The 48,118-nt window shown below is 36.5% G+C and carries 56 protein-coding genes (1 of these 56 cut by a window edge); 10 read left to right on the top strand and 46 right to left on the bottom strand.

The window, feature by feature from the left end; genetic code table 11:
• A partial coding sequence (locus HF876_RS01750; protein ID WP_169358304.1) for an IS110 family RNA-guided transposase occupies positions 1-471 on the top strand: 471 nt, incomplete at its 5' end.
• Positions 472-952: 481 nt separating this feature from the next.
• Here HF876_RS01750 and HF876_RS01745 read toward each other — a convergent pair.
• Together HF876_RS01745 and HF876_RS01740 are read right to left on the bottom strand one after the other, a co-directional pair.
• Positions 953-1,708, bottom strand: a complete 756-nt coding sequence (locus tag HF876_RS01745) for a class I SAM-dependent methyltransferase (protein ID WP_169358303.1) — start codon at positions 1,706-1,708, stop codon at positions 953-955.
• 66 nt (positions 1,709-1,774) lie between these two features.
• Positions 1,775-2,611: an alpha/beta fold hydrolase gene (locus tag HF876_RS01740; RefSeq protein ID WP_169358302.1), complete on the bottom strand. Its 837-nt coding sequence runs from the start codon at positions 2,609-2,611 to the stop codon at positions 1,775-1,777.
• A gap of 632 nt (positions 2,612-3,243) precedes the next feature.
• On the opposite strand from HF876_RS01740, the gene HF876_RS01735 reads away from it, so the two are divergent.
• Positions 3,244-3,399, top strand: coding sequence for a hypothetical protein (locus tag HF876_RS01735; RefSeq protein ID WP_169358301.1), 156 nt, complete (start codon positions 3,244-3,246; stop codon positions 3,397-3,399).
• Between the two features lie 110 nt (positions 3,400-3,509).
• On the top strand, positions 3,510-3,725 hold the full coding sequence (locus tag HF876_RS01730) for a hypothetical protein (protein WP_169358300.1): 216 nt from the start codon (positions 3,510-3,512) through the stop codon (positions 3,723-3,725).
• A 237-nt stretch (positions 3,726-3,962) separates the two neighbouring features.
• Here the strand turns inward: HF876_RS01730 and HF876_RS01725 are convergent, their stop codons facing one another.
• From HF876_RS01725 to HF876_RS01665, 13 genes are all read right to left on the bottom strand, one after another.
• The gene (locus tag HF876_RS01725) at positions 3,963-5,159 is read right to left on the bottom strand and encodes an MFS transporter (protein ID WP_169358299.1); all 1,197 of its coding nucleotides are present in this window, start codon (positions 5,157-5,159) and stop codon (positions 3,963-3,965) included.
• A 23-nt stretch (positions 5,160-5,182) separates the two neighbouring features.
• On the bottom strand, positions 5,183-5,764 hold the full coding sequence (locus tag HF876_RS01720; RefSeq protein WP_169358298.1) for a TetR family transcriptional regulator: 582 nt from the start codon (positions 5,762-5,764) through the stop codon (positions 5,183-5,185).
• A gap of 115 nt (positions 5,765-5,879) precedes the next feature.
• A complete protein-coding gene (locus HF876_RS01715; RefSeq protein ID WP_240949564.1) occupies positions 5,880-6,923 on the bottom strand; it encodes an LCP family protein in 1,044 nt (347 codons plus the stop codon).
• A 115-nt stretch (positions 6,924-7,038) separates the two neighbouring features.
• Positions 7,039-7,482 carry an NUDIX domain-containing protein gene (locus HF876_RS01710; protein ID WP_169358297.1) on the bottom strand — a complete coding sequence of 148 codons (444 nt, stop codon included), beginning with the start codon at positions 7,480-7,482 and terminating at the stop codon, positions 7,039-7,041.
• Complete coding sequence (locus HF876_RS01705; protein ID WP_169358296.1) at positions 7,469-8,017, bottom strand: histidine phosphatase family protein; 549 nt, start codon at positions 8,015-8,017, stop codon at positions 7,469-7,471. The genes HF876_RS01710 and HF876_RS01705 overlap by 14 nt, the downstream gene beginning before the upstream one ends.
• A 21-nt stretch (positions 8,018-8,038) precedes the next feature.
• Complete coding sequence (locus HF876_RS01700) at positions 8,039-8,656, bottom strand: NUDIX hydrolase N-terminal domain-containing protein (RefSeq protein ID WP_169358295.1); 618 nt, start codon at positions 8,654-8,656, stop codon at positions 8,039-8,041.
• 514 nt (positions 8,657-9,170) lie between these two features.
• On the bottom strand, positions 9,171-9,707 hold the full coding sequence (locus tag HF876_RS01695; RefSeq protein ID WP_205963950.1) for a PadR family transcriptional regulator: 537 nt from the start codon (positions 9,705-9,707) through the stop codon (positions 9,171-9,173).
• Between the two features lie 67 nt (positions 9,708-9,774).
• Entirely contained in the window at positions 9,775-10,515 is a 741-nt protein-coding gene (locus tag HF876_RS01690; protein WP_169358294.1) for an ABC transporter permease, read from the bottom strand.
• A complete protein-coding gene (locus HF876_RS01685; protein ID WP_169358293.1) occupies positions 10,509-11,219 on the bottom strand; it encodes an ABC transporter ATP-binding protein in 711 nt (236 codons plus the stop codon). The genes HF876_RS01690 and HF876_RS01685 overlap by 7 nt, the downstream gene beginning before the upstream one ends.
• A gap of 138 nt (positions 11,220-11,357) precedes the next feature.
• Entirely contained in the window at positions 11,358-12,431 is a 1,074-nt protein-coding gene (locus HF876_RS01680; RefSeq protein WP_169358292.1) for a metallophosphoesterase, read from the bottom strand.
• 41 nt (positions 12,432-12,472) lie between these two features.
• Positions 12,473-13,012 carry a GNAT family N-acetyltransferase gene (locus HF876_RS01675; protein ID WP_169358291.1) on the bottom strand — a complete coding sequence of 180 codons (540 nt, stop codon included), beginning with the start codon at positions 13,010-13,012 and terminating at the stop codon, positions 12,473-12,475.
• Positions 13,013-13,096: 84 nt separating this feature from the next.
• A complete protein-coding gene (locus tag HF876_RS01670) occupies positions 13,097-13,516 on the bottom strand; it encodes a universal stress protein (RefSeq protein ID WP_169358290.1) in 420 nt (139 codons plus the stop codon).
• A 16-nt stretch (positions 13,517-13,532) separates the two neighbouring features.
• Positions 13,533-14,966: a SulP family inorganic anion transporter gene (locus tag HF876_RS01665; RefSeq protein ID WP_169358332.1), complete on the bottom strand. Its 1,434-nt coding sequence runs from the start codon at positions 14,964-14,966 to the stop codon at positions 13,533-13,535.
• A 572-nt stretch (positions 14,967-15,538) separates the two neighbouring features.
• Here HF876_RS01665 and HF876_RS01660 point away from each other — a divergent pair.
• A complete protein-coding gene (locus HF876_RS01660) occupies positions 15,539-15,991 on the top strand; it encodes a hypothetical protein (RefSeq protein ID WP_169358289.1) in 453 nt (150 codons plus the stop codon).
• A 105-nt stretch (positions 15,992-16,096) separates the two neighbouring features.
• Here the strand turns inward: HF876_RS01660 and argH are convergent, their stop codons facing one another.
• Both argH and HF876_RS01650 read right to left on the bottom strand, forming a co-directional pair.
• The gene (gene argH, locus HF876_RS01655) at positions 16,097-17,470 is read right to left on the bottom strand and encodes an argininosuccinate lyase (protein ID WP_169358288.1); all 1,374 of its coding nucleotides are present in this window, start codon (positions 17,468-17,470) and stop codon (positions 16,097-16,099) included.
• Entirely contained in the window at positions 17,467-18,675 is a 1,209-nt protein-coding gene (locus HF876_RS01650; RefSeq protein ID WP_169358287.1) for an argininosuccinate synthase, read from the bottom strand. Before HF876_RS01650 ends, argH begins: the two co-directional genes overlap by 4 nt.
• Positions 18,676-18,878: 203 nt before the next feature.
• Here HF876_RS01650 and HF876_RS01645 point away from each other — a divergent pair, with 203 nt between their 5' ends.
• Entirely contained in the window at positions 18,879-19,904 is a 1,026-nt protein-coding gene (locus tag HF876_RS01645) for an NADH:flavin oxidoreductase/NADH oxidase (RefSeq protein ID WP_169358286.1), read from the top strand.
• An 86-nt stretch (positions 19,905-19,990) separates the two neighbouring features.
• On the opposite strand, the gene HF876_RS01640 is transcribed toward HF876_RS01645, so the two are convergent.
• The 3 genes from HF876_RS01640 to HF876_RS01630 form a co-directional block, all read right to left on the bottom strand.
• Positions 19,991-20,446, bottom strand: a complete 456-nt coding sequence (locus HF876_RS01640) for an OsmC family protein (protein ID WP_240949560.1) — start codon at positions 20,444-20,446, stop codon at positions 19,991-19,993.
• 81 nt (positions 20,447-20,527) lie between these two features.
• The gene (locus HF876_RS01635) at positions 20,528-20,992 is read right to left on the bottom strand and encodes an SRPBCC family protein (protein ID WP_169358285.1); all 465 of its coding nucleotides are present in this window, start codon (positions 20,990-20,992) and stop codon (positions 20,528-20,530) included.
• A gap of 23 nt (positions 20,993-21,015) precedes the next feature.
• Positions 21,016-21,486: a GNAT family N-acetyltransferase gene (locus HF876_RS01630; protein WP_169358284.1), complete on the bottom strand. Its 471-nt coding sequence runs from the start codon at positions 21,484-21,486 to the stop codon at positions 21,016-21,018.
• A gap of 235 nt (positions 21,487-21,721) precedes the next feature.
• Here HF876_RS01630 and HF876_RS01625 point away from each other — a divergent pair, with 235 nt between their 5' ends.
• The 4 genes from HF876_RS01625 (at position 21,722) to HF876_RS01610 (ending at position 25,060) form a co-directional block, all read left to right on the top strand.
• Positions 21,722-22,183 (top strand): MerR family transcriptional regulator, encoded by a 462-nt coding sequence (locus HF876_RS01625; protein ID WP_205963948.1) that lies wholly within the window; start codon positions 21,722-21,724, stop codon positions 22,181-22,183.
• A 34-nt stretch (positions 22,184-22,217) separates the two neighbouring features.
• On the top strand, positions 22,218-23,519 hold the full coding sequence (locus tag HF876_RS01620) for a hemolysin family protein (protein WP_169358283.1): 1,302 nt from the start codon (positions 22,218-22,220) through the stop codon (positions 23,517-23,519).
• Positions 23,520-23,936: 417 nt separating this feature from the next.
• Positions 23,937-24,749, top strand: coding sequence for an STAS domain-containing protein (locus tag HF876_RS01615; RefSeq protein WP_169358282.1), 813 nt, complete (start codon positions 23,937-23,939; stop codon positions 24,747-24,749).
• A gap of 110 nt (positions 24,750-24,859) precedes the next feature.
• Positions 24,860-25,060: a YqaE/Pmp3 family membrane protein gene (locus HF876_RS01610; protein ID WP_169358281.1), complete on the top strand. Its 201-nt coding sequence runs from the start codon at positions 24,860-24,862 to the stop codon at positions 25,058-25,060.
• A 237-nt stretch (positions 25,061-25,297) separates the two neighbouring features.
• Here the strand turns inward: HF876_RS01610 and HF876_RS01605 are convergent, their stop codons facing one another.
• From HF876_RS01605 to HF876_RS01570, 8 genes are all read right to left on the bottom strand, one after another.
• Positions 25,298-25,711, bottom strand: a complete 414-nt coding sequence (locus HF876_RS01605; protein ID WP_169358280.1) for a GNAT family N-acetyltransferase — start codon at positions 25,709-25,711, stop codon at positions 25,298-25,300.
• Between the two features lie 145 nt (positions 25,712-25,856).
• Positions 25,857-26,039, bottom strand: a complete 183-nt coding sequence (locus tag HF876_RS01600; protein ID WP_169358279.1) for a hypothetical protein — start codon at positions 26,037-26,039, stop codon at positions 25,857-25,859.
• A gap of 29 nt (positions 26,040-26,068) precedes the next feature.
• A complete protein-coding gene (locus HF876_RS01595) occupies positions 26,069-26,773 on the bottom strand; it encodes a class I SAM-dependent methyltransferase (protein WP_169358278.1) in 705 nt (234 codons plus the stop codon).
• Position 26,774: 1 nt separating this feature from the next.
• Entirely contained in the window at positions 26,775-27,329 is a 555-nt protein-coding gene (locus HF876_RS01590; protein ID WP_169358277.1) for a DUF4825 domain-containing protein, read from the bottom strand.
• Entirely contained in the window at positions 27,319-27,999 is a 681-nt protein-coding gene (locus tag HF876_RS01585) for a hypothetical protein (RefSeq protein ID WP_169358276.1), read from the bottom strand. Before HF876_RS01585 ends, HF876_RS01590 begins: the two co-directional genes overlap by 11 nt.
• A gap of 1 nt (position 28,000) precedes the next feature.
• Positions 28,001-28,345, bottom strand: coding sequence for a PadR family transcriptional regulator (locus tag HF876_RS01580; protein ID WP_169358275.1), 345 nt, complete (start codon positions 28,343-28,345; stop codon positions 28,001-28,003).
• Between the two features lie 214 nt (positions 28,346-28,559).
• Complete coding sequence (locus HF876_RS01575) at positions 28,560-28,793, bottom strand: hypothetical protein (protein WP_169358274.1); 234 nt, start codon at positions 28,791-28,793, stop codon at positions 28,560-28,562.
• A gap of 61 nt (positions 28,794-28,854) precedes the next feature.
• Positions 28,855-29,232, bottom strand: a complete 378-nt coding sequence (locus HF876_RS01570) for a YybH family protein (protein WP_169358273.1) — start codon at positions 29,230-29,232, stop codon at positions 28,855-28,857.
• A 578-nt stretch (positions 29,233-29,810) separates the two neighbouring features.
• Here HF876_RS01570 and HF876_RS19075 point away from each other — a divergent pair.
• Complete coding sequence (locus HF876_RS19075; protein ID WP_277347061.1) at positions 29,811-29,939, top strand: hypothetical protein; 129 nt, start codon at positions 29,811-29,813, stop codon at positions 29,937-29,939.
• 85 nt (positions 29,940-30,024) lie between these two features.
• Here the strand turns inward: HF876_RS19075 and HF876_RS01565 are convergent, their stop codons facing one another.
• The 18 genes from HF876_RS01565 to HF876_RS01480 form a co-directional block, all read right to left on the bottom strand.
• Positions 30,025-30,669, bottom strand: a complete 645-nt coding sequence (locus tag HF876_RS01565) for an SDR family oxidoreductase (protein ID WP_169358272.1) — start codon at positions 30,667-30,669, stop codon at positions 30,025-30,027.
• Positions 30,670-30,736: 67 nt separating this feature from the next.
• Positions 30,737-32,356 (bottom strand): catalase, encoded by a 1,620-nt coding sequence (locus HF876_RS01560; RefSeq protein ID WP_169358271.1) that lies wholly within the window; start codon positions 32,354-32,356, stop codon positions 30,737-30,739.
• A gap of 140 nt (positions 32,357-32,496) precedes the next feature.
• A complete protein-coding gene (locus HF876_RS01555) occupies positions 32,497-32,907 on the bottom strand; it encodes a VOC family protein (protein WP_169358270.1) in 411 nt (136 codons plus the stop codon).
• A 90-nt stretch (positions 32,908-32,997) separates the two neighbouring features.
• Positions 32,998-33,648, bottom strand: coding sequence for a nitroreductase family protein (locus tag HF876_RS01550; RefSeq protein WP_169358269.1), 651 nt, complete (start codon positions 33,646-33,648; stop codon positions 32,998-33,000).
• Between the two features lie 411 nt (positions 33,649-34,059).
• Entirely contained in the window at positions 34,060-35,043 is a 984-nt protein-coding gene (gene hpaD / locus HF876_RS01545) for a 3,4-dihydroxyphenylacetate 2,3-dioxygenase (RefSeq protein WP_169358268.1), read from the bottom strand.
• Between the two features lie 17 nt (positions 35,044-35,060).
• Positions 35,061-36,572 carry a 5-carboxymethyl-2-hydroxymuconate semialdehyde dehydrogenase gene (hpaE, locus tag HF876_RS01540; protein ID WP_169358267.1) on the bottom strand — a complete coding sequence of 504 codons (1,512 nt, stop codon included), beginning with the start codon at positions 36,570-36,572 and terminating at the stop codon, positions 35,061-35,063.
• An 18-nt stretch (positions 36,573-36,590) separates the two neighbouring features.
• Positions 36,591-37,517 carry a 2,4-dihydroxyhept-2-ene-1,7-dioic acid aldolase gene (gene hpaI / locus HF876_RS01535; RefSeq protein WP_169358266.1) on the bottom strand — a complete coding sequence of 309 codons (927 nt, stop codon included), beginning with the start codon at positions 37,515-37,517 and terminating at the stop codon, positions 36,591-36,593.
• 40 nt (positions 37,518-37,557) lie between these two features.
• Positions 37,558-38,019 (bottom strand): flavin reductase, encoded by a 462-nt coding sequence (locus tag HF876_RS01530; protein WP_169358329.1) that lies wholly within the window; start codon positions 38,017-38,019, stop codon positions 37,558-37,560.
• A gap of 48 nt (positions 38,020-38,067) precedes the next feature.
• A complete protein-coding gene (gene hpaB, locus HF876_RS01525) occupies positions 38,068-39,552 on the bottom strand; it encodes a 4-hydroxyphenylacetate 3-monooxygenase, oxygenase component (RefSeq protein ID WP_169358265.1) in 1,485 nt (494 codons plus the stop codon).
• Positions 39,553-39,636: 84 nt separating this feature from the next.
• Entirely contained in the window at positions 39,637-40,017 is a 381-nt protein-coding gene (locus HF876_RS01520; RefSeq protein ID WP_169358264.1) for a 5-carboxymethyl-2-hydroxymuconate Delta-isomerase, read from the bottom strand.
• A gap of 18 nt (positions 40,018-40,035) precedes the next feature.
• The gene (locus tag HF876_RS01515; protein ID WP_169358328.1) at positions 40,036-40,794 is read right to left on the bottom strand and encodes a fumarylacetoacetate hydrolase family protein; all 759 of its coding nucleotides are present in this window, start codon (positions 40,792-40,794) and stop codon (positions 40,036-40,038) included.
• A complete protein-coding gene (locus HF876_RS01510) occupies positions 40,791-41,573 on the bottom strand; it encodes a fumarylacetoacetate hydrolase family protein (RefSeq protein ID WP_169358263.1) in 783 nt (260 codons plus the stop codon). Before HF876_RS01510 ends, HF876_RS01515 begins: the two co-directional genes overlap by 4 nt.
• A gap of 12 nt (positions 41,574-41,585) precedes the next feature.
• Positions 41,586-42,383, bottom strand: coding sequence for an ABC transporter ATP-binding protein (locus tag HF876_RS01505; protein WP_169358262.1), 798 nt, complete (start codon positions 42,381-42,383; stop codon positions 41,586-41,588).
• Complete coding sequence (locus HF876_RS01500) at positions 42,361-43,407, bottom strand: ABC transporter permease (protein WP_169358261.1); 1,047 nt, start codon at positions 43,405-43,407, stop codon at positions 42,361-42,363. Before HF876_RS01500 ends, HF876_RS01505 begins: the two co-directional genes overlap by 23 nt.
• Positions 43,408-43,424: 17 nt before the next feature.
• Positions 43,425-44,399, bottom strand: coding sequence for an ABC transporter substrate binding protein (locus tag HF876_RS01495; RefSeq protein ID WP_169358260.1), 975 nt, complete (start codon positions 44,397-44,399; stop codon positions 43,425-43,427).
• 68 nt (positions 44,400-44,467) lie between these two features.
• Complete coding sequence (locus HF876_RS01490) at positions 44,468-45,904, bottom strand: dihydrolipoyl dehydrogenase family protein (protein WP_169358259.1); 1,437 nt, start codon at positions 45,902-45,904, stop codon at positions 44,468-44,470.
• A complete protein-coding gene (locus tag HF876_RS01485) occupies positions 45,905-47,107 on the bottom strand; it encodes a dihydrolipoamide acetyltransferase family protein (RefSeq protein WP_169358258.1) in 1,203 nt (400 codons plus the stop codon).
• A gap of 12 nt (positions 47,108-47,119) precedes the next feature.
• Positions 47,120-48,118, bottom strand: the 3' portion of a protein-coding gene (locus HF876_RS01480) for an alpha-ketoacid dehydrogenase subunit beta (protein WP_169358257.1). 18 nt of this gene lie beyond the right edge of the window; the window shows 999 of its 1,017 coding nt (coding positions 19-1,017); its start codon lies beyond the right edge, outside the window; it ends in the stop codon at positions 47,120-47,122.

Raw genomic sequence — 48,118 nt, 5'->3', positions numbered from 1 at the left:
TTAAGTACGATTCGCCATATGGAATCCCAAGTCAAACGTTTGGATAAGGAAATCGAGCGTATGATGAAAGGTTTCACCCAAACATTAACTTCCGTAAAAGGCATTGGACCCGTGTACGCAGCCGGCTTGCTCGCCGAAATTGGAGATATCAAGCGTTTTGATGACCACCACGCATTAGCGAAATATGCTGGACTCGTTTGGACACAGTATCAATCTGGCGAATTTGAAGCCGAAAATACTAGCCGGATGCGAACCGGCAATAAATACCTACGGTATTATCTTGTACAAGCAGCAGATGCGGTACGTAAATATGACACTGAATATAAAGCCTTTTATCAAAAGAAATACCAAGAAGTAACCAAGCACCAACATAAACGCGCTCTCGTCTTAACCGCTAGAAAACTAGTACGCCTCGTGCATTCGCTACTACGCACGAATCAGCTGTACATACCACCAGAAAGGAGAGACTGAGTTAACCAACTCACAACCTTTCACCCGTTAAATAACTTCCATTTTTTTCTTTTTTAAAAGCAGAAAAATGAGAGGTTTATTTGGTATGCGCAAAAAGTGTTCATTTGGAAAGTATCACTTAAGTAATTTCCAATTCATTTCTTTTTTTCGCTTGACATATTACCACTGGGCTTATGTTCTTATAAAACGATTAACCCCCTACACACGGGATTAGTATTTTACTAATTCGATGTGTAGGGGGTTATTTCCTTTACTATGTATGGCAGAAACGACATTTCAGTAAAAAAGGCTAGTCAAAATATGCTAATTTACCTACAATTAATTGTTGAAGTAGGATTATTTTTTTATATGTAAAGTAGAATTGATTTCCACTCATATCTCGGACGCTTTCCGTGGCTGATGGTTTTTTTGTTTCAAGCAATGTTAAAGTTAGGTTTTTAGCATATAAACTATCATGACATTCCATGCACAATTTTCGAATTCATTCGTTTTTCACCACTAATATAAAGCGATGTTGTAGACTTTCTATATATCCTTGACTTTCCTTCATTTTCTCTAATTCTATTAATCGCTCCAGACAGGAGTCGACTGTAAATCCTGGAAATTCCCAATCTATAATTTTTGCATAGTACACAATTGCTCCGACATCCCTAAATTTCAACGAATGATATGATTCGTTTTTATATAGAAGAGAAAATCCTTCAGCTATAAACTTTTGGGCTTCGTTCTCGAGAGAAAAATTAGGATATAGAGACTTGAAGTTAGGGATTAAATTGTTAGAAAGCCACTCATTATCCCTTCCCCCTACCTGCTGGGTTATAAAGATGCCTTCTTTTTTAAGAACTCTTCGAACTTCCTTCAAATTATAGGATTCATGGCGATTAATAATAACATCAAAGGTTTGGTCCTCAAAAGGTAATAGATTGTCATCAAACACCTGCTTAACACGTATCCCTAATGGCTCCAAAGTCTCCTTGCATAAATTTATATTGGGTTCCCACCCTTCTGTAATGGATGTATTTTCATAGGGATGACCTAAGGTGAGCAGGAACTCACCTCCACCTGTTCCCATATCTAGAAGAGAATGCTCATTAGATAAGTATTGATCTATAATTTTTCGATAATCCCATGGTGTCGCTTGCTCTTCCCAACGGTTTTTTAAATGAGAAAAATCCCATCCTTTAAAGCTTTTCGCTTCTTCCATTAGCCACTCTTCTTTTAGTCTTATTATATTCATCTAGACCATACTCCTAAATTTATTTGCTAATAAAAATGTCTTATGATATTTCAAGTGGAGAGCTATCTAATCAAGTGTTTGGATCACGAATTTATGAAATTTTTCTGCTTCCTCAGAATATGGAAAGTGATTACTTTCGTTAAAAGAAACAAACGTTGAATTAGGCAATAATTGAGCTATCTCTTCTCCATACTTGTATGGACATTGTGTATCAAATCTACCAGCATAAATGTACGCAGGTATAGAGACACTTTTCAATTCTTCTCGAATATCATATGTAGCACATTCTACTTTTCTAAAATAATCAAGCCTTGGTCCCACTGTCTTTCCACTGTTAGGTGTCTTTAAGGCTTCCTTTAAGTTTTCCTCTTTATGATAAGACATCAAAGTCCATTCATAGCTTATGTTTTGGCGAATTTCGATTGGAGTTTGTACATCGTTTAGTAAATCCATTATTTCTATTATTCTTTTAAAATTAGGGTTTTGTTGATTATAAATACTTTCTTCATCCTGACTATAAGCAACACTAGCAGAAGCTCCACCTGCTACTATTTTGTCTAATGACTTCTGAGCTAATGTAGCATATTTTAAAGCAAGCATGCCCCCTGTGGAATGTCCACCAAATGCCCATGTATCTATATTCAAGGCTATCCGTATTGCCTCTAAATCTAATACCGATTCATCCATGCTATATTCCGATTCCTCTTTAGCCTGTACGGAATTTCCGGCGCCTCTAAGGTTTATCAAATAGACATGGTAATGGTCTGTGAAAGGATTTGCAAAATGATTTCCTCGACTATCAAACGCACTATAAAGGTGTGTAATAGCCATAGGTGGTCCAGATCCTTTCTCAAATAATTCAAATGTACCTCTAGTCGTCTCAATAAAACCTTGCGTCCACATACAATGCCCCCTATTTTCGATACTGCTAATATCCTACTTTTGTAAATCATACATTTCAGCCTTCTACCAAAGCTATAAGAATAGCCATAAAAAGAAATATCAAAATGACTACGATGCAAAATTAATTCAAGGTAGACACCCTTATGGAAGATCCTATATTAGTATTCCATATCAGAATAGTTAACTCCTTTAAATTGAAATAACTACTCCTAATATTTTGTAAAAACATGAACAATAACAGAGAGAATAGTATTTCTTTGAATTGTAAAGTAGAATTAATAGGCTATGTTATAACAAGTGGACTAATTTTCGATTGAACGCTTAACCATATATGTTGATTAGGCGGCGACGCTGGTTAGTTTAATAACAATAAACGAAACTTTAACTGAAAATTAACGACTTATTGGGAAAAGGAGGAAAAGCGTATTAGAATAAAATACTTTTTCTTTTCATTAATAGCTATTGCTATCTTATCGGGTTGCACTAACGATTCATCAGCTATTAGTAACAATTCATCGGAGAAAGAAACTACTGAAGAGCCTGAAATTAGCGAACCTACTCCACTGCAATGGATAAATTATGGTGGTGAGAAGTATGTTTTTAAAAGGATTATTCCTAAAGATGAAGTGGATATGAGTCAAATTGTCTCAACAAACACATTAACAGCATTAGGAGATGGTGCTGAATCTGGGAATGAAATTTTTCTTTATAAGAAAGACGGTAGTTTATTCATAATAGATAACACAGGACCTACTAACCAATGGGTTAATTTCACTAAAAATAATTAAAAGGAGCTACGTTTCTTGTTGAAATAACGGTGTGCTTTACTTCGAGAAGGAAATATTTATTTGGAATCTATTCATGTTGACTTTCGTATATAATCCGAGGGGGAATTTCTTTGAAAAATACAAAGTTAAGAATCGCATGGATTATACCTAATGTATTTTGTTACTTAATGCTATTTGGATTATCCATTTGGACAGTGGCAAACGGCGAAGGCTTACTAGAAATCAATAGACTTTCGATTTACGTTATAATTATGCTTTTACTTTTCTTAGCATCAGTGTTCGGAAGTTACCAAAATCGGACATGGATAAAAGAAGGTAAAATATAAAAAGGTCTTATCAAGCTAGAGGGTTCGTTAATCAAAATAATATTAAAGTAAAATGAGCCTAGAAAAAATATCCTAGTTCATTTTTTATGTGTATTTAAAATCAACCTTTACCTGTAACCTAGTCAATTGATATTAGCACAGGTTCCGGTCTCTTCCCGTTCTATGAAATACATCCCTGCAAAAAAGAAGTATTGCTAAACGTTTCCGTTGCAATACTTCTTAATAGTTTTAATTTATTTATAAACTAGTTTCCCATTGCTTATCCTTCCAATACACAGTGATCACAAGCCCCACCAACATAACAAGTCCGGCAAACAGGTAAGGATAATGAATATTCACATCGAAAAGAATACCTCCGAGTGCTGGTCCTACTATATTACCTAGGCTCGTATAAGTGGAATTCATGCCCGCAACAAATCCCTGCTCTTTTCCTCCCGCTCTTGATAAAAATGTCGTTAAAGCAGGACGCAGTAAATCAAATGCTAGAAAAATAAAACTTGTGACTAATAGTACCATGAGGAAGCTTGTAACCATTGTAGAAACAAACGCTAATAAGACCCCAACTATTAAACAGATTTGTATTAACTTTTTTTCTCCTAGCCAATCGACAAGCTTGCCAAACATAAATATTTGCACGACTACACCGAATATCGAGCTGATAGTTATAATGAGAGCAATGTCCTTTGGAGTGAAGCCAAATTTATGATCAGAAAATAAACTGAACACAGTTTCGTAAGCAGACAATCCGAATGCTAACACAAATATAATAATAAAGGCTATGAAGTACATTGGTTTAAATGATTTTTTCAAGTCGCCTATAAAATTGGTTTGCTTACTGTTAGCGGATATTTCTGCAAGCTCTTCTTTAGAGAGTGGTTCCTTTAGGATAAATAAAGAGGTGATACAAGCAATAAATGCTATACCTGCTGCAAAGTAAAAAGGTACTCTTATGCCAAATTCAGCTAAAAACCCTCCGATTCCTGGTCCAATGATAAAACCAGTACTAATAGCTGCTGAAATATAGCCCATCGCCTTTGGACGTTCCTTAATCGTAGTTATATCTGCTATATAAGCAGTTACACCAGGCATTATAAAGGCTGCACTAATCCCACCCAATGCTCTTGATAAGTAAAGCACCCAAACATTTGTTCCAGCTCCAAAAATAAGCTCGGAAATAGCAAATAATAATAGTCCTAGAGTAATCATTTTCTTACGGCCGATTTGATCAACCCATCGACCTGCAAAGGGGGAGGTTATCAATTGGGCAACTGCAAATACCGCAACTAGATACCCCATTGTACTTCCTGTAAGATTCATGATATTCATAAATGATGGCATAACAGGTATTACTAAGCCTACTCCTAAAAAAGCAATGAATATATTGCTAAGAAGTATAATAACTACGGATTTTTGTTCTTTTAATGGTTTGTTCATCCTACGCACTTCTTTCTTTAACTTTAATGATTAGATATACCACGACAAAATACCTTCCAGGAGGCATCTAGTCTCTCTGATAAACGCTTCTCATCGTTGTTATAGACAAGTTCAAGCATCATCGAATCTATCATGCTTAAAAAAGCATATGTCAAAATCAATGCTGACTCACCGTCAACTAGCTTTGCATCTATCCATTGTTGAAATTTTTCTTCTAATACAGCTTGTACTTGTTTCTCTATATCAAGTACATCTTCTTCGATATCTTTAGCTAAGTGCGCTGGAGGAAAAAATGACATCCTTAGCCAAAATTTTAAATGCTCGTCTTTTTGAAAAAGATTAATAACCATTTTTAAGAAGCCATATAAATCCTTTAAAGGATCTTCAGCATCAAGAGGACGAAAATAATGAAGCTTTGTGTTCAGCTCGATTTGCTTGGCATCTCTTAAGACTTGAAGAAAAAGGTCATCTTTTCCTTTAAAGTGTGCATATATGGACTGTTTTTTCATACCCACTTCTTTAGCAATTTGAGATAATGAGGCTCCTTCATATCCATGAATCGTAAAATACTTGAGAGCAGCTTCTTTTAATTCTATATGTTTCACACCTATCGCTCCTTTTAACGAACGTTCGTCAGTTATAATATCAAATGTTCACTTAGGAAGCAAACAATTTATCTCAAAATAAAAAACGTGTCCGGAGATGGTACCCGGACACGTTTTATTTACCTATTGATAAATCCTTTACTTCTTCTACATCTGCTTTATATGTAGTACTAACTAGATTGGATTTTAGCTGCTCCCCGACTTTACTAAGTGAGTCTTCTTCTGGAACAAAATACCAAAGGTCCAGTCCTGCTTCTTTACTGTAGATCATTTTACCACTGCCATCTAACTGTAGATGCTCAATAGGACTGTTTTTAAATTTTTGATACATTTTGGCTAGTTTTAAATAATCTGAAGACGGGATATTCGTTTTGACATTATCCCCTACATCCTCTATTAAATCATCAATTTTAGTAATCATGCCCACATTGGTCATCTTGTTTAATAATGATTCGATAACTTGCTGTTGCCGTTCATTACGGCCCTTATCTCCCTCAGGATCTTTTTTTCGCATTCGTACATACGCCAGTGCCTCGTCACCTTCTAAAAACATAGGACCTTCCGTAAAAGTTTTCCACTCAAAGTTAGCGAGTTGAATTTTAAATGTAAAAGGTACATTTACCTCAACGCCTCCTATGGTATCGACTATATCTTGGAAGCCCTGAAAGTCAGTGGAGACATAATAATCGATAGGTATACCTAGCATGGTCTCTATTGCTTCTGATACCCAATCAATTCCCCCGTTTGCATAAGCATGGTTAATCTTATCTTCCCTGTCTAATCCTTCGATATGAACTAACGTATCTCTAGGGATGCTAACCATAGAAATTTTGTTTGTAGACGGATTAACAGTTGCTACAATTAGCATATCTGAACGACCATATTTTTCCGTCTTTCCTCGCTCAACGCCTGTTAAAAGAATAGTAAAAGGTGAGTCATCCGCCTTTGCTACTAGCTCATTCTTAATCGAAGTGTCTTTAAGGTCTTTTTCCAATGGCACAAACATTTTATTGTTTGCATGCTTGGCTTCCCAGGATAAATTAATCGCGAAGAAAATTATAGCCGAAGTCAATGCCATTAAACTAATTAATACTATATTTTTAATCTTTCTCTTTTTTGAAGAAGATTTCTTCTTCAACCTGCTTTGAGAATTTCCCATCCGTTCTTTTCTCCCTTGAACAACAATATATGTATTTGCTTTATATAAAATCGCTCACTTTTTCTAAATTATACCATTTTGGATTAAAATTACAAGTTGAGGTAACTTCTATATTTTAACCTACTTTAATTTGTTCTGTTAGTGTTCTTAACTGTTCTGCTTGAGTAATATTCCGTTTAAGGTAATCTGGAAACTCTTCCCCATTTAAGATTTCTTCCGTGGTCATCCATATTACTTCATCTAATTCTTCTTTGCATTTCACGTATGGTTCCCCAAAGAAGTGGTCACAAACGAAGACAATATCTACAACAGGTTTTCCTGTATCTGATATAAAGGTCGAGCTATTCACATATTGAAGATTTGTTACTTCAATGCCTACCTCTTCATCAATCTCTCGAATTAGCGTTCTTTCGAAAATATCACTTGAATTCCCTTCTTGATCTACCTGACCACCAACAAGAGCCAGGCCTCCCGCACCATGCTCCTCCTGCTCACTTCGTTTCACTAGAAGCCACTTTCCTTCTTTATATATAGCACCCTCCACATTAACGATGAACATGTAACTCCTCCTTAAAGGTATAGACTTTGAACTCTCCATTATTTGAGGAATAGCGTAAGATATTTTTATCTTTCGGTATACCTTCAAAATAAGCACCTATACAACCTGTCGTACAACGGTGCCCAGAGATGAGTATATTTCCTTGAAACTTGTTGTATGTCTTTTCTAGGTGAAACATGAAATCAAATACTCGTGTAACATATATAGTGATATCTTCCACACCCTTATAAATAGTTGGATCAGGTATCGCACCTGCCAGCTTCACTTCTTCTTTTTTTACTCTGTCTGCCCCACCCAAATCAAAAACATCTAGCCTGGAATCTATGGTAGCTGTTCTACCCGTTACAATTTCTGCAGTTTGTATTGCTCTTTCCTGAGGGGAAGAAAAAACTAAGTGAAAAGGAACTTCTTTTAAAAGTTTTCTTACGTATTCAGCTTGCTGTTTTCCTTTTTCATTTAACGGGAGGCCGTTTCTACCTTGTAAGCGACCTTCCTTGTTTAAATCTGTTTCTCCGTGTCGTACTACATATATCATCGGCTCATGTACCTCCATACGTTAATCGAAGATCGTTTCTTTATCTGGATTAATGAGAAATTCAAACATAGTCTTAATCTGAGATTCTGTATTTCTGTTAGTAGATAGTGTAGGTAAGTTAGTTGGAGAAAAGAATTGAACATGATTTGTCTCCACTCCGCTAGCAGGTGCCCCTCCAGTAATTTCACAACGAATAAAAATTTTATAGTAATGGTAAGCCTCAGGTGGATGGGGATGCTTGTCCTTATCCATTAATGCAAGCAATTTTACTGGCCTTACTTCATAACCAGATTCCTCTTTTATTTCCTTTACGATATTTTCCGCTGCTGATAATCCGATATCACAAAAACCACCCGGTAATGACCATTTGTTGTCCAGGCTTTCACGAACCATTAAAATTTGATTGTCCTTAAAAACTACCCCACGCACGTCTACTTTTGGGGTTTGATATCCCTTATCTGTAGCAAATAAATCACTTACCTTTTGAAATTCTAAACCCGTTTGCTCCGTCAAAATTTCAACACTTATGGCTCTTAACTCTTCATATCGCTCGATATCGTATATATCCTTTGAAAAAGCCAATCCAGATTGTGATAATGCTTGTATTCGTTTGGCCCACTCCAACCATTTTTGGCTCACTATTAAACACTCCTATTTCCTATTAATTCATACTTTTTTAGAGTTAAACTCATTGTAGAATTTTTAAGTTTTTAATACACATTTTTAAAATTAAATCTGAATGATGATAGGTTAGTCTTCTTTTTATGTGGAAAATCTACGAGTTTATGAGACATATCTAGATTCTTAGGGACTTTTTCTAAGTTTATGGATTACTAGTCCTCTTTAATAGCAAAACGCTCATTGATTGTAGAGACAGGCGGCGACTCCTAGGGGAACAGCACGTGAGAGACTACAGGCTCGAGCCGTGCCCAAATAAAGCGCCTGCGTGAGAGCGGAAAACTGTGATTTATCATTCTACTTCATAACCTTCTTTTCCCTTTTCTACAACAGGCGGAGCATGTTATACCGTAATTCTGTTGTAAACAAAATAATCAAAAAACTTATAATTAATATATCATCTAACTAGTTATAAATATATATAAATTAAAAAAACTACCAACAATCTGAGGGATTGTAGTAGTTTTTCATGTAATTATTTATTTTCCAGTTCAAAGATGTTAATTAATTTCTTCAGCAATTGTATTTGTAAATCGTATTGACTATACATATTTTCAAAAATGAGCTCTGTAACTTCATCAATTTTCATATGTTCTTTTTTTATTTGGATACCTTTCTTTTGCATCTCTAATTCTTTTTCCAGTATTGTTGTTTGTTTATAAAATGCTTCTAACACATCTTCTCTTGGAAGGTTTTGTATAAAGCTTAATGCAGTATATAGATTGCTTGGCAGGTTTACTGATAGTTCTTCTAATGTATCTTTCAATAATTTCTGAAATTCTCTTACGCCATTCTCGGTTATCTTATATATTGCTTTACTTCTATTCCCAGTCTGTTCAATTGCCTCAACCTCAACTAGCTGTTCCTTCTCCATTTTCTTAAGAGCGTGATAAATAGAGCCAGCTAATATACCTGCCCAACGATCTGCTTCACTAATTTGAAGAGTTTGTTGAATTTCATAACCACTCATTGGCTTCGTTTTTAATAGTCCTAATACCATCAATCTTGTCATAATAATGTTTCTCCCCAATTTAAAATAAACAACATTGAGTATTATTATAGCACAAGACAATAAATGTTTAGTTTGAAAAAACCTTATACTCTGTTTTAAGTTTTTCCTCCCACTTGAAAGTAGCTGTTGCTAGTAGTACGCTGATCAACATGTAAAGCAATAATATTAACATAGCAGATCCCATTTGGAGTATTGCTTCCTCCATCCCTGCATTTAATCCTTTTACATAGTGATTAAATGGTGATAACTTACTTAGAAATTGAATCCATCCTGGTGCATTGCTTAAGGAATAAAACGCTTCACTAAACAATATAAATGGAATTTGGAACAAATTTGAAATCATATTAATGTGCCCCTCATTATTAGCCAGGTTAGCGATTAGAAAGCCGATGCTAGTAAAACAGAGTGTTGCAACTGTAACTAAAAGTATAGTTCCTACTATTAGTGAAAAACTTAATGATATCTGAAATAACAAGACTCCGAAAGTCCAGACAGCCATATTCAACCCTACACCCAAAGCTGTTCTGGCAAGCACCATAGAAATGATAAAGTGTGCAATTGGTAAGGGAGATATTTTGAGCATTTTATAAACACCTTTATTCCTTTGATAGAGGACTTGAAAAGCAACTCCTTGCATCCCCCAAAATATAGTTCCAATTGCAGTCACACCTGTTAATATACGTTCATCCATATTATCCATGTAAATGCTCAAACCAATCATCACTACTAGTGGAAATAGAAGAGAATAAAATACGGTAATCTTATCACGTAGAGAGCTAATAATCATAGAGCGAAAGATAGTTAACATTCAACTCCCTCCTTAGAAACCAATTTTATATAAAGGCTCTCTAAATTTGTTACTTCATGTTCAGCTATCAGTATTTTGGGCTCACCCTCACAAATAATTTTCCCTTTATTAATAAATATAATTCTATCTGCTATGTGGCCTACCTCTTCCATGTCATGAGAGGTAAATACAACTGTTCTTCCTTCATTATTCACTTGGCGAATCAAGGCTTGTATTTCCTTTCTAGAAATTGGATCTAATGCTGCTGTTGGTTCATCTAAAAAAACTAACTTAGGTTGATGAATTAGAGTAATGGCAATTGCTAGACGTTTTTGCTGTCCACCGGAGAGCTTGGAGGCTTCAGTATTAGCACTCTCCGTTAATCTACATTTTAAAAGTATATCGTTCAGTTCATACTTGTTTACATTCCTTTTGTAAAAGGCTCCAAATAGCTTTAAGTTTTCTGAGACAGAGAGCCCTGGGAAAAAGGAGCTTGCTTGTAGTTGAACTCCTATATTTTCTTTAAAATCCTCCAAGAAATATTGTATGGTCCCTCCATCTCTTTCCTTTAATCCTATTAGTAACTCTAAGCAAGTAGACTTTCCTGCCCCATTCGGGCCGATAACACCTAATATTTCGTTATCTTTAATTTCCAGATTAATACCCTTAACAATGTGTCGATTACCATATTTCTTTTCTAAATTTGTAGCTTGTAAATACAGCATTACATCACTCCTTCTCCCTTTATACTCAACATTGACTATTCAACGTTAATTAAAATTTATAGTAGCGCTAGATAATTGTCAATACAAAAATAAAAAGGTACGGAATTTTCACCATACCTTTGAAAAACATTAAAATATTCAACGTTCAATCCATCCTATTTCCCCATTTTCATTTTTAACAAGGAGATATCCTTCACATGTGTCATCAACTACCCAAACCTTTTCTCCTCGCTTTACCGAAAGGAAGGTAGTGCTTACATCTGTTTTACATAGGATGGAATCATTTTTTTCTATAATATATTCATTTTTAATCCATTGTTCTGTTCCTAGGATGACATTTTTACATCGTGTAAAAAATGCCCCCCTTTTCATTATTTTTAATTCATAATTAGGATAAGTGACTGTACCAGTTCTGTTTAAGCCAGCCTTATGATCATGTTCTATTATTATGTAATGATTAAGACTGTCCACAAATGTATAGGAATATGTTCCGTCCTGAATGATTAAAGCATTCAACTGACCGTCTTGTTTTAGTTGGTTCCCACCATCAATGGCTATTATATTCTTCTCTAAATCTACCAAAGGGTTATGGGAGCTTACAGCGGTTGCTCCGTAGTTAATCACTGGCCAATGACCAACAATTACTGGCTTACCTGCCTGATGTGATTTATCTAGAAAAGAGGAGGTATATAAAGCAGTTTTTTCGTCTGTTTGCTTCCAATCTGTTTTAGGATCAATTCCTGCATGAATGATGATAAAATCATCGGTTTCATAAGCGACCTTTAGAGCTTCTAGCCAATCAATTATGTCTTGAAAATGTGCTTTATAATACGTTGACAAGTGTTTTACGCTATTAAATTCCTCAACACGCTTGTTATTCTGTGCAAGCATCTCATTTAAAATAGATTTTCGACTTTTCATGTAAGGAATTATTCCTTCACTTTCTTGAAAAACGTACCGATGAACAACGTCACAATTACCTTTGACAATAAAAACGTTGCTTGAGCTCTTTTGAAGCGAGCGGACAAATTCCACAACCTCTAAGCTGTTATCTCCTTTTTCGCATAAGTCCCCATTAATAAATAGATAATCATCCAGCTGGTAATTCACTCTGTCTAATAACTTTTTAAATAGCTGTAAGTTTGCATGGATATCCGAGATCACTATTACTCTTTTGCCAGGCTCTAAACTAATTTTTTTTATATCTATCATTTTCGTTGTCTCCTATAAAACGCTAATTACATAATACCCTCTTAATCCTCTTGATTTATAATCGCTAGAATGAGATGGTCCTGCCATTTACCGTTTATTTGTACATTTTCTTTAGCAATCCCTTCTTTATGAAAGCCTGCTTTTTCCAACACTTTTATTGAAGGTGTATTGTGAGGCATAACTCCAGCCTCAATTCTATGTAATTTTAATGTTTCAAAGCCATAAGCAACAGCCATCTTAACTGCTTCCGTCATGTAGCCCTTCCCATTTTGCTGGTCGTCTAAGGTGTAACCAATCATACAACTTTGAGCTGGACCTCGAGAGATATGTGATAGGGCAACATTGCCAATTAATTCATCTGTTTTGGATAAAAAGATGCCGAACGCATACAATGTATCATTTGTTGCACCTGTTATCCCATTTTCAATGCGTTCCTTTATTTTTTCATATGTGTAAAAATCTGGCTCTCTTAAAACTGAATAGTGCTTGAAAAATTCCTTGTTTCTTATTTCTAAGTCCAGTGCCGCTTCTGTATCTTTCATTTGAAGAAGACGAATATATATTCTTTCTTGAGTGCCCATCAGTAACCTCCTCTATTTTATTAAATTATATGAAAATTCCACCAAAAATAAAAGCCCTGTTATAAACAGGACTTTAACATGAATTTACTTAACTACTAAAGCTGGGCATTGAACTCGTTTTATTACCTTATGACTGACGCTTCCTAAAACCATTTCTTGTAGGGAATTTAAACCCCTGCTGCCTATAACTAAAAGGTCCACATGGTTGTCATTAGCAAATTTCACAATCTCAGGACCAGGGATACCATGCAGTATATTGACTTTATAGCTAATTTCCGATTCCTTTAATAGTAGCTCAACATTTTGTATTTTCTTTCGACGTTCTAATTTTAAAACCTCTGTAGAGCCTGCATGCAGTACCTCTGTTCTTGCTTTTTCAAAATCTGCTACATAAACTATTTCCACCAAACATTGCTTATTTAAAGAAGCAATTTTGATTGTCTCCTTCGCTGCTCGAACAGCATTTTCAGAGCCATCTGCTGCTAAAACAATATGGTTATACATGGTGCGGATTCCCCCTTTAATGAGTGGATAGAGCATCTATTTGAGCAATCATTTTTTTACTATATGAATCTAAGCCGATTAATTCTACTTGAAGTCCTCGCTCACTTAGTAAATCCTTCACTTTAAATAATGCTCCTACCCCGGAATCATCCCAGATCCTACTATTAGTAAAATCAATTTGTATAGTATTCGATAGTGTAGTGGACTTTTTAAAGTAATCTACAAAGCTATCAGTAGAGGCAAAAAATAGCTGCCCTTCTATAATGTATCGCTGATCCTGTTCTATAACTTTTAGGGTAGAAATTTTTACAACAAAGAAAACCGCGCTTAATATAACTCCTGCGATAACTCCCTTTGACAGGTCGTGTGTATACACTACAATTATTACAGTAGTCAGCATGACCAGTGCATCTGTTCTTGGTGCTTTTACTAAATACTTAAATGAGTTCCAGTCAAAAGTACCGATACATACCATAATCATGATTCCAACTAATACTGGCATTGGAATTTTAACGACCAAGTCACCTAAAACAATGATTAGGAATATAAGGAACAAACCTGCTACTAGAGTAGAAAGTCGACCTCTTCCTCCTGATTTAACGTTAATCACTGATTGTCCAATCATTGCACATCCTGCCATACCACCAAAGAATCCTGTTACGAAGTTAGCAATACCTTGACCTCTAGCCTCTTTATTTTTATCACTTTCGGTTGCAGTCATATCATCTAAAATTTGAGATGTAAGTAACGACTCTACTAATCCCACTATTGCAAGTGCTATAGAAAATGGGAAAATTATCTGTAGCGTTTCTAAATTTAGAGGAACATTTGGAAGCAAAAAGGATGGTAAGGTTTGTGAAATATTTCCTAAATCACCTATCGTTTTTAATTCAAATCCACTGTAAATAGCAACGATAGTTAATGTGACGATCGCTATTAACGGTGCCGGTATTACTTTGATGAAACGTGGTAATGTATAAACAAGAATAAGTGTAATTCCTACAAAAATATACGTCATCGTTGAGATCCCAATGAAATGTGGGACTTGAGCCATGAATATCAGTATCGCTAACGAATTGACGAATCCAATCATCACTGCATTAGGAATATACTTCATCAGCTTAGCAATCTTAAAGACACCAAATAGTAGTTGAATAATCCCTGTCAAGATGGTTGCTGCTAATAAGTAATCTAATCCGTATTCTTTAACAAGAGGCACCATAACTAGAGCCATTGCCCCAGTCGCTGCAGATATCATACCTGGTCGTCCGCCTACAAAGGCAATAATGACTGCTATACAAAAAGAAGCATATAGTCCAACCATCGGATCAACTCCAGCTATGATTGAAAAAGCAATGGCTTCAGGAATAAGGGCAAGAGCAACTACTATTCCGGATAAAATATCGCCCCGTATATTTCCAAACCATTGTTGTTTTAAACTTTCCATGATAATCTCCTTTGAAAAAAATTCTTCGATTATCATATCATCTTCTTTCCGTTAAGGGAACCTTTGCTCTTAAAGATGCTAATTACTTGCTGAAGAGTACAAGAAGATTGGAGTTAAAGCTATAAGACCTATCCAAAATATTTATATGTAGATATAAAAGAATGAGAGAGTAACATACGAATATGAGTGAAATTTTGTTTTATATGTTAATATTTAACTAAAAGTAAATATTTACAAGTTAATGGAGGTGGCTTCTTGCAAAAAAATAATCTTCTATATTTTTCCTTGTTTTTCTATTTAGCATCTACTATACCCTTTGCTTTGATAATATTTCTTAACTCTTCAGACTATTTTACTTAAGGAATTGATGGAAACTTAGGATTTTTTATGCCAATACTTTTGGTGCTTGTAGCCCTATTACTTGTAGCATTGGGTAAAAGGAATACATTTAGAAATTATTTAGTTTTTATCATAGTATTTAGTTTGATAAATTATTCAATGATAATATTTGCTGGACTCTATGGTTTTAAAAACCCCTAAATAGAGTATTATTAAACAACTCAGGGAGTGATTAATTGAATCTTAAAGATACTCAAGATACTAAACAATTACGTAACCTCAGTATTCTTATTTTTGGATTCTTGGCCTTTTTGTTAATACTATCTATTTTCAATGTTTATCCTGGTGGATACTCCATTGAAAATGAGACGACTGAATCATTTTCTATTGAAAAAACCAGTTTTCTAAAAAAAGAAAACATAGAAATTACAATCACTCATGATAACGAGCTAAGGGCTATCTTACTAAAAAGTGAAATTACCAGTTTGAAAATACTTTGGATTGTAAGCTGTATGGTCATTCTAGGATTTATATTTGATATCGTTTCATATATAAGCAAAAATAAAAAGAATATGTTATTTTATATAACCATAGTTTTATTAATCATAATTATACCTTTGAGTGTATATTTATATTTATCTAAACTAAATAATATAGAATCATATCTCTCTTCACTTAACTTGAGTTAATGTCATAGCCCTTAACAATCAATCAACCAATCAATAAACTACCTTCTTAATTGGTAAAAAGCAAACCCGTGTTAAAGGGTTTATTCCTTTAACACGGGCTATAAGTTAGCTTAATTTACTTTTAGCTTCTTCTATTTGTATTTTAACTTGATCGAAACCTGTACCGCCTAATGAATTTCTTCTTCTAACTGCAGCTAATGGGGACAAGACATCATAAATGTCTGCTTCTATTAAGCTACTAGCTTCTTGTAAATCACTTAATGGAAGATCCAGAAGGAAATATCCTCGTTGTATACAAAGGAAAACTAGTTTACCTGTTACTTCATGAGCTTCACGGAAAGGAAGTCCCTTTGCAGCTAAGTAGTCTGCAAGCTCCGTTGCATTAGAGAAGTCTTTGTGTACTGTTTCATGCAAACGCTCTGTGTGCACGGACATTGTTCGAACCATTCCCTCAAAGATTTTAAGGGACCCAACAATTGTTTCTACTGTGTCAAACATCCCTTCCTTATCCTCTTGCATATCCTTATTATACGCTAGAGGCAGTCCTTTTAATGTTGTTAAAAGACCCATTAAATTCCCATAGACACGACCCGTCTTACCCCGTATTAACTCTGCCATGTCAGGATTTTTCTTTTGTGGCATGATGCTTGAGCCTGTTGAAAAGGAATCATCCAATTCAATAAAGTTAAACTCTGAGCTAGACCATAAAATTATTTCCTCCGCAAAACGAGAAAGGTGCGTCATAAGTAAGGATGAGTTGCTTAAAAATTCAACGATAAAGTCGCGATCACTTACAGCATCCATGCTATTTGAATATACGCTAGTAAACCCTAGATAATCTGCTGACAGCTTGCGATCTATTGGAAATGTTGTTCCTGCAAGTGCCCCAGACCCAAGAGGAGAAATATCGATACGTTTCATGGAATCTAAAAAGCGTTCCTTGTCTCTCTCTAGCATCCAAAAATAAGCCATTAAATGGTGGGCAAAGGAAATGGGTTGTGCACGTTGTAAATGTGTATAACCAGGCGCCAATGTTTCTATATGCTTCTCAGCTTGGTTAACTATTGTTTCTTGAAAAACTCTTATCAATTCAATGATTTCGTTTACTCGGTTCTTTAAAAACAAATGCATATCTGTTGCAATTTGGTCATTACGGCTTCTTCCTGTATGGAGCTTTCCACCAACCGGACCTATTAGATCAATGAGCATTTTTTCTAAATTTAAGTGAATATCCTCATTAGCAACTGAGAATTCAAGCTTGTGTTCAGTAGCAAGCTGCTTTAGCTGGAGTAAGCCACCAAGAATATCCCTTACATCTTCATGGGGTAAAATATTGCAATCGAAAAGCATTTTAACGTGTGCCATACTACCCTCGATATCTTCCATTACTAGTTTTTGGTCGAATTCAATAGAAGCTCCGAATTCATCCACCCATTGTTCGGCAGATTTCTGAAATCTTCCACCCCATAGCTTACTCATACTTGCACCTTCTTTTCTCCTTTGTTTACCATTGCATGTACTTTTGTTGGAAGTCCCCACAGTTCAATGAACCCAACAGCAGAAGAATGGTTAAATTCGTCATCTGCAGTGTACGTTGCAAGTTTTTCATTATATAAAGAGTTTGGAGATTTACGCCCTTCCACAATTGCATGACCCTTAAATAATTTCACACGTACAGTACCATTTACATATTGCTGTGTTTCCTTTAAAAATGCCACAAGAGCAGTCTTTAATGGAGAGAACCAAAGACCCTCATAAATAAGTTCTGTCAATTTCTTTTCCATTACTGGCTTAAAGTGAGCTAGCTCTTTCACTAACGTAATGTCTTCAAGCTCCTTATGTGCCAGAAGCAGTGTGTGTGCCCCAGGTATCTCATAGACTTCACGAGATTTTATACCAACTAGGCGATTTTCTACATGATCAATACGTCCAACCCCATGCTTACCAGCTATATCGTTTAACTTAAGAATAAGTTCATGTAATGGATATTTAACTCCGTCTATAGCTACAGGAACCCCTTGTAAAAATTCAATTTCAATAATATCTGCAACGTCTGGTGCATTTTCTAAAGAAACTGTTAAATCGTATGCATCCTCTGGTGGTGCTGCCCATGGATCCTCTAGAATGCCACATTCGTTCGCACGTCCCCAAAGGTTTTGGTCTATAGAAAATGGACTGTCTAGGTTAATTGGAATTGGAATGTTTTTCTCTTTGGCATAAGCGATTTCTTCCTCACGGCTCCAGCTCCACTCACGAACAGGGGCAATTACCTCTAACTCCGGATTTAAAGCATTGATAGAAACTTCGAAACGAACTTGGTCATTTCCTTTACCAGTACAACCATGTGCAACAGCAGTCGCACCAGTTTTCTCTGCAATTTCTACTAGTTTCTGAGAAATTAGCGGTCTTGATAGCGCAGATACTAAAGGATATTTATTTTCGTACCATGTGTGAGCTTGCAAAGAAATCAATGCATATTCATTTGCAAATTCTTCTCTTGCATCAATCATATAGCTTTCAATAGCTCCAACCTCTAGGGCTTTGTTCTTCACAAATTCTAAATCTTTGCCTTCTCCTACATCTAAACAAACAGCTACTACATCATAGCCCTCATCCTTAAGCCAAGTAATTGCTACAGAAGTATCTAATCCACCTGAGTATGCTAAAACAACTTTTTTGTTCATTAAATATTCCTCCAATGTATTTATATACGATTATTTTGTATTAATATACATAATGTAACACTCAAAATGCATAAATACAACTATAAATTTATTAATTATACAAATATATTAATTATTTATAAAAACTATTACTCTCTTAACGCGCATTATTTGAATCAACGGACAAAACAAGCGATAATATGAAAAAGGAGTGATTCAAAGAAATGTCCAAATTATTTACACCATATAGCGTAAAAGGCTTAAGCTTAAAAAATAGAATAGTAATGGCTCCTATGTGCCAATACTCTGTCGAGGCCAAGGATGGAACTCCTAATGACTGGCACTTCGTCCATTATGTATCTCGCGCAGTAGGCGGCACCGGCTTAATCATTGTAGAAATGACAGACGTAGAGCCTGATGGAAGAATTACCGATTATGATCTAGGCTTATGGTCAGATGAACAGATTCCTGCTTATGCAAGAATAGTTGAGGAAGTACATAAACATGATGCCAAAATAGGTATACAAATTGCTCATGCTGGAAGAAAAGCAACAGATGCTAAACAACCAGTTAGTTCTTCCAACATTCCTGTTGAATCTGATGGCACATGGAAGGAACCAAGACCCTTAACAATTGATGAGATAAACGAAATGGTTAATAAATATAAAGAAGCAGCTCGCCGTGCAGTAGAGGCCGGGTTCGATACAATAGAATTACACGGAGCCCATGGTTATTTAATACACCAGTTCCACTCACCTTCTATTAATAACCGAACTGATGAATACGGAAAGGATTATGCTAAATTTGGTGTGGAAGTTATAAGAGCAGTGAAAAGCGTGATACCAGAAGATATGCCTCTCTTGTTCCGTATATCCGCAATTGAGTATATCGATGGTGGCTATGGCTTGGAACACTCACTGGAAATAGCAAAACAGTACAAAGAAGCAGGAGTGGACGTTTTCCATGTTTCCAGCGGTGGTGAAGCAAATCCAGGGAAAGTGAAGCCGGCAAATACCCCTGGTTATCAAGTTCCATTTGCAAGAGCTTATAAACAAGCTTTAGATTTACCGGTCATTGCTGTAGGAATTTTAGAAGAGCCAGTTTTAGCTGAAAAGACTTTGGCAGAAGAGGATATAGAATTGATAGCAATCGGTCGAGGTATGTTAAAAGACCCTTATTGGGCATTGCATACGGAAGAAGTATTAGACGGAAAAGCAAATGTTCCAAAGGCATATAAAAGAGGATTCTAAAGCCTTAAAAGCAGAACCAAAATTGAAAACAAATATAAAAAAGCTATGGAAATTTTACGACTGTAAAATCTCCATAGCTTTTTTGATTATATCTTGTTTGTTTGTTGAATCTCTATACCTTGAGAAACAACCTTAACACCATTAATTAAAGAGTCGAGTGCGGGACAATGATCCTCTACATATGTAATGAATTCTTCAATTTTCTCAGGCGATTCATTAGATTGAATATTAACTTTATATCTTACCTCTAAAAAACCAGGACGAATATCTGAAAGTCCAAGGAAACCATCCGTATCAATATCGCCTTCTAAATCAACAGATATATGATCGTACTGAATGCCAAATTTCTTTGCTGACATTTGCGCAACAATTGTTTGACAGGCACCTAGCGATGAAAGCAATAATTCTAAAGGATTCATACCTTTGTCTGTACCACCTAAACGTTCCGGTTCGTCGATGATAACTTGATGTCCGCGTGTTCCAACCTCCACTTGAAGCTTATCCACTAAATTTGCAGTTGAACTCATAGTAGTAATTGCCAATTATATCCTCTCCATTTCTAATGATATTATATTACAAAACTATTAAAATAGAACATTAAATAACAAATTTAAAATTCCGTTTTAGCTTTTACTTTCTATGCTCTCCGCTATCCTTTTTAATTCCAGAGAACGATGTTTAATAAAATTTGTCATGTATTTTTCGAGGAATAATAAATCTGCCAACCTCCCCAGAATTCCCAAAGGAGAACGATACACAAACTCATCCCTTACCAATGTACCATTTTCTTGTCTTTTAAATTGATGGTTGTGTGTAAATGAATGGAAGGCTCCGCTTACCATAACGTCTCTAAAAGTATGAGGCTTGTCCATCTCAATAATTTTTGCAGTTAACCTTTGCCGAACACCGAAGTGTGTAGCTTCCCATGTTACACTATCTCCTTTTTCTAATAACCCTTTTACTTTACCACCAACAGCCTTTTCCTTTGTTTTTCCAGTCGTTTGGGTGTGTATGGCTACATCCCGTGATAAATCAAAGCAAAGATCTATTGGAGCATCTATTAAAATCTCATATATAATAGTTGGCATTATTTTTCCCTTTCGTAAATAGGTTAACTCTTAATTGAAGGCGTAAATGTCATTGCTTCATTACAGCTGATATAACCTTTACGTTTATAAAACTCAATACTATCATCACTTGGCCAAACGATAACAAACTCGTACTCGTTCGATTCCACCCATTTATTCACTACTGTAAGAAGATTAGAGCCAATTCCTTTGTTTCGTTCCGCAGGAATAGTGTAAACATTGGTCATATATACAAATGGATGAGTAATTCTACCTGGACGAGGAACCTTATGAATAAGCTCCATATAAATATGAGATACTACCTGTTCATTTATTTCTGCAATCCATATAACCCATGAATTACTTTCGATTGCTCGTTCCAAAAATTGTCTACATTCCATTTGAAATTCCTCTAGATCATGATCAGCCGCTTTTTCATTATGCTCTATTGTAAAATCCCAACGCATTTGAATTAACTGAGCTATATCTTTTTTCTGCGCAAGCCTGATATTCATAGCATCCTCCGTTTATGCATAATGCATTTTCCAGAAAACTACCTTTAATAAGTTACATGTAGTTTCTCCTACTCTACAATTATAACAAGAACAGTTGCTTCATTGATTCGATTTATTAGGTAAACTTAGGTCTTGGAAGAAAAACTTATTATTTAATAATAACTTTTTATGCAAATTGGAATAAAGAGATTGCTTTAATCCTCAACTTCTCACAGCTTGTAATCCTTCATGTTCCTTGCATTTACCTCAAATTCATACTATACTAAACCCTAACGTTACGGTTAGGAGTGATACTATTGGGACAGAGAAACTAAGAATTGGCGAGTTAGCTGAAAAAAGTGGCATTACTAAGCGTACCATCGATTATTATACTACTCTAGGGCTATTAGATGCTGAACGTTCTAGTTCCAACTATCGTTACTACCCTTATGAGGCTATTGAAAGACTAAGAGTTATAGAAGAGAAAAAGTTAAAAGGTATGTCACTTGAAGAAATAAAAAGAGAGCTTGCCAAAGATAGCATAGAAGAGATTGATATCCAGGAAATACGATTACAGATGCAATATTTAGAAAAAGAAGTTTCTCACTTATTGGAACAAATAAATGAGAAGGAAGATAACACAAAGCATTCCATCAAACAGAAAGTTTCATCAGAAAGTGTTGCTCTTATGCAATCCTTATTATTATTAATCACTTAGGAGGTGAAGTCTTACTTTCGAGTAAGACAACTTATTGACCGCATTGAATTTAACTATTTTTGTCATATTAATCGCTTTAACCGCATTCTTCGTAGCTACGGAGTTTGCTATCGTAAAGGTACGTCATTCCAGAATAGATCAGTTAGTAGCAGAAGGTCGTAAAGGTTCTAAGGCTGCAAAACAAGTTACATCGCGCTTAGATGAATACCTGTCTGCCTGTCAGCTTGGTATTACTGTAACTGCTTTAGGAATAGGGATGGTTGGTGAATCGACATTCGAATTTATCCTACATCCATTGTTTGAAACAATTGGAATTAGTACGGACAACATTCATTACTTTACGATTGGTGCTGCATTTTTAATCGCTACTTTTTTACATGTCGTGGTCGGAGAGTTGGCTCCAAAAACAATAGCTATCCAAAAAGCAGAAGCAGTAACCCTTGTTTTTGCTAAACCGATAATGATTTTCTACAAAATCCTATATCCATTCATTTGGTTCCTAAATGGCTCTGCTCGCTTGCTCGTTGGGCTTTTTGGTATGAGACCAGCATCAGAACATGAACTATCTCACACAGAAGAAGAGCTTCGATTATTACTTGCGGAGAGTTATAAGAGCGGGGAAATTAACCAAAATGAATTGAAGTATGTAAATAATGTATTTGAATTCGATGACCGCATTGCTCGTGAAATCATGGTACCTCGTACTCAAATTATTGGTTTTGAAAGAAAAGCTACCTTTAATGAGGTATTAACTACGATTTCTGAGGAACGTTATACACGCTACCCTGTTTATGAAGAAGATAGAGATAATATCATTGGATTTATTAATATTAAAGATTTCTTAACTCTAGGTATTAATAATCGTATAACATTGGAAAACTTCAATATAGAGGATTTTGTTAATCCTGTGATTAATACTATAGAAACTACTCCGATTAACAGTCTGTTATTGAAAATGCAAAAAGAGCGTATTCATATGGCTATATTGTTAGATGAATATGGTGGTACGTCTGGGCTTGTAACCGTTGAAGATATCTTGGAGGAAATTGTAGGAGAAATCCGAGATGAATTTGATGACGACGAAATAGCAGATGTTCGGAAAGTCAAAGAAGACCACTATATCATTCACACAAATGTGTTACTTGATGATGTCGCGAAATTGTTGAAAATAGATCTTTATAATCCTGATGTAGATACAATTGGTGGATGGTATTACACTCAGGACATAGAGTTACACATGGATGAACAAATTGAGTATGGTGGTTATATATTCTCCATCAATGAAAAACAAGACAATCATATCCAATTTATCGAAGTACAAAAATTTAATGCTTAATTTAATATATAAAACCCATTTTGATATTTCAAAATGGGTTTTATATATATTCGCTCAATCATTGTTATAGGACTTACTTAGCATATTTTCTTAATGATTAATTTATTAATAGATTTAATGCCTTCTCAACTATAAGTTCAGCACTATTCTCTTCAGGTGGCATCCATAAGCCAGTAACAGGTCCATATATAATGGGATTCACCTCAACTTCGTAACCCCCTGCTATTCGACTCTTTAGCATCTTTTCAATTTTCTAATGTAATACTATGTTCTATCATATTAACGTTTTTACCTGCTTAAAATCATAATTTTAATCTCTCTTGGTTATAGAATATTCTACTTTAACAAGAGAAAGCTTGACTTAAAAGAAATGAATTTTTATGATGAGATAGAAGGCAAAAAAAAGGGAGAAGAAATATGAGCCCACTTATTAGTATTTCAGATTATATCTTTAATAATAAAGAATTGTTGGCTAGTAATATCGTTGATGAGGTAATCAATTCTCTAGATATGGATATACCTCGTTGGGAACAGGAACAAGCTAAAAATATGTATATTGAGTTTGTTACCTTTATTGGAGAGTATATTTTAAGTGGTGAGGAGAAAATCCCTGAATCCTTATTAATATGGAGTAAAAAGAATGCAGCAATGGTTTCTCTTGATGGTAATCTATCTACCCTAGTAGTCAGATATCTCCCTACTCGCAATGTAATTACTGACATACTGACTAATTTAGCAATCACATTCGATCTTAATTTGAAAGAGCTAAGTAAATTGATTAAACAAGTTAACAGAATGTTAGATATGAGCCTTAACGAAACGGTTGCCAATTATGAGTATCTAGCAAGCGAATACCAAAAGATGTCCCAAATGGAATTAGCAAAGGTCGGAGCACCAATAGTTCCTGTTAAAGAAGGAATTATAGTTTTGCCATTGGTAGGACACATTGATACATATCGGATAGACTATATGATAGAAAATTTAACTCCTAAAATTGCAAGTGCTGGTGTATTTTACGTTATAATTGACTTTTCAGGGGTATATAAAATCGATAAAGGAAACGTTCAATATATAAACGAATTGGTTCAAATGATTCGTATAATGGGAATTAGTGTTATGGCAACAGGGATTTGCCCTGATTTAGCTAAAATGACCATTAATGAAGGAATAGATGTGGCTGCAGATGTCATTTACCCTAATTTAAAGATTGCATTAGAAAGCATTAATTAATATTATTACTTCAGGAAAAGTACCCATTATATACCACTATGTTATAGTTTGCTAATCCTACAAGTTGTTCTGTATGATTGTGTACAAATCCTTGTAAGGAGCTAGTAACTATGATGTATCTTTTAGCTATTGTTTTACCACCAGTAGCAGTTTTATTCTCCGGGAAGCCATTTCAAGCTTTTCTTAATTTACTACTATGTTTTTTAGGTTACGTACCTGGAATTATTCATGCTATCCTTGTAGTACATGACCATAAAGCAAATAAACGAACGCTTAAACAAACAGAGCTAATAAAAAGGAATAATAAATAATCGAATATTTGCAGGGAATAAAATTGCCCCTCTAAAAAGCTCCAAAAATTTTGCGCAAAGCAAAATTTCTGGAGCTTTATTTTGAATTAGACATTTATAGCTTTATGGGATTCATTTATTATTACTCCTAAAAGTCCTTCATACTTTCTCCAAGAATATAATGTGAATTTTGTTTCCCCCTTGTAAAGGTAATCAATCTATAAAAGCCATATTTTCCCCTGTTCCTTGTCCTTTCTGTTATCTCTTTAACCTCATTAATGTACTACCATTCACATCGGTAGAAAATCCAAATTGCTCATAGTAGGAAACTAATCTTTCAGGACAATAAAGCTCGACTCGCTCTACATCCTGAATGACTGAGTGATTTAACAGGCTGTTCATTAGAGTTAACCCATATCCTTGTTTCCGACCGTTTTCTTTTACAATTACATCAAAAATAAACGCCCTGTATACTCCATCTGAAATTGCTCTTGCGAAGCCCACTAGCTCATCTGAGACCTGATCAACTAAGCCTATCGTTACATGACTCAAATCAATCATTGTTTTTATATCAGCTAAGCTACGCTCTTTTGTCCACCATTCATTTTGAAATAATTGATACAAGTCTGTTAAATGCTTTTCAGTAAAATGATGGATTACTTTTATAGACATTTTAACTCCTCCAAGAAATATAAAATTTATTATAATGTGTAATCATTTTAGTAGGATAAAAGGACTTAGCTTACTTCAAACAAACTAAGTCCTTTTAAAAATCATATAGTTATTTAGATATTCAACAAAAACCCAGTTACCTATCCTAGAACGGCAGGCTTTGAAAAAGGGAAATGGTTAACCCTAATACCAATACGGTTCCTACAGAAAGTAAGCTTATCATTTTCCACCAATTTATCTCTTTTGAGGGTTTTACAGCCTCTTGGGAAACTACCATCCAGATCACTACAGAAACTATTGATATTATGGCAATAAACTCTTTAGACATATTTAATCCCCCCTTAACCCTTATGTCCCTCAGTTTCTAGCGTTAATTATCAAAAAATGTGGTGTTGTCATCAGCTTGTGATAACCTTTAGGATCTATCTTCTTAAATTCTTCCGTAGGCTGTGGCTCTATAAGACGCTCTAATTTAAAATATTTTAAAGTTTCGTTTAAGATGGCTTGCATAGGTCTCCTATAAAAAGGCACTTCAATTATTTTCCCATCGCGCTTCCACTGATCTATTATAAATTCATGTGAAAAATAATCTCCTTCCTTAGCCAATCTTATATCCATAGTTGGGTGGTGTACCGAAAATATGAATTGACCGCCTGGCTTTAAGATTCTTTGAAACTCTTTAAATGTCAATTCCCAATCATTGATATAATGAAGGACTAATGAGCTAATAATGAGATCAAAACTATTGTCTTCAAAGGGAAGTTCTTCTTCTAAGCTTAAGCAAAGAACATTTGCTTTGTCCTTTACTCTTCTTTTCGTTGCCTCTACCATTTTAGGACTGATATCGATTGCTGTAACCGTTGCCCCTTCCCGTATAAGCTGGGAGGTATACCATCCTGCAGCACAACCCGCATCCAAAACGCTTAGATTATTTAAATTAGAAGGCATTTGTTTGACCATTTCTGGTCTCTCATATTCCGTGTTATATATACTTCTTTGATCGACGTTAAATTCATAATCATCGGCGAGCTGGTTATACGCCTGAATGACACGATCCTTCATGTTAGCCCTCCTTGCTGACTTGTATATACTGGTCTAACCAATCCTCTATCTCTTCCGTTTTTAATCGCTGTTGCACTTCTTTTTCAAATAATGGAGGATCTAAAAGCTCATCCAAATTCCCTAGAACACTCTCTACATTGCTTCTGTTAACGAGAAAATTTTCATTTGGAAGTCTTAACTCTATTTGTTCCAAATTCTTAATAAGTACAAAAGCAGCTGTAGTATTATAAATGACCGATTGTTGTACTTGACGAGGAGAAACGTCACTTAAATCTTTATAATTCACGATTAACAAAAAACGATCAGGGTCCTGTTCAAAGCCATTCAAATAATTTTGTAAAGGAAGTGATTGAAACAAATGTGCATTATTTGAGTTGTTTCCCATATATAGATTTTCATATACTAGCACCTTGCTAAAATCATGGGTCTCTGGATCAAGCTGCCGTAGCATTTCTTCCGCTTGTAAATTTTCTTTTTCTGGTAGGTAAAAAAGGTTCATCCATCCAAAAAGTATAAGCCCAGTAATGAATAATCCAATTATTAACTTATTCTTCATAGTTCGCTTCATTACCTCCTCTGATAACTATGTTTTTAAATCTGTTAATTAATAAAGGTACAATGATGGAGAAAAATGGAGCCAAATAGGCTGCTATAGTCTGACCGAATTGATAAGGACCTTCAATAGAGATATTACGGCCAAACCATAGATCACTACCAAAATGGATGGCAGTAATCATTCCCCACTGCGCTACCATAAACAATGCCCAAATAATCCAAATCCATTTTTGCCATCTATTCATAAAAGCTAATTGGATTGTTCTTTCATTCGTTAAAGAACCTGCTATGATTTTTAACACGATATAAAATACGCCAATTATTAATATGATTATTAACAACAGCCAGCTCGTAGCCCTTAAGGAACTAAAAACATTAAACGGAATAGAGATGATCCATGCTATCAATAAATAAATCAGCGACCATTGCGTAAGCTTGACCAACACTTTACTTAATTGAACTGATTGTACACCTTCGATTACACTATCCAGTTTAGACATCTTCTCTGTGCTAATCCTAAATGCTTGTTTAGAAGTTATGCCCTTGTTCATAACTAAGTCTTCAATTTCAGCCTCTAAATTTCCGATTACTTCTTCTTTTAACTCTAATGTTTCTTCATTTTTTGGGTATCCAGCAAACATTTTATTAACATAATTTCGTACCTCATTCATCTTAATCACACCCTCCTAAAACTAATCGATCAATGAGCAGCTTTGCTCGATTCCATGCTCTTACATTTTCTTCGTAGGCCGCTAAGCCTTCTTTTGTAATCGTATAATATTTTCGTCGGCCACCTTGGGACTGATCACCCCAGTAGGCATGGATAAGTTCAAACTTTTCTAATCGTTTCAGACTGCTATATAAACTCGGCTCTTTCAATATATACTCTCCATTGCTACCGACTGAGATAGCCTTCATAATTTCATATCCATAATTATCTCCTGCCTTTAAAACCTTTAAAATTATGGTATCGATATGACCTCTTATTAAATCAGCACTTACTTCATTTTCTGACAAACTTATCACCTCTTATTACAATGTATATCAAATTACTATGTCTGTCAAAGTACTATGTCATAAATAAAAAAATAATTGCTTCCCCGCCCTCTCATCATGACAAATCAAGAAAAGTAGGAAAGATAATAGGGGCTTTCCTAAAAGGAAATCAAATAAAAATAAACAGCTTATGATTTTAAAATCAATAAGCTGTTTATTATCAACTGAACTTAAATTATTTGTTATCCTTTTCATTTCCATGCTTAAAATTTCCTGTCGCTTTGGCCATTAGCAATTGTGCTTCCTTGAAGTCTGCAGAATGGATCTTGCTCAAAAATTTTTCGCTAGCTTTTCCTACGAGCGTGGTAACATGTCTTCCTTGAAAAGAGATAAATACTTTTTTATCTTTCGTAATTCTATACGTAAAGACTTCCTCGCCCAATCGATTCCGTTTATCAATGTTATCCATTAATTCACCTCTTTACATTGCCACTAAACTGCTTATCTTTAAGCACTCACAATTACACATTTCAAGTAAAGGTATTTTGATCATGAACCAATAACCATTTTTCATTATTTTTTTTAAATATTAATGTAAGGTAATAAATTTTGTTATATGGATTCCCATTCTGATCCACGTCCTTATACTCAATCTCCACAACAGCGTAGCCCATCTCGTCTGTACACTCTTCTTTAATGATTTGATAACTTAAACTCCAATCGATATCAGCAAACCAATCTTTATTAAATTCAGCGACATCTTTATACCCGCTAATCAAGCGACCGTTAGGCATTATTACACTTATATCTTCTTGTTCAGAAATAGTTTGTAGAAAAGGAATAATATCTTTATTTTGCATTAAATCTAAGTGCTTAATCAGCACAGTGTGAAAACTCTCTTTAATCATACGGTTACTCTCCTTCATAAGTTAATTGCCAGTTGATAATTCATACTTACTTAAAATTTTTTATATTTTCTTACCTACTTTGCTTACGTATTGTTAGAGTTGTAGTTAGCGCTCTTAAAGAACGACATCTTGCTTAAAGCTAAGATTATATATATATATTTGTATATGAAGACATACCCATACTTCTAATCCAATTCAAGTTAACCTATAGCTTCCGTTTCTTTGGACGTGCCATCACTCTAATAAATGCTTAAGGACACGCTAAGTATTCCTCTTCCACACGTAATTCTCAAAACAAGTATATTTAATGACTTTCATCATACCGCCCCCTTTTTAAAAAATAAAAATTCAGACTATTTAAATTTAACATTATTTACCTTTCCTTTCAAGGAAATATGTAAAAAAGGAATAACGAGCACAAAGGAGTGGGAATTTTCCGGTATAAAGAAACTTCTAGGTAGAGATAGAGAACATTTCTTACCGTCCTCTTTATTAATTTAAAATAAATGTTTATGACCACTTAAAAGTAGGTATAATAGAATAGATACTTTTGACTAATGAAAAAGGAGGCATTTATAATGAACCTCATTTATATAGAACTAGTTAGACTAGTAGATGATTACTATAGATGTGAAAATGACGCTTTTAAACAAGAAATTCTCTATGATATACAGTTATTAACTAAGGCTGTTTGCCTTACCGAGTAGTTTTAATTAATAACTTAAGAGAATAAGAAAAGTCCTATAAAAAAAGACTCCACAATATGGAGTCCATTTAATATATATATTTTTACTATATATTCTTAATAGCTTCTTTAATGGATTGTGTCCCATTAACGACATTAAAACTTTTTTGATAGGTGCCTGATTCTTCTAAAGATGCTACAAGTATCTCCGCTACATCCTCGCGAGTAATTGTACTTGGCTCTGCATCCACCCCAACCGTCACTTTTCCTAGTGCTTTTTCATTTATTAACCCACCAGGTCGAACAATAGTATAGTTTAGTTTACTTTGCTCAAGCATTCGGTCTGCATAATGCTTTGCAACATAGTATGGTCTCATTTCAGCGTTCCAATTTTCACGCTTGTCAGCATCAAATGCACTAACCAAAATATATCGCTCAACCCCAGCCGCTTCAGCCGCTTCCATTGTTTTTACTGCTCCGTCTAAGTCAATAAGTAATGTCTTATCAGGACCTGTATGTCCTCCTGAGCCTGCTGCGAAAATGATTGCATCAGCTCCAGTAAATGCTTCGGTTAATGAGTCTACCTTACCCTCGAGATCAAGTAATGCTGCTTCTATCCCTTTTTTCTTAAATTCATTAACCTGCTCCTGTTTTCGAACTACTGCTGTCACCGTATGTTCCCTATGATCTTGTAATTTTTCCACGACCTGTTTACCAATCTGACCATTCGCTCCTACTACTATTACTTTCATTTATATACACTCCTTTTGATAATTGAAATAAAGAACCCCTTCATTTAAGTGAAGGGGTTTGAAATTATTAGTAAGGTTTAGATTCTCGACCAACATCTTCTGCTTTATCCGCAGCAGCATTGGCACCCGGAGAACTCTCTTGTTTTTGTTGTTTTTTTAAGTCTTCCATTTCTTTCATCTTCATCTCGATACCTTCTTTTACACGACGACCATAATCTTCATCTGCTTGTGTAAAGTGGTAGACCATAGCCTCTTGGATTCGAGGATCACAAATAGAAAGTGCGGTAGACAGGTTGTTTATCAATTCATCGCGTTCCCAATCTTCAAAGCTACGATAAGTCTCGCCAGCTTGTCCATAGTTATTCTCTCGATCTATTGGTGCACTTGTAGCCTTAGCATTATATTGTGGCTCATGTTTAATACGCTCTGTTTTTTCAGCCTCCTGAAGTCCACCTATCATGGATGGTTCATAATTGATATGTGGATTTCCACCAGCTTCCTCTGGTCTATGCACATCCATTTGACCACGATGTTGGTTTGTTCTTACAGGAACCTTAGGGGCATTAACAGGTAGCTTTAAATAGTTAGCTCCTACACGATAACGTTGTGTATCTGAATAAGAGAATGTACGTCCTTGAAGCATTTTATCATCTGAGAAATCCAAACCATCTACTAGTACACCAGTACCAAAGGCAGCTTGTTCAATTTCTGCATGATAATCTACTGGATTTCGATTTAATACCATTTTACCAACTGGTAGGAACGGGAATTGTTCCGGTGGCCATAGCTTTGTATCGTCTAATGGGTCAAAATCTAATTCAGGATGCTCATCATCGCTCATAATTTGAACAAATAACTCCCACTCTGGATATTCTCCTCGCTCAATGGATTCATATAAGTCCTGTGTGGCATGAGCAACATTTTTTGCCTGAATGGCATCAGCTTCATCTTGAGTTAGGTTGCGAATACCTTGCTTTGGTTCCCAATGATATTTTACTAATACTGCTTCGCCTTTATCATTTACCCACTTATACGTGTTTACACCAGATCCCTGCATATGGCGATATGTAGCCGGAATTCCCCATGGGGAGAATAGGAAAGTAATCATATGTGTCGCTTCAGGTGATTTAGAAACAAAGTCAAACATACGCTCTGGGTTAGGGATATTAGAAGCAGGGTCTGCCTTAAATGCATGAATCATATCTGGAAATTTCATCGCATCACGAATAAAGAATATTTTTAAGTTGTTTCCAACTAAATCCCAGTTACCATCTTCCGTATACATTTTCACTGCAAAACCACGAGGATCGCGGGCAGTCTCTGGAGAATCCTTAGAGCCTGCAACTGTTGAAAAGCGCACCATCAAAGGTGTTTGTTTTCCAGCACCTGAAAATACTTTTGCACGAGTATACTTTTCTACGGGCTCGTCCCCTACTTTTCCGTAAGTTTCAAAATAGCCAAAAGCACCAGCTCCACGAGCATGAACTACTCGCTCAGGAACTTCTTCTCGGTCAAAGTGTGAAATTTTTTCAATGAAATGATAGTTTTCAAGAGTAGCTGGACCGCGATTTCCTACAGTTCGAATATTTTGATTATCCGTTACAGAATGACCTTGTCGAGTTGTAAGCGTCTCTTTTCCTTGGTTACTTTCGGTTGAACCATTTCTCATTTCTTTTTCTTCTGCCATTATGAAATCCTCCTTCGAAATAGTGCATTCCTTATTTGTAATTCCCTGATATATCACCTTAAAACCTATTTATCAGTTGTTTTTCGAAAAATAATCCAGTTAAACAAAATAAAAAAGAGACATAGGTAGTCTCTTTTTTATCAGTTCCTATTATTTTTAAAAGAAGGACTTAATTCGCTCCATACATCAAATTTGTTTTCATCAAGATCCTGAAATACAAAATTTCTACCAGCATGTCCTCTATCTTCTATTTCCCCAACCTGCAATCCTTTTTCTTTAAATTCTTTGTGTAATAATAGGAGATTATCTACCCCATCTACTTCAAATGTTAAGACAAATTGCTCTCGGCCATGGAAATCTTTAAAGTTCAGACTTTCTTCTTTTTTACTTTTAATCAAAAAGACACTTTGATTGGCTAGGTCCAAAATGGCCTTATCCTCGTCCTTATAATTCTCGACAGCGCCGAGTTGCTCCTGGTACCAGTCGCTTGCGAGAGAAACATTTGAAACTGGGATATAAATAGTTCCAACTCTTATTAATTTCTCATTCAAAGCCTTCCCTCCAATATTGTCCACGTAAGTCCACGTATTATAAAAATATTATGTATTAAAAAACTACCAAATCTTCTTTGCTGTGTCGAATTATTTCTGGTAACTTAAGTTAAATCCGTTAAAATTCACAAATTCTCCGACTGGTTTTCGATAACCTCTTGGCCTAGTATTGTCTACACTTTTACCTATAGTAATCATCATATAAGGTTGTAGATGATCAGGAATATTGAACTCTTTCCTCATTTCATCTACATTATGCACATGCATTGGACAAGTATCAAAACCGAAATGTTTAGCGCAAAGCATAAATAACATTGCATGGATCCCAACATGGAGCGCTAACTCAGTATCTAGTCCATTAGAATTTAAACGCAAATTATCATTATATTTCTTTATATTTTCTATAGTATTTTCATATTCCAATTCACTCATCATTTTAAGCATTTTCATAGGACTAAATATTCTTTCTGCCTCGGATTTTTCAGCACTATTTTTATTACCCATTACGATAACAACAGCACTTGCTGTCTGAATTTTATGCTGATGGTGGTTTAATTCCTTTACTTTTTCTTTTTTCTTTTCATCCATGATTACCAAGTAATTCGCAAATTGAAGATTGAATGCGCTTGGTGCAAGTTTTGTTAAATTGAAAATTTTCTTAAAGTCATCTTCTGTCATTTTTTCTTCTTCAATAAAGTTAACTGCTGAATGACGAAATTTTATTAATTCTTCTATATTCATGTTTATTCTCCTCAAAAAATAATTTGTATTATAAAAACAATAGATTAGTTCTTTCGACTGATACTCAATAGGACTAATTACACTTTAACATATATTAGTAACTAATTTCAACAATTTTCTGAAAATTATATAAATATAATATTAAGAGTTACTTGAAATTCCAATAAAAACACTTGGTTAGAGCAAAGATTGGTGACTCAGTTAGTATATCGCAAGCCGAAGACCCTAGTAACATCAGAAAGAGAAGCAACTAAAGCCTTTCCTTGGAAAAAATACCGCTGATAGCGAAAGTGAAACTTCCTCACTTAATTTCTATATAAAAGATGAAAGACTATAGGTAAACACCAATATTCAAGGTGTCTATCTACAGTCTAAAAATAACATCTGCACTAATCTCAGATGAATCCATATTTATACTAAAATTTTCGGTTTTCGTTGCTCAAGCTTTGGTTCTTCGCTATTTATTTCTTCGCCTGTCTCAATATCAATAAATGTGCTAGTTTCATTGAACCATTTGTCTGGTGCCTGATGTCCCCAGAATGTTTGACGTAGAGGATCATTTAAATCCCAACGCTTTGGCTTCATATCTGGGTCGCAAGTCAAATAGTCTCCTGTATATAACTCTATACGATGACCATCTGGATCTCTTAAATATAGAAAGAATGCATTAGATAATCCATGTCGACCTGGTCCGCGCTCGATACAATCCGCATAGCCCATACTAGCCAACACATCACAGCAGTCGAGTACGCTCAACCGGTCAGATAAAGTATACGCAAAATGATGGAGCTTAGGCCCTGGCCCACTCATGAACGCTTGATCATGAACTGTAGGCTTTCGGAATAACCAAGCAGCCCAGAGGTCTCCATCCTCCGTTTCTGTATATTCGGAACAAGAAAATCCTAAACTCTTCACATAAAAGTCATAGGCTTTTTGCACATTTGGTACAGCACAATTGACGTGATCTATTCGCTGAATTTTTGCACCACGATATAGGTCGTATTTTTGAAGCATCCGATCCACGGTAGGCATTTCTGCAAAAAATTCTAGCGGAATACCCGAAATGTCGTGAACTCTAAGCGTTCTACCGATAGCATACTGATTTCCTTTAGGCATCCACTTCGTTTTAAGTCCTTTAGCCTTGAATAATTTTTCAATGTGCTCCAAATCTTCTTCCTTCATCACCTTGTAGCTTAGCACTTCCACAACTGATTTTTCGGCTTTTTTTAGTAACAGACTGTGATGACAATGCTCTTCTAATCCTCTTAGATAGACATGCCTATCATCTCTCTCAGTTTCTATCATCCCCAACCCATCTACATAGAATTTACGAGATAGCTCTAAATCCTTAACATGTAGCACTGTGCGAGCGATACGTATAATGGAAAAATCCAATGGCCTTCTCCTCCTTTCTATTGTTTTCCGAATTGCTGGATATGATGGTCAGCAATTGATACGTGAATAATTTTATGCTCCGTGTAAAAATCAAAGCTGTAATGCCCACCTTCTCTGCCTATGCCAGAATACTTCGTCCCTCCAAAAGGAGTTCTAAGATCTCGAACGTTTTGGGCATTTACCCATAGCATTCCTGCGTCCACTTTATGTGCTACACGATGTCCACGTTTAATATCGTTCGTCCACACATAACCTGCCAATCCATAATCAGTGTCATTCGCAAGCTTAATGACTTCTTCTTCATTTTTGAACGACATAGCAATTAGAACAGGGCCGAATATTTCTTCTTTAGCAACCCGCATTTGGTTATGAGCATTTAAAATTAATGTTGGAGGCACAAAATTTCCTTTGGAAAATTCAGCTGGAATATGTCCTGAGATTACCTCAGTACCTTCTTCACGTGCTATGTCTATATAGCCACGTACCTTGTTATAGTGACCTCGATCAATAAGAGGACCAACCTCCGTCAGGTCATTTAAAGGGTCTCCCACTTTGATATTAGCAACTCTCTTTTTTAATGCATCTATAAATCTGTCTTTTATGCTTTCTTGGACGAATAATCGAGAATTAGCCGTACAGCGTTCTCCATTAAAGGAAAATATACCCCATACACAGGCGTCTAGTGCTCGCTCGAAATCAGCATCCTCAAAAACAATTATTGGAGATTTGCCGCCTAGCTCCATGGAACAGCTCTTCAAGGTGTCTGCACTATTTTTTATAATAGTAGATCCAGTTATAGTCTCCCCGGTAAACGAAATGAGCTGTACGTCTGGGTGCTTAACTAAAGCATCACCAGCTACCTCTCCCTTACCGTGAACCACATTAAAGACTCCTTTTGGTAAATCTGCCTTATGAATAACCTCTGCCAATAGATTTGCCGATAAAGGAGAAAGCTCTGCCGGCTTTAGGACTACTGTATTTCCTGTAGCAAGGGCTGGAGCAATCTTCCATGTCTCAAGCATGAAAGGTGCATTCCATGGAGTTATTAAGCCGGCTACACCTACAGGGGCATGTATCGTATAATTGACAAATTCGTCATCCACCTGATAGACATCGCCTACCAGACGACTCTCAACCATTCTTGCATAAAAGCGAAAGTTTTCAGAGGCACGGTTTACCATTTTTCTTGTTTGGCTTATTGGCAAACCGGTGTCTAAAGCCTCTAAATATGCGATTCGTTCAACCTCCTCGTCAATAAGGTCTGCAATACGATAAATATAAGACAACCTTTTACTTAACTTCATTGTTTTCCATGGACCATTGTCAAAAGCATCACGAGCTGCTGCAACGGCTTTATCTATATCTTCCTTTTGACCTTCCGAGACTGTATTGATTTGCTCGTTCGTAAAAGGATTCATGTTGATGAAGGTGGCACCACTAGCTGCAGACGTAAATTCACCGTTTATATAGAGGGAAATGCTTTGTTGGGTTTCATGCTTGAGTGACATTAACTCATGAGAAGACACCATGTTCATCACCTTCTTTCATTAAAATTGTTGGGCAGTTTCTTTCGGCAGAATATCTAATTCTATTAAAGTCTGTCGCACTTCATCCTTTACAGCTTGTGAAGGTGGACCTAATGGAAGACGCAGTTTAGGGTTTATCTTCCCCATCATCCCTAAGGCTACCTTTGCCGGAGCAGGATTCGTATCTCTAAATAACGCATCGTTCAAAGGCATTAGTTCGAAATGTAGACCCTGAGCCCTCTCCACATCTCCAGCTGTCCAAGCATTGTAAAGCTCCGCTACTTTAGCAGGCTCTACATTAGCCGTCGCGCTAATAAAGCCTGCACCGCCAATAGCAAGCATTGGGTAACATAGAAGCTCTATTCCTGAATAAAGAAGAAAATCTCTTCCACAGTTTAATAGGACTCGATTTACATGCTCAAAATCCTTATTGGCCTCCTTTACTCCAACAATGTTTGGACAAGCTTCAACTAGTCTCTTCATCGTACCGACTTCCATATTTACTGCAGATCTGCCTGGAATGTTATAGATAATAATTGGGATTTTCACAGAGTCTGCAACTACTTTGAAGTGTGTATATAAGGCTTCCTGATTTGGCTTATTATAATAGGGAACAATTACCATAGCAGCATCAGCGCCTAATTCCTCTGCATACTTAGTAAGCTCCATTGTTTCGTCGTGGTTGGTTGAACCTGTACCAGGTGCAAAAAATACTCGCCCAGCAATTGTTTCACTGGCTAGCTTCATTACTCTTTTACGTTCATTAATGGTTAATGAGCTTGGTTCCCCACTTGTACCCGTCACAGATATACCGTGACTCCCACTTTCTATTTGCCAATGGATAAGGTTCTTAAAGGATTCCTCATCTATTTCTCCATTTTCTGTAAAGGGAGTAACTACAGGACAAATAGAACCTCTTAGCTTCTTTTTTTCTTCTTCATACGCCATTTTATTCGACTCCTTTCAACCCTTTATTTTCTTCCTCCAACTATTTGTTTAACTCTTGGTATTTACCTCCAAAAAACAAGAGAGGCTCACTTGGTTCGTGCTTTACCCCTATTACTTTTCCGATGAAAATAGTATGATCGCCTGCGTCTATTTGGTTAAACAACTCACATGTGATAACTGCAAGTGAGTTCTTTAAAATAGGGTGCTCCTGATAGTAATCAAATGCTACTTCCAGGTTCGAATTCAACTGCCCGGCAAACTGCTTCGAAAGCTCCAGTTGGTTAGCAGTCAAAATATTGATGGCAAATCGTTTAGATGAGTTTATATAAGAATGCATTTTAGCTTGGTCTCCTATGCTTATAGCCACTAGCTTAGGCTCTAGAGAAACTGACATGAATGCATTCGCTGTCATGCCATAAACTTCGTTCTCTACTTGTGTAGTAATTACCGTAACTCCAGTTGCAAAGCTGCCCATTATCGTTCGGAATAACTGATTATCTATTTCATTTTTAAGCTGTTGCATGGATACACTCCTTTATGAAAATCTTTACTATGAAAGTATGCCTGCTTCCTTTTTGGCTCTATTTAGAAAGCTAGTCACCATATCCTTATACGGTTGTTTATTGAAGTTATCATAATAAGCATTGGACATACGAACCGGATCTCCAAAGAAATAATATTCATATAGAGCTTGTCGATTTCCAAATGCACTGATGGATATATCCCAGCCTAAACGGAACAGCTGCACACGTTCTTCCCCATTTATATTTGCACCCTGAGTATAGCGATGTACTAAAGAACCTACATCATCGTTGCTAAAGTCTGCTTCAGTTGGCAATGCCATTAATCCTGAGGCACCTAAAATTTTGATAATTTCATTCATACGCTGGTACATTTTAGGGAACCAGTTTCGAGCGGCATTCAACGGTTCGAAGTCTGGAGTCATATTGCCATATTGGTCTATCTTTGCGTTATGCTCTGCTCGGTATAAGTGAGAGCGCATCACCTCTAGAATCACCATGATTTCACTAGCCTTTTCCTTTACATGCATGAACTTATCGATACCAATGGCCTCCATCATGCTAATAACTACACCTAGGATAAATTCAGTTTTCACAACGTTTTTAGAGATTACTTGATGCGTCATATGAATAACGGCATTCGTTTCTGCATACGTACGATTACAAATATCGGTGCTTTCACAAACAAAGACTCTCTCCCAAGGCACTAAAACATCCTCGAACGATATAATCGCATCACTTTCATCAAATCTAGCACCTAGTGGATGGTCCCATTTACTCTTTCCATAATCAAAAGATTCGCGAGAGAGAAATTTTAAGCCTGGCGTGTTGTTTGGAATAGCAAATGCAAAGGCAAATGGATCGTCCACTGTACCGGGAGTTCGATTTATAGTAGATGGGAAGACGACTAATTCATCCGTTATTCCCCCTAAGGTAGCTAGAAGGCGACAACCGTTTATGATAATTCCATCTGTCGTCTTTTTAGTAATACGTGCAGATAAGAAAGGGTCCTTTTGTTCCGATTGTGTCAGCATGGATCGGTTCACCTGCGGATGAATAAGTGTATGCGTAAGACTGATGTCGTTCTCTCTCGCATATTCATAATAATCTTCTGCATTTTTAGCAAATTGCTTACTCCCGCCGCCCTCCTGTGCAAAGAACTTACTTGCTGTTCCAAACGCCATAATGCTCGTGTTTAAATAATCAGGTGAACGACCCATCATTCCACCCGAAAAAGCTGCCCATTCACTATGCATTTCTCTTCTTTTAAACAAATCTTCCTTTGTTTTCGGTGCGATAAAGGAAAGCCCCACCTTATCTCCGGTAGTTGGTGATTTGTATAACATTTTCTCTGGTTTTTCATGCTGGAGATCATATAAACCCGCTACACTTTCTACCACGTTTTTAAAAGCTGGATGAGTAGTCACATCCTCTACTTTTTCTCCGTGAATCCACACCTCTGTTTGACGATCCTTCACACCTTGGATGTATTCCTTCCCTGTTCGAGCACCCATAATTACTACCTCCTAAATCCGAATTTTCTGAACAAAATAAACGAAAATATATGAAATAATATATGATTTAAAGCATGACGATATTTAAAAACGAGAATGAATATTGTTCTGTTTGTATGTTCCTGAATCACTAAATTCAACCAATTCCATAGACAGTGCTAAATATCTTTTATTCATCGTTTCATCGAAGTGAGCTTTAATAACCTCGAATATAGCGTCACATACTTCTGCCTTGATTTCTTCAGACCTACCTGCAGCAATCTTTAATGTGGCATGTACAAATGCATCATCCTCTAACCCATCAGCCACTCGATAGTCTGTTAGCTCTATTGCTCTCGACCTTATTCCTCCAATTGGGAATGTATCATTTCTAGCTATAAGTATTTGATGAACATCTTTTAATAGCTGCTCCACATTAATGTCTTCCTTTAAGTTGTCTGTGTACTCTACAATAAAATGAGGCAAATCAATTCCCCTCCCGTATTAACTCTTCATGAATGTCTCATCACCTATAATAGTATTTGCTAGGCGACCAATTCCTTCAATTTCGGTCACAATATGATCGCCCACTTTAGTATCCACCGAGCCTTTAGGTGTCCCGGTTAAAATGACATCATTTTCAGTTAAGGTCATAAAGCTACTGATATATTCAATAAGTGTTGGAATATCAAATATCATATCCTTCGTATTACCCTTTTGAACGAGCTTGTCATTAACGTACGTATATAATGGAAGATTCATTGGATCTGAAATGTCCTCCTTATCCACTAACCATGGTCCAAGCGGAGTACAGCCATCCCTATTTTTCACACGAAGATTTGGTCGGTAATAGTTCTCAAGATAATCTCTAAATGCATAATCATTTGCTATACTATAGCCTTTCACATAGTCGTAAGCGTCTTCTTTTTTTACATATCTGCCTTTTTTACCGATTACAACAGCAAGCTCGCATTCGTAATGCATGTAAGTTATATCTGATGGTCGTCTGGTAAACCCGTTATGACCTACAAATGTATTAGGTCCCTTTAGAAAGATAAGAGGTTCAGAAGGGGCATCAAAAGCTAATTCTGCAGCATGATCGGCATAGTTAAGACCTAAAGCAAACGTTGTTCGCGGGTTAAGGGGTGTTAACCATGTAACCTCATCCTGGTTCACAATCCTACCATCCTCAAGCTGAAGACTAGCGTCATATTCACTTGCATTATAAATAGCACCACCATATGCAACTCTAGCTCTTTTTATAGGAAACACCCCTCTTCCTCATCCATCATATAGTTTTCTAATGATCCTATTTCGCTTATATCAATTCTGATCTGATCTCCTACGTGTACTTTAGGAGAAGCTGTAGGAATTCCGACCAGTAGGAGGTCCCCAACGTCTAACGTCATAAACTCCGTTATTTCTTCTAGCAATCTAGCAATTGGGCGCACTAGAGTAGACGTGTTTTTTTCTAACCGGAGTTCATTGTTTATATAGACCTTTATCGTAAAGGAATTTGGATCCATAATATTTTTGGCATCTATAATCCAAGGTCCAATGGCACAAAAACCATCCCTTGCCTTGTATGGCACCGCTGGTCGGAAAATACTATCGTGTGGAATACTGACATCATTTACAATCGTGTAACCAGCAATATAAGAAAATGCATCCTCTTTTTTTATAGCAATTGCCTTCTTACCGATAACTACTCCTAACGATGCTCCAACTTCTAGTGTAGAGAACCCCTTTGGCATAGGAATAGGAGCACCATGAAAATTGATTGTATTTGCCGGTTTTATATACAAGATAGGTGCGTTAGGAGGAGCAGCATAAGGTTTTTGATGAAGCTGCTCTTCTATAGCTGTGAGATCTTCTTTATAGTTAAGTATAGTTCCGTACACTGTCCCACAAACGGGTGAAGCAACAGGGTAATCCTTTAGCCCATTTCTTTGTCCATTTAAGTAAAACGAATTAGTTACAGGATCCACCTCAACTGTTTTTAACGCGTTTAGATGACGAAGCTTTATGCTTGCTGAATTCATCTGCATACCTCCTTAAACCGATAACAATGCTTTATCACTTGTTAACTTCTCTCCCCGGATTCGTTGGAATTCATCCATAAGCTTATTAATTGTTAAAGTTCTTTTCTCCTCGGCATCTATTTGTAAAATGATTTGACCTTTATCCATCATTATTAATCGATTACCTAAATCTAAAGCCTGCTGCATATTATGCGTGATCATCAACGTCGTCAACTTATCCTTTTCCACCAGTTCCTTTGTTAAACTCGTAATGAGTTCTGCCCTGGAAGGATCGAGTGCTGCTGTATGCTCATCTAAAAGTAAAATGGCCGGCTTTGTAAAGGTTGCCATTAATAAGGAAAGTGCCTGCCTTTCTCCACCAGACAGCAACCCGACTTTTGCATTTAGTCGATTTTCTAAGTTGAGATGTAACGTTTCAAGAGAGGTCCGAAAAAATTCACGCCTTTTTTTATCGACACCAATTTTGAGACTTCTTTTTTTATTTCTTGAATAGGCCATCGCAAGATTTTCCTCAATAGTCATCGTCGGAGCGGTACCAGCCATCGGGTCCTGAAAAACTCGACCAATCATTTGAGAGCGTTTATATTCAGGCATCTTCGTAACATCTTTTTTTTCAATCTCTATTGTTCCGAAATCTGGAGATAGAGCGCCCGATATCATATTAAGCATAGTTGATTTACCTGCTCCGTTACTGCCAATGACTGTCATAAAGTCACCCGGACGGAGCTCAAGGTTAATTTGGTCTAATGCTACCTTTTCATCTGGTGTTGCTTCATTAAAAAGCTTATTAATCTGATTGAGCTTTAACAATAGCTGGCCCCTCCTTCAATAAGGATTGGTTTTCTCGAAGTCTTTCAGAATGTCGCTTTGCCTTTCTATTTTTCTCTCTTTTCTTTTCTAAAAACTGTGGTAGCACTAATGCTCCTATAACAATTACCGCGGTGATAAGCTTCATATCACCTGTATCCAAAAAGTTTAAACGGAGAGCCAGTGCAAGTACGATACGATAAATTATCGCTCCAGCTATTACAGCTAATGTTGTACGGACAATCGTTTTTGTTCCAAAAATAGCTTCCCCAATAATCACCGAAGCAAGACCAATGACAATCATCCCAATCCCAAGGCCAATATCTGCAAATTTAGCGTACTGCGCGATTAAGGCCCCTGAGAAAGCAACAAGGGCATTAGAAAAACCAAGACCTATAATGATTAAAGTATCTGTATTGGCTGATAGACTGCGGATCATTTTCTTATTGTCACCAGTAGCTCTGATCGCTAAGCCTATCTCGGTCTTTAAAAACCAATCTACGATGATTTTAATAAGGATTACTACTATAGCCATAAGAAAAATGGTTCCCCATGTAGATGGAACTCTTTCTACTCCAAGCATTTGCAAAAAGCTATTAAGAGCGGAATCTATGCCAAGCCCACTCCAAAATGATTGGAACTGAACAAAAAGGGTTTCCGCATTCAACAGTGGAATATTAGGACGACCTATAGAGTTTTCAGAGGTGAGTCCCATAATTCTTAAATTAATCGAGTACAATGCAATCATCATTAATATTCCAGATAGAAGGGGGTTTATCTTACCCTTCGTATGCAGCAACCCAGTCATACAACCTGCTATAAAGCCTGCTAATATAGCCATAGTTGTTGCCAAAACTGGATGATACCCAAGTATAATCATCGTAGCGGCAGTCCCTGCCCCTATAACAAAGCTACCGTCAACCGTCAGATCTGGAAAATCTAGCACTCGGAATGAGATATACACTCCAAGTGCCATAATCGCATAAATGATTCCTTGTTCCATTGAGCCGAATACTGCTGAAAACATAAAGAATCACCTCCTCGTTATTCGCTCATTTCAGCTTTCCACTCGTCTTTAATATCAACACCGATTGTATCTGCAGTTTCTTTGTTCATAATTAGCTTAAGCTTTTGAGGTACTTGAACAGGGATATCAGCAGGCTTACTTTCACCTTTTAATATTTTGACTGCCATCTGACCAGCCTCATAACCAATATCGAAGTATTCAAATCCATATGCTCCTAAGCCACCACGCTTAACCGAATCAAATTCTCCCACCATCACAGGAATTTTATTTTCATTTGCTACCGAGATTACCGACTCTAGAGCGGAAACAACTGTGTTATCTGTAATAATATACATAGAATCGACTTTTCCTATAAGTGATTCCGTTGCTTGTTTTACATCGGCAGTTGTAGCTACAGAGGCTTCTACAACCGTCATATCCATGTCTTCCAATAACTCTTTAACGGAATCTACCTGAGAGCGTGAATTTTGTTCTCCGGAGTTAAATACCATTCCTACTTTCGTTGCACCAAGCTCTTCTTTTAAAAATTTCATAGTATTAGCAATAGCGTCCGGGTGGGAATCAATAGTACCCGTGACATTACCACCTGGCTTTTCCATCGATTCGACTAGCTCTGCACCAACTGCATCTGTAACAGATGTAAATACAATCGGAATGTCCTGCGTTGCACTAAGTGCAGCTTGAGCACTTCCTGTTGAGTTTGCAAAGATCAAATCTACATTGGAGCTAACTAAGTTTGTAGCTATAGTTGTGTTATTATTACCGTCTCCTTGCGCATTTTGAAACTCGTATTCTGCCTCGATCCCTGCATCCTCTAAAGCCTTTTTAAAGCCGTCATAAGCTGCATTTAAGGATGGATGCTCCGCAATTTGAGTAACTCCAATATTATAGGTTTTGGACGAAGAAGCTTCATCTACCTCATCTCCACAGGCAGCAAGTAACAAGGATGCACTAGCTAATACAGTTAAAAGACTCTTCCATCTCTTCTTCACGTTTATTTCCCCCTCCGACTCTTTTAGTTATATAACAAGCTTCTGGTAAAATAGTTTACAGCCGTAATTTAACCAATTACCACTTCCTTCTTTACTGGAGCTAGATGAATCGCTTGTCCAAGCAATCCTTCCACAGATTCCAGTAGTGCCTCATTTATGCCTGGGTGCACGTAATTTGGAAATTTTATATCCTCCTCCTTCGCAGCCATCTCTAATAGTTGTAAAAAGGAGCCTGACAATTCGATAGCGCCATCGCCAATCATATGAATTCCTTGAATTACTTCGGTCGTAGAATCAGAGATTACCTTTATAAATCCATCTCTTTTCCCAGTAATTGTGGAATAACCATTACTGCCAAGGGAAAATCTACTTGTACGTACAGAAAGTCCCAGGTTATTTGCCTGTTGTTCCGTTAAACCAACAGATACTACCGGGGGGATTGTATGAGCACAAGTGGGTACGATTGTTAAGTCCACCTCTGGTTTTTCTCCAGCTATGAATGATACTGCCGCTTTTCCTTGCTTGATAGCCTTCCAAGCAAGCAGTGGACCACCTGTTACATCTCCAACTGCATATATGTTATTGATAGAAGTTTCCAAACGATTATTTACTTGGATAAATCCATTTACATCTAACTCCATGCCCAGACGCTTCAACCCAAGCTCTTCTATGTTTGAGACCCTAAGCTCAGGCACGACTAAATAAGAAGCTTCAATTGTCAATTCTTTATGCTGATTGGTTAACACCGTAACAGAGATACCGTTTATATCATTCTGAGTACCAATAGTCTCTTTTTTCTCTATTACTTTTATTTTTCTCTTTTTAAATATTCTTAATAACTCCTTATTGACCGATTCATCAAAAGGTAGCCCAGTATCGGAATCTATTAATAAGGTAACTTGTGTGCCAAGCGCTGCAAAGCATGAGGCCGCTTCTAGGGCAATATAGTCTTGACCATCAATGATTGCATGTTCAGGCAGCTTGCTTAGTTGAAAAAACTCAAACGGATATAGCACATGAGGACCCGTAGATTTTATATAGCTAGGAAGTATATTTTTACTGCCCGTAGCGATAATTACTTGGTCAAACTCATACATATCGAATTGGTGACCATTTTCCACACCAATTTTATGCTTTGCTATAAACGTAGCTTTCCCTTGAACGATTTCTACCTTATTCGCCTGGCAAAGCCTCTCTACACCTGACCTCAGCTGTCCGATTACATCCTTTTGATATTCAAGCAATCTCTGGATATCTATATCTCTTCGATCCGCACCAATACCAATCATAGCTAGCTGATCCAACTCGGAACGTTTCGAGCCTGCAAAAGTATAAACCTTTGAAGGTATACAACCCTCGTTTAAGCACACTCCTCCCAGGTTTTTTTGCTCAATTAAAGTAACGGAAAGGCCAAGCTGAGCACCTCGTATAGCCGCGCTGTATCCTCCTGGTCCACCCCCAATAATGATCAGATTTCGTTTATGGCTTATTTCTCCTACAACCATCTAAATCATCTCCAAAATTAGTTTATGTGGATGTTCGATTAAACTTGAAAAACGATTCGTGAATGCAATTGCAGTTGCACCGTCTGCTACGCGGTGATCAAATGACATGGATAGATTCATGATGTGTCCAATAACAATCTCATCCTGCGCATTAACGATTGGCTGTTTTTTAGTCTTATGAAAAGCGATTAATGCAGTCTCTGGATAATTGATAATAGGAGTGGCGGCTATGCTGCCTAAAGGTCCTACATTACTAACTGTAAATGTGCTGTTTTGCATTTCTGATGGTTGAAGCTTTCCTGCTATGGCCTTTTGTGTTAATTCTTTTATTTCTTGATTTATTTGTATGAGAGATTTTTTATCGGTATCGTGGAGTACAGGGACAATCAGTCCGTTTTCTGTGTTGGTGGCTATGCCTATGTGATAGCTTTTCTTGAGGAGTATCCGACTATTTTCTTCGTCAAGCTCGGCATTGAATATCGGAAAATCCTTTAAGGAAATGACAAGTGCTTTCAAGAGAAAGGCTGGAATACTTATGGAATGACCAGTGGCTTTCATCTGTGCCTTCATTTCTAATAGATTAGTCATATTCACTTCGTCAAAATGGGTTACGTGTGGGATGGTAAAGAGTGATTTCTTCATATTTTCAGCAATCTTTTTTCTAATTCCTTTATAAGGTATTTCATCTGGTTGCGTCTGGACAACAATCTTCTCAGGTATAATCTTCTTCTCTGTTTTATTATCTATAAACCTCATAACGTCCTCTTCTGTAATTCTTCCTGAAGGATCTGAAGGGGTCACATCCTCTAAATTGATGTTATGTTCCCTAGCTATTTTTCTTGTGTAAGGCGTAGCTAGTATTCTCTTATAAGTAAACTCTAAGGATTTATCTTCTTTTAAGGGCTGGTTACTGCTAGTCTCTACTGATATATCCTTTGAATACTGCTCGGTTGAGGAACCCCCTCCGCCCTCACTTTCTAAGGAAAGAAGACTGGTACCTACTTTTACCATTTCTCCAGCAGCAATTCGAATCTCTTTGACAATACCAGTACAAGGAGAGGTAAGTTCAGCAACCATTTTATCTGTTTGGACTTCAACTAAAGGCTGGTCCGTTTGCACCCTATCACCCACTTTAACTAAATAGTGGATAACCTCTCCTTCAGTCATTCCTTCTCCTATATCATGTAATTTCACATCAATCATTCAAAACCCTCCTTAAAAATGAATTACTTTATCAATCCCCTCCATCACTCTAGCGGGAGTAGGTAGATAATGCTCTTCTAAAGTAAAGAATGGAACAGGAACATCAAAACCTGTAATTCTCTCAACAGGTGCTCGCAAATATAAGAATGAGGTATCGTTAATAATAGATACGATGTCATTACCTAACCCACCTGTAGGATGAGCTTCATGAATGATTACTGCTCTAGTTGTTTTTTGCACAGATTTGGCGATTGCTTCCCGATCTAATGGATAAAGCGTACGTAAATCTATTATTTCGCAATGTATTCCTTTTTTTCCTGCTAGCTCAGCAGCTTTTTGGGCGATTGAAACCATTGCTCCCCAAGCAATAAGGGTTACATCTGCCCCTTCTTGGACAACCTTCGCCTTTCCAATTTCCACTTTATATTTATTTACTGGTACGTCCTCTCTCACCGATCGATAGTTCTTCATAGGCTCTAAGACAAGAACTGGATCGGGATCTTCCATTGCAGCTATTAACAATCCCTTTGCATCATATGGACTGGAAGGACAGACTACCTTAATACCAGGCATATGAGTAAATAAGATTTCGGTGCTGTCTGAATGTATTTCGGGTGCACGTATCCCTGCTCCATAAGGTGCACGAATAACCATTGGCACTGTAAAACGAGACATCGACCTCATCCGAATTCTCGAAGCATGTGTCATGATTTGCTCATATGCTGGATAAATAAACCCTAAAAACTGAATTTCAGCTATTGGTCTAAATCCATTTACAGCTAATCCAATAGAGGTTCCTATTATTCCTGATTCAGAAAGAGGAGTGTCTATTACTCTATCAACACCGAACCTTTCTTGGAGTCCCTCAGTAGCTCGGAAAACGCCACCGTTTTTACCAACATCTTCACCAAGCACCAGTGTAGATTCGTCCTCCTCTAGTAAAACGCGCATCCCATCGTTTATTGCTTGGATTAATGTCATTTGCTTTGTTGTCTCTTGTGAAGCACTTGA

It is taken from the genome of Psychrobacillus sp. BL-248-WT-3 (assembly GCF_012843435.1).
GTDB lineage: Bacteria > Bacillota > Bacilli > Bacillales_A > Planococcaceae > Psychrobacillus.
This window is presented reverse-complemented; position numbering and strand designations above follow the sequence as displayed.

What these genes read in the sequence shown, in the direction of transcription:
- HF876_RS01745 (WP_169358303.1), bottom strand. Translation starts at nt 1,708, where the DNA reads ATGAATATAATAAGACTAAAAGAAGAGTGGCTAATGGAAGAAGCGAAA.
- HF876_RS01740 (WP_169358302.1), bottom strand. Translation starts at nt 2,611, where the DNA reads ATGTGGACGCAAGGTTTTATTGAGACGACTAGAGGTACATTTGAATTA.
- HF876_RS01735 (WP_169358301.1), top strand. Translation starts at nt 3,244, where the DNA reads ATGAGTCAAATTGTCTCAACAAACACATTAACAGCATTAGGAGATGGT.
- HF876_RS01725 (WP_169358299.1), bottom strand. Translation starts at nt 5,159, where the DNA reads ATGAACAAACCATTAAAAGAACAAAAATCCGTAGTTATTATACTTCTT.
- HF876_RS01715 (WP_240949564.1), bottom strand. Translation starts at nt 6,923, where the DNA reads ATGGGAAATTCTCAAAGCAGGTTGAAGAAGAAATCTTCTTCAAAAAAG.
- HF876_RS01710 (WP_169358297.1), bottom strand. Translation starts at nt 7,482, where the DNA reads ATGTTCATCGTTAATGTGGAGGGTGCTATATATAAAGAAGGAAAGTGG.
- HF876_RS01705 (WP_169358296.1), bottom strand. Translation starts at nt 8,017, where the DNA reads ATGATATATGTAGTACGACACGGAGAAACAGATTTAAACAAGGAAGGT.
- HF876_RS01695 (WP_205963950.1), bottom strand. Translation starts at nt 9,707, where the DNA reads ATGACAAGATTGATGGTATTAGGACTATTAAAAACGAAGCCAATGAGT.
- HF876_RS01690 (WP_169358294.1), bottom strand. Translation starts at nt 10,515, where the DNA reads ATGTTAACTATCTTTCGCTCTATGATTATTAGCTCTCTACGTGATAAG.
- HF876_RS01685 (WP_169358293.1), bottom strand. Translation starts at nt 11,219, where the DNA reads ATGCTGTATTTACAAGCTACAAATTTAGAAAAGAAATATGGTAATCGA.
- HF876_RS01680 (WP_169358292.1), bottom strand. Translation starts at nt 12,431, where the DNA reads ATGATAGATATAAAAAAAATTAGTTTAGAGCCTGGCAAAAGAGTAATA.
- HF876_RS01675 (WP_169358291.1), bottom strand. Translation starts at nt 13,012, where the DNA reads ATGGGCACTCAAGAAAGAATATATATTCGTCTTCTTCAAATGAAAGAT.
- HF876_RS01670 (WP_169358290.1), bottom strand. Translation starts at nt 13,516, where the DNA reads ATGTATAACCATATTGTTTTAGCAGCAGATGGCTCTGAAAATGCTGTT.
- argH (WP_169358288.1), bottom strand. Translation starts at nt 17,470, where the DNA reads ATGAGTAAGCTATGGGGTGGAAGATTTCAGAAATCTGCCGAACAATGG.
- HF876_RS01650 (WP_169358287.1), bottom strand. Translation starts at nt 18,675, where the DNA reads ATGAACAAAAAAGTTGTTTTAGCATACTCAGGTGGATTAGATACTTCT.
- HF876_RS01645 (WP_169358286.1), top strand. Translation starts at nt 18,879, where the DNA reads ATGTCCAAATTATTTACACCATATAGCGTAAAAGGCTTAAGCTTAAAA.
- HF876_RS01635 (WP_169358285.1), bottom strand. Translation starts at nt 20,992, where the DNA reads ATGCCAACTATTATATATGAGATTTTAATAGATGCTCCAATAGATCTT.
- HF876_RS01630 (WP_169358284.1), bottom strand. Translation starts at nt 21,486, where the DNA reads ATGAATATCAGGCTTGCGCAGAAAAAAGATATAGCTCAGTTAATTCAA.
- HF876_RS01615 (WP_169358282.1), top strand. Translation starts at nt 23,937, where the DNA reads ATGAGCCCACTTATTAGTATTTCAGATTATATCTTTAATAATAAAGAA.
- HF876_RS01610 (WP_169358281.1), top strand. Translation starts at nt 24,860, where the DNA reads ATGATGTATCTTTTAGCTATTGTTTTACCACCAGTAGCAGTTTTATTC.
- HF876_RS01605 (WP_169358280.1), bottom strand. Translation starts at nt 25,711, where the DNA reads ATGTCTATAAAAGTAATCCATCATTTTACTGAAAAGCATTTAACAGAC.
- HF876_RS01600 (WP_169358279.1), bottom strand. Translation starts at nt 26,039, where the DNA reads ATGTCTAAAGAGTTTATTGCCATAATATCAATAGTTTCTGTAGTGATC.
- HF876_RS01595 (WP_169358278.1), bottom strand. Translation starts at nt 26,773, where the DNA reads ATGAAGGATCGTGTCATTCAGGCGTATAACCAGCTCGCCGATGATTAT.
- HF876_RS01590 (WP_169358277.1), bottom strand. Translation starts at nt 27,329, where the DNA reads ATGAAGAATAAGTTAATAATTGGATTATTCATTACTGGGCTTATACTT.
- HF876_RS01585 (WP_169358276.1), bottom strand. Translation starts at nt 27,999, where the DNA reads ATGAATGAGGTACGAAATTATGTTAATAAAATGTTTGCTGGATACCCA.
- HF876_RS01575 (WP_169358274.1), bottom strand. Translation starts at nt 28,793, where the DNA reads ATGGATAACATTGATAAACGGAATCGATTGGGCGAGGAAGTCTTTACG.
- HF876_RS01570 (WP_169358273.1), bottom strand. Translation starts at nt 29,232, where the DNA reads ATGATTAAAGAGAGTTTTCACACTGTGCTGATTAAGCACTTAGATTTA.
- HF876_RS19075 (WP_277347061.1), top strand. Translation starts at nt 29,811, where the DNA reads ATGAACCTCATTTATATAGAACTAGTTAGACTAGTAGATGATTACTAT.
- HF876_RS01565 (WP_169358272.1), bottom strand. Translation starts at nt 30,669, where the DNA reads ATGAAAGTAATAGTAGTAGGAGCGAATGGTCAGATTGGTAAACAGGTC.
- HF876_RS01560 (WP_169358271.1), bottom strand. Translation starts at nt 32,356, where the DNA reads ATGGCAGAAGAAAAAGAAATGAGAAATGGTTCAACCGAAAGTAACCAA.
- HF876_RS01550 (WP_169358269.1), bottom strand. Translation starts at nt 33,648, where the DNA reads ATGAATATAGAAGAATTAATAAAATTTCGTCATTCAGCAGTTAACTTT.
- hpaE (WP_169358267.1), bottom strand. Translation starts at nt 36,572, where the DNA reads ATGGTGTCTTCTCATGAGTTAATGTCACTCAAGCATGAAACCCAACAA.
- hpaI (WP_169358266.1), bottom strand. Translation starts at nt 37,517, where the DNA reads ATGGCGTATGAAGAAGAAAAAAAGAAGCTAAGAGGTTCTATTTGTCCT.
- hpaB (WP_169358265.1), bottom strand. Translation starts at nt 39,552, where the DNA reads ATGGGTGCTCGAACAGGGAAGGAATACATCCAAGGTGTGAAGGATCGT.
- HF876_RS01510 (WP_169358263.1), bottom strand. Translation starts at nt 41,573, where the DNA reads ATGAATTCAGCAAGCATAAAGCTTCGTCATCTAAACGCGTTAAAAACA.
- HF876_RS01500 (WP_169358261.1), bottom strand. Translation starts at nt 43,407, where the DNA reads ATGTTTTCAGCAGTATTCGGCTCAATGGAACAAGGAATCATTTATGCG.
- HF876_RS01490 (WP_169358259.1), bottom strand. Translation starts at nt 45,904, where the DNA reads ATGGTTGTAGGAGAAATAAGCCATAAACGAAATCTGATCATTATTGGG.
- HF876_RS01485 (WP_169358258.1), bottom strand. Translation starts at nt 47,107, where the DNA reads ATGATTGATGTGAAATTACATGATATAGGAGAAGGAATGACTGAAGGA.